Annotated in this window: 46 protein-coding genes and 1 tRNA gene (2 of these 47 cut by a window edge); 28 read left to right on the forward strand and 19 right to left on the reverse strand. The window is 52.6% G+C overall.

The genetic code is table 11. The features are described 5' to 3' along the window. Both A6X21_RS22225 and glyA read right to left on the reverse strand, forming a co-directional pair. Window positions 1-567: the beginning of a serine/threonine-protein kinase gene (locus A6X21_RS22225; protein ID WP_068853013.1), read on the reverse strand. It extends 1,266 nt beyond the left edge of the window; only the first 567 of its 1,833 coding nucleotides appear in the window; it begins with the start codon at window positions 565-567; its stop codon lies off the left edge, out of view. A 281-nt stretch (window positions 568-848) separates the two neighbouring features. Beyond that, window positions 849-2,105, reverse strand: coding sequence for a serine hydroxymethyltransferase (gene glyA / locus A6X21_RS22230; protein WP_205847509.1), 1,257 nt, complete (start codon window positions 2,103-2,105; stop codon window positions 849-851). Between the two features lie 475 nt (window positions 2,106-2,580). On the opposite strand from glyA, the gene A6X21_RS22235 reads away from it, so the two are divergent. From A6X21_RS22235 to A6X21_RS22250, 4 genes are all read left to right on the forward strand, one after another. Beyond that, window positions 2,581-3,909: a tetratricopeptide repeat protein gene (locus A6X21_RS22235; protein WP_240490372.1), complete on the forward strand. Its 1,329-nt coding sequence runs from the start codon at window positions 2,581-2,583 to the stop codon at window positions 3,907-3,909. A gap of 209 nt (window positions 3,910-4,118) precedes the next feature. Continuing rightward, window positions 4,119-4,976 (forward strand): hypothetical protein, encoded by an 858-nt coding sequence (locus tag A6X21_RS22240; RefSeq protein ID WP_068853015.1) that lies wholly within the window; start codon window positions 4,119-4,121, stop codon window positions 4,974-4,976. After that, window positions 4,973-5,728: an SMC-Scp complex subunit ScpB gene (gene scpB, locus A6X21_RS22245; RefSeq protein WP_240490373.1), complete on the forward strand. Its 756-nt coding sequence runs from the start codon at window positions 4,973-4,975 to the stop codon at window positions 5,726-5,728. Before A6X21_RS22240 ends, scpB begins: the two co-directional genes overlap by 4 nt. A gap of 212 nt (window positions 5,729-5,940) precedes the next feature. Next, window positions 5,941-6,132, forward strand: a complete 192-nt coding sequence (locus tag A6X21_RS22250) for a hypothetical protein (protein WP_013110448.1) — start codon at window positions 5,941-5,943, stop codon at window positions 6,130-6,132. Between the two features lie 141 nt (window positions 6,133-6,273). On the opposite strand, the gene A6X21_RS22255 is transcribed toward A6X21_RS22250, so the two are convergent. The 3 genes from A6X21_RS22255 to trpC all read right to left on the reverse strand — a co-directional run bounded on the left by A6X21_RS22255 (window position 6,274) and on the right by trpC (window position 8,551). Next, window positions 6,274-6,927: a hypothetical protein gene (locus A6X21_RS22255; protein WP_013110450.1), complete on the reverse strand. Its 654-nt coding sequence runs from the start codon at window positions 6,925-6,927 to the stop codon at window positions 6,274-6,276. Between the two features lie 132 nt (window positions 6,928-7,059). Next, window positions 7,060-7,653: a phosphoesterase gene (locus tag A6X21_RS22260; protein WP_013110451.1), complete on the reverse strand. Its 594-nt coding sequence runs from the start codon at window positions 7,651-7,653 to the stop codon at window positions 7,060-7,062. Window positions 7,654-7,729: 76 nt separating this feature from the next. After that, on the reverse strand, window positions 7,730-8,551 hold the full coding sequence (trpC, locus tag A6X21_RS22265; protein WP_068853016.1) for an indole-3-glycerol phosphate synthase TrpC: 822 nt from the start codon (window positions 8,549-8,551) through the stop codon (window positions 7,730-7,732). A gap of 83 nt (window positions 8,552-8,634) precedes the next feature. On the opposite strand from trpC, the gene A6X21_RS22270 reads away from it, so the two are divergent. The 4 genes from A6X21_RS22270 to ybiA all read left to right on the forward strand — a co-directional run bounded on the left by A6X21_RS22270 (window position 8,635) and on the right by ybiA (window position 12,760). Further along, window positions 8,635-9,612: a CPBP family intramembrane glutamic endopeptidase gene (locus A6X21_RS22270; RefSeq protein WP_068853018.1), complete on the forward strand. Its 978-nt coding sequence runs from the start codon at window positions 8,635-8,637 to the stop codon at window positions 9,610-9,612. 127 nt (window positions 9,613-9,739) lie between these two features. Further along, complete coding sequence (gene tyrS / locus A6X21_RS22275) at window positions 9,740-10,984, forward strand: tyrosine--tRNA ligase (RefSeq protein WP_068853409.1); 1,245 nt, start codon at window positions 9,740-9,742, stop codon at window positions 10,982-10,984. Window positions 10,985-11,047: 63 nt separating this feature from the next. Then, a complete protein-coding gene (locus tag A6X21_RS22280; protein ID WP_068853020.1) occupies window positions 11,048-12,127 on the forward strand; it encodes a Gfo/Idh/MocA family protein in 1,080 nt (359 codons plus the stop codon). A 78-nt stretch (window positions 12,128-12,205) separates the two neighbouring features. Further along, complete coding sequence (gene ybiA / locus A6X21_RS22285; protein WP_068853028.1) at window positions 12,206-12,760, forward strand: riboflavin biosynthesis intermediates N-glycosidase; 555 nt, start codon at window positions 12,206-12,208, stop codon at window positions 12,758-12,760. Window positions 12,761-12,811: 51 nt separating this feature from the next. Here ybiA and topA read toward each other — a convergent pair whose 3' ends face one another. Beyond that, entirely contained in the window at window positions 12,812-15,496 is a 2,685-nt protein-coding gene (gene topA / locus A6X21_RS22290) for a type I DNA topoisomerase (RefSeq protein WP_068853030.1), read from the reverse strand. Between the two features lie 345 nt (window positions 15,497-15,841). Here topA and A6X21_RS22295 point away from each other — a divergent pair, with 345 nt between their 5' ends. The 10 genes from A6X21_RS22295 to A6X21_RS22340 all read left to right on the forward strand — a co-directional run bounded on the left by A6X21_RS22295 (window position 15,842) and on the right by A6X21_RS22340 (window position 30,574). After that, a complete protein-coding gene (locus A6X21_RS22295) occupies window positions 15,842-18,583 on the forward strand; it encodes a hypothetical protein (RefSeq protein WP_068853032.1) in 2,742 nt (913 codons plus the stop codon). A 228-nt stretch (window positions 18,584-18,811) separates the two neighbouring features. Further along, on the forward strand, window positions 18,812-19,597 hold the full coding sequence (locus A6X21_RS22300) for an ABC transporter ATP-binding protein (protein ID WP_068853033.1): 786 nt from the start codon (window positions 18,812-18,814) through the stop codon (window positions 19,595-19,597). A gap of 137 nt (window positions 19,598-19,734) precedes the next feature. Continuing rightward, window positions 19,735-22,410: a Gldg family protein gene (locus A6X21_RS22305; RefSeq protein WP_068853034.1), complete on the forward strand. Its 2,676-nt coding sequence runs from the start codon at window positions 19,735-19,737 to the stop codon at window positions 22,408-22,410. Window positions 22,411-22,618: 208 nt separating this feature from the next. Then, on the forward strand, window positions 22,619-24,259 hold the full coding sequence (locus A6X21_RS22310; protein ID WP_068853035.1) for a DUF4340 domain-containing protein: 1,641 nt from the start codon (window positions 22,619-22,621) through the stop codon (window positions 24,257-24,259). Between the two features lie 284 nt (window positions 24,260-24,543). Continuing rightward, complete coding sequence (locus A6X21_RS22315; RefSeq protein WP_068853036.1) at window positions 24,544-25,056, forward strand: thioredoxin family protein; 513 nt, start codon at window positions 24,544-24,546, stop codon at window positions 25,054-25,056. Window positions 25,057-25,149: 93 nt separating this feature from the next. Next, window positions 25,150-27,060, forward strand: coding sequence for a hypothetical protein (locus A6X21_RS22320; RefSeq protein ID WP_131818499.1), 1,911 nt, complete (start codon window positions 25,150-25,152; stop codon window positions 27,058-27,060). Between the two features lie 333 nt (window positions 27,061-27,393). Further along, window positions 27,394-28,716 (forward strand): tRNA (N(6)-L-threonylcarbamoyladenosine(37)-C(2))-methylthiotransferase MtaB, encoded by a 1,323-nt coding sequence (gene mtaB, locus A6X21_RS22325; RefSeq protein WP_068853038.1) that lies wholly within the window; start codon window positions 27,394-27,396, stop codon window positions 28,714-28,716. Window positions 28,717-28,790: 74 nt separating this feature from the next. Then, window positions 28,791-29,165, forward strand: a complete 375-nt coding sequence (locus tag A6X21_RS22330) for an STAS domain-containing protein (RefSeq protein ID WP_013110465.1) — start codon at window positions 28,791-28,793, stop codon at window positions 29,163-29,165. A 92-nt stretch (window positions 29,166-29,257) separates the two neighbouring features. Then, window positions 29,258-29,968 (forward strand): dTMP kinase, encoded by a 711-nt coding sequence (gene tmk, locus A6X21_RS22335; protein ID WP_068853039.1) that lies wholly within the window; start codon window positions 29,258-29,260, stop codon window positions 29,966-29,968. A 105-nt stretch (window positions 29,969-30,073) separates the two neighbouring features. Continuing rightward, window positions 30,074-30,574, forward strand: a complete 501-nt coding sequence (locus tag A6X21_RS22340; RefSeq protein ID WP_068853041.1) for a hypothetical protein — start codon at window positions 30,074-30,076, stop codon at window positions 30,572-30,574. A 68-nt stretch (window positions 30,575-30,642) separates the two neighbouring features. On the opposite strand, the gene A6X21_RS22345 is transcribed toward A6X21_RS22340, so the two are convergent. The 4 genes from A6X21_RS22345 to A6X21_RS23910 form a co-directional block, all read right to left on the reverse strand. Continuing rightward, window positions 30,643-31,071, reverse strand: a complete 429-nt coding sequence (locus A6X21_RS22345; RefSeq protein ID WP_068853045.1) for an FHA domain-containing protein — start codon at window positions 31,069-31,071, stop codon at window positions 30,643-30,645. 222 nt (window positions 31,072-31,293) lie between these two features. Continuing rightward, window positions 31,294-32,793, reverse strand: a complete 1,500-nt coding sequence (locus A6X21_RS22350) for an MFS transporter (RefSeq protein WP_240490374.1) — start codon at window positions 32,791-32,793, stop codon at window positions 31,294-31,296. 140 nt (window positions 32,794-32,933) lie between these two features. Further along, on the reverse strand, window positions 32,934-33,284 hold the full coding sequence (locus A6X21_RS22355; RefSeq protein WP_068853048.1) for a hypothetical protein: 351 nt from the start codon (window positions 33,282-33,284) through the stop codon (window positions 32,934-32,936). 402 nt (window positions 33,285-33,686) lie between these two features. Continuing rightward, the gene (locus A6X21_RS23910; protein ID WP_131818500.1) at window positions 33,687-34,295 is read right to left on the reverse strand and encodes a YbaN family protein; all 609 of its coding nucleotides are present in this window, start codon (window positions 34,293-34,295) and stop codon (window positions 33,687-33,689) included. Between the two features lie 764 nt (window positions 34,296-35,059). On the opposite strand from A6X21_RS23910, the gene A6X21_RS24895 reads away from it, so the two are divergent. From A6X21_RS24895 to A6X21_RS22385, 4 genes are all read left to right on the forward strand, one after another. Beyond that, window positions 35,060-35,389 (forward strand): hypothetical protein, encoded by a 330-nt coding sequence (locus tag A6X21_RS24895; protein ID WP_068853054.1) that lies wholly within the window; start codon window positions 35,060-35,062, stop codon window positions 35,387-35,389. A 243-nt stretch (window positions 35,390-35,632) separates the two neighbouring features. Next, the gene (locus tag A6X21_RS22375; RefSeq protein WP_068853056.1) at window positions 35,633-36,460 is read left to right on the forward strand and encodes a purine-nucleoside phosphorylase; all 828 of its coding nucleotides are present in this window, start codon (window positions 35,633-35,635) and stop codon (window positions 36,458-36,460) included. 27 nt (window positions 36,461-36,487) lie between these two features. After that, window positions 36,488-37,249 carry an SDR family oxidoreductase gene (locus A6X21_RS22380; RefSeq protein ID WP_068853059.1) on the forward strand — a complete coding sequence of 254 codons (762 nt, stop codon included), beginning with the start codon at window positions 36,488-36,490 and terminating at the stop codon, window positions 37,247-37,249. A gap of 229 nt (window positions 37,250-37,478) precedes the next feature. Next, window positions 37,479-38,273 (forward strand): dienelactone hydrolase family protein, encoded by a 795-nt coding sequence (locus A6X21_RS22385; RefSeq protein ID WP_083233842.1) that lies wholly within the window; start codon window positions 37,479-37,481, stop codon window positions 38,271-38,273. Between the two features lie 127 nt (window positions 38,274-38,400). Here the strand turns inward: A6X21_RS22385 and A6X21_RS22390 are convergent, their stop codons facing one another. The 3 genes from A6X21_RS22390 to A6X21_RS22400 form a co-directional block, all read right to left on the reverse strand. Next, window positions 38,401-38,802 carry a bifunctional nuclease family protein gene (locus A6X21_RS22390; protein WP_013110476.1) on the reverse strand — a complete coding sequence of 134 codons (402 nt, stop codon included), beginning with the start codon at window positions 38,800-38,802 and terminating at the stop codon, window positions 38,401-38,403. A 159-nt stretch (window positions 38,803-38,961) separates the two neighbouring features. After that, the gene (locus tag A6X21_RS22395) at window positions 38,962-39,405 is read right to left on the reverse strand and encodes a hypothetical protein (RefSeq protein ID WP_068853062.1); all 444 of its coding nucleotides are present in this window, start codon (window positions 39,403-39,405) and stop codon (window positions 38,962-38,964) included. A gap of 703 nt (window positions 39,406-40,108) precedes the next feature. Beyond that, window positions 40,109-41,383: a 3-oxoacyl-ACP synthase III family protein gene (locus A6X21_RS22400; RefSeq protein ID WP_205847510.1), complete on the reverse strand. Its 1,275-nt coding sequence runs from the start codon at window positions 41,381-41,383 to the stop codon at window positions 40,109-40,111. Between the two features lie 225 nt (window positions 41,384-41,608). Between A6X21_RS22400 and A6X21_RS22405 the strand changes: the two genes are divergently transcribed. Beyond that, window positions 41,609-42,058 (forward strand): hypothetical protein, encoded by a 450-nt coding sequence (locus tag A6X21_RS22405; RefSeq protein WP_068853065.1) that lies wholly within the window; start codon window positions 41,609-41,611, stop codon window positions 42,056-42,058. Window positions 42,059-42,169: 111 nt separating this feature from the next. On the opposite strand, the gene A6X21_RS22410 is transcribed toward A6X21_RS22405, so the two are convergent. Together A6X21_RS22410 and metK are read right to left on the reverse strand one after the other, a co-directional pair. Then, window positions 42,170-43,081, reverse strand: coding sequence for a hypothetical protein (locus tag A6X21_RS22410; protein ID WP_068853068.1), 912 nt, complete (start codon window positions 43,079-43,081; stop codon window positions 42,170-42,172). A 77-nt stretch (window positions 43,082-43,158) separates the two neighbouring features. Continuing rightward, window positions 43,159-44,337, reverse strand: a complete 1,179-nt coding sequence (gene metK / locus A6X21_RS22415) for a methionine adenosyltransferase (protein WP_068853071.1) — start codon at window positions 44,335-44,337, stop codon at window positions 43,159-43,161. 602 nt (window positions 44,338-44,939) lie between these two features. Between metK and A6X21_RS22420 the strand changes: the two genes are divergently transcribed. Next, window positions 44,940-45,812, forward strand: a complete 873-nt coding sequence (locus tag A6X21_RS22420) for a hypothetical protein (RefSeq protein WP_131818501.1) — start codon at window positions 44,940-44,942, stop codon at window positions 45,810-45,812. Between the two features lie 49 nt (window positions 45,813-45,861). Here A6X21_RS22420 and A6X21_RS22425 read toward each other — a convergent pair whose 3' ends face one another. Further along, complete coding sequence (locus tag A6X21_RS22425) at window positions 45,862-47,724, reverse strand: ABC transporter ATP-binding protein (RefSeq protein WP_068853077.1); 1,863 nt, start codon at window positions 47,722-47,724, stop codon at window positions 45,862-45,864. A gap of 289 nt (window positions 47,725-48,013) precedes the next feature. Here A6X21_RS22425 and A6X21_RS22435 point away from each other — a divergent pair. Then, window positions 48,014-48,087, forward strand: a tRNA-His gene (locus tag A6X21_RS22435). Between the two features lie 106 nt (window positions 48,088-48,193). After that, the gene (truB, locus tag A6X21_RS22440; protein WP_068853083.1) at window positions 48,194-49,135 is read left to right on the forward strand and encodes a tRNA pseudouridine(55) synthase TruB; all 942 of its coding nucleotides are present in this window, start codon (window positions 48,194-48,196) and stop codon (window positions 49,133-49,135) included. A gap of 106 nt (window positions 49,136-49,241) precedes the next feature. Here truB and A6X21_RS24470 read toward each other — a convergent pair whose 3' ends face one another. Beyond that, window positions 49,242-50,201 (reverse strand): LysM peptidoglycan-binding domain-containing protein, encoded by a 960-nt coding sequence (locus A6X21_RS24470; protein WP_131818502.1) that lies wholly within the window; start codon window positions 50,199-50,201, stop codon window positions 49,242-49,244. A gap of 232 nt (window positions 50,202-50,433) precedes the next feature. Next, complete coding sequence (gene glgB, locus A6X21_RS22450) at window positions 50,434-52,323, reverse strand: 1,4-alpha-glucan branching protein GlgB (RefSeq protein ID WP_068853089.1); 1,890 nt, start codon at window positions 52,321-52,323, stop codon at window positions 50,434-50,436. Between the two features lie 613 nt (window positions 52,324-52,936). Here glgB and A6X21_RS22455 point away from each other — a divergent pair. Then, on the forward strand, window positions 52,937-54,100 hold the full coding sequence (locus A6X21_RS22455; protein WP_068853092.1) for a hypothetical protein: 1,164 nt from the start codon (window positions 52,937-52,939) through the stop codon (window positions 54,098-54,100). Here the strand turns inward: A6X21_RS22455 and A6X21_RS22460 are convergent. After that, entirely contained in the window at window positions 54,097-56,901 is a 2,805-nt protein-coding gene (locus A6X21_RS22460) for an ExeA family protein (protein ID WP_068853095.1), read from the reverse strand. The two genes, A6X21_RS22455 and A6X21_RS22460, sit on opposite strands and share 4 nt — an antisense overlap. A gap of 569 nt (window positions 56,902-57,470) precedes the next feature. Between A6X21_RS22460 and A6X21_RS22465 the strand changes: the two genes are divergently transcribed. Continuing rightward, window positions 57,471-57,671, forward strand: partial view of a PhoH family protein gene (locus A6X21_RS22465; RefSeq protein WP_068853098.1) — the 5' end (the start) only. It continues 870 nt past the right edge of the window; the window shows 201 of its 1,071 coding nt (coding positions 1-201); its start codon is at window positions 57,471-57,473; the stop codon falls past the right edge of the window.

Consider the following 57,671-nt stretch of genomic DNA (forward strand, 5'->3'; position numbering starts at 1 on the left):
AATGGCGGGCGGTATGAAGAGCAACAGTTCGAGAAATCGAAGTCTGTCCAGGGGAAGCATTCGATTTTTCAGCAGAATGCAAAGACAGGTAATGGAATTGAGCAGGACGATCGCACGTAAGTACGGATAAGGCGAACTTTGCACGACCAGCGAGCGAATGAAATACGCCAGTAATCCCACACACACCAGAATGGCGGCGGCAATTAATCGCTGCTGGATCAATGTCCCGGAACGACCACGCGGACGGCCGACATCAGCATTGACCTGGCCTGGCGACAAATCTCGAACACGTTCGACTTTTCTCTTCGGAACTGGAGGAGCCAACAACTTCGTCTGAGTTGTCACACCAGATGCCGAAACTGATGGGCCAGTGGCATGAAGAACTTCAGGACTACTTGCAGGCAATAACCGGGAGGCATCTGCAGACTCTGCACCACCCGACAAAAGTTCATCCAGAGTTTTGAGATCGGTCCCAAAAGCCGCATGCCCCACGAGTGTGGGTTCCAGAGCCGCTTCTTCGTCGACAATGTCACCATCGTCGAAGATCAGCTGATCTGCTTCCCGCATGCCGAACACTCCCTCATGTCCTGAGTGTAGCGCAGCAGCACATGCTGCCCGGCCCTCGCTCACCAGAACATACGAGTGAAATAAAGCTCGTTCAGGAGATGGTGCCGTGACGGAATGTCCGTCAGGAGCACTTTCCGAGACGGAGGGAGTTCAAATTTGCCGGTTGTAGCAAATTGAGCGGTTGGTGCTTTCAGGGAAACAACCTGGTTCCCTGAAAGCCACTTCAAATCCGCAGGGAGATTCAGGCAGACCGCGTCTGTTCAGAACCGCCGACTTGATCATTACAGCGCAATGCCGGGAACTGGATAATTCTTGCAGAACTCGCAGATCTCCTGGCGAATCTTGCCCAGAGTGACGGCATCTTCCGGATGTTTGAAAATCTGCAGGATCCACTGACCGACCTGCTGCATTTCCGCTTCTTTCATTCCACGAGTCGTGAGCGCCGGTGTGCCGAGTCGAATTCCGCTGGGGTCCAGCGGCTTGCGTGTATCGTAAGGAATCATGTTTTTATTGGCGGTCACTCCGGCGACATCGAGCGCATGTTCGGCGATTTTTCCAGTCAAACCGACAGATGTGACGTCACACAGCATCAGGTGATTATCCGTCCCCCCAGAAGCCAGACGCACGCCCCCGGCCACTAAGGTTTCCGCCAATGCCCGTGCGTTTTTGATGACCTGTTCAATGTATTGCTTGAAGGCCGGTTGAGCCGCTTCACGGAAGCAGACGGCTTTACCAGCGACCACATGCTCCAAGGGCCCTCCCTGTAATCCTGGAAAGACGGTTTTGTCGATCGTTTTGCCATGCTCTTCTTTGCAGAGGATAAACCCGGATCGGGGCCCGCGCAAAGTTTTGTGAGAGGTCGAAGTCACAAAGTCCGCATGGGGCACCGGGCTGTTGTGCAGGCCCGCTGCCACCAATCCGGAATAATGGGCCATATCGACCATGAATAAGGCACCCACGGATTTCGCAATCTCGGCGAACTTTCCGTGGTCGATTTCGCGCGGATAGGCACTGGCTCCCGCAATAATCAGCTTCGGCTTGTGCTCCTTTGCCAGACGAGCCACCTGATCAAAATCAATCCGGTGATCTGACTCACGCACACCATAATGAACAGCGTTGTAAAGAATTCCCGAAAAATTCAATCCCATGCCATGCGTGAGATGGCCACCATGGGCCAGATCCATCGCCAGAAAAGTGTCTCCCGGCTTCAAAAAGCCCATAAAGACAGCCATATTGGCCTGCGAACCGGCATGAGGCTGTACGTTCGCATATTGAGCACCGAACAGCGTGCAGGCCCGTGTTCGAGCAATCGACTCGATCGTATCGACATGCTCGCAACCACCATAGTAACGTCGCCCCGGATACCCTTCGGCGTACTTATTCGTGAGGACTGAGCCGACAGCTTCAAGCACAGACTGACTGGTGTAATTCTCTGAGGCAATCAGTTCCAGACCGTCATGCTGCCGGACTTCTTCTTGTCGAATTGCACCAGCAATCTCAGGATCTGCAGCGGTCAGCACAGGCATACGGTCGGCCATCAATTATTCTCCTGGATATCAATCGCTAATTCTGGTCATCGATCTGGCTGGTTGAGCAGTGTTCCCTGAACTGTGTGCACTGCGCGGATCAATGTGTGCACTGAGCTGATCAACCTGAGCTTTGCTCTGAATTATAGGCAAAGCGAGCGAGCTTCGCACCTGTGCTTGGCGATGGGCACCTAATTCCCGAGCACCTGGATTTCTTTGCGCTCTTTGGCCCCATGAATTCATGAAACCCAGGACCTGATTGAAAACAAAATTTCCGAGACGACATTCTGAAATGATGCTATCGAATCAGAAATTCAATTCTGACTCGAAAAGTAAAAGAAAATTGCTGTGAGCCAACCTGTGGTGAATTGGCAATCGAACGTTCGATCCCGCACAATATGTGGAGACTCCACAAGTTTGCTGAACAGCATTCATCTGCCCGCCGGAAGATCAACCTCCGCAATTGTCTTTGCTCAGGAATATGTCCATGAACTCTGCGGAAACGCCGATGATCTCCGCGGAATCCACGAGCCGATTGAGGAGCACTGCTCCACTTCAAGGTGAGCGAGTCACATTTACGGGAACACTGGCTTCGATGACCCACCGGGAAGCCGCCGGATATGTCGAGCAGTACGGGGGAACTTTCACGAATCAGGTTTCCCAGCAGACGACCCTGCTGGTCGTCGGCGATGAAGGTTGGCCACTGGAAGAAGATGGTCAACCCTCGTTAAAGCTGGAGGCTGCTCGTGAACTGCTTGAACGGGGCTTCCCGATTAAAATTCTGAGCGAACCGGAGTGGCTGCAGTTGATTGAACTGGAAAGCCCTTCTCCAGCAGATCGCAGGGTTTTTACGCCAGCGATGCTGAGTCAATTGATGAAACTCCCCGTTTCCCGTATCCGTCATTGGGAACGTCTGGGACTGATTCGACCGGTTCGACGAGTTTGCCGATTGCCTTATTTCGATTTTCAGGAAGTGACGGGGGTTCGCCGACTGGCAGATCTGATTTCGACAGGGATTTCTCCCAAGAAAATTGGTGCCAGCCTGGAGAAGCTGAAGTCGTTGTTGCCCACGATTGAAAGACCTCTCGCTCAACTCGAAATTCTCTCGCAAGACCATCAGCTTTACATTCGGGATGCTGCCAGCCTGCTGGATCCACAGACAGGTCAGCGGATCTTTGATTTCCATGAAATCCCTGTCAGTGACGGCGAAATTTCGGAAAACAAGCCGGATTCAGGCGATGGTTCCGCTTCTGAAAATACGCTGACAATCCCCTTTCCTGGCTATACCAAAGCGATTCATGGTCTGCAGAATTCCTCTAGGAACTGGGGAGCCAATGAATGGGCTCATGCCGGTTCCACATTGCTCGACTCAGGCGAAACAGCGGCCGCCATCCAGGCTTTTCGCAGAGCCTTGCTGCTGGCTCCTCACGAAGCCTCGATTCATTTTCAATTAGCCGATGCCTTGTACCGCTCTGGAAATTATGCGGGAGCCGCAGAACGGTATCATGTGGCCGTGGAATGCGATGCCGAGTACATCGAGGCCTGGACGCAACTGGGATGTGTCCTTGCACAAATGGGTGATACCAAGGCGGCCAGCGAAGCGTTTGAGGCCGCCCTGCTGCTTCACCCGGATTATCCCGATGCTCATCTGCATCTGGCAGAACTTTTTGAGCAGATTGGCCAGCATTTGAAAGCCCGTCCTCATTGGTTGCGTTATCTCGATTTCGACAACCGCGGGCCATGGGCCGATATGGCCAGAGAACGATTGGAACGGTCTCAAGGCGATGCTTCTGAATCTTCACCTGAAAGCCTGTAAGAATTCAGATCGCTCGTCAATCTGGTGAGGATAGAGAACACGGGCCGATTCCAAGGCGAGTTTCGTGAGTGTTGGTCAGTTCAATTCTGATGAGTTGTCATTGTAGAGAATTCTCGACTGGGCTAAATTTTCATTTCAGTTGATGGCAGCGAGATTCTCAGATCGACCTGACGGGATGTCGGGGACGGACAGACAGGGAGGTTTCAAACATGCGTGCGAGCTCCCAGGGTTCATTCACCACACTGTTACTACTCGTGCCAGTTCTGGCAGTGCCACTCTTTGCGATATTTGGCTTGCCGGAAATCTCAACAGATACTCACCAGACGTCGCTCGAAGAAGAGTTCCCGGAACTCTCGGATGTCACTCCGCTGGCCTCCGACGCCAAAGCTTTTGATGCTGGGGCACTGTCTTCTAATACATCGTCTGCCCTGCCAGCGAGCACTGCGCCTCTCACCGAACATCCCGAGGGAGTGGCCGGAAACTCGGAGCCTCCACTTTGGAGCAACAATCAGGGGAGTAACAATCAGGGGAGCAACAATCAAAATCCTCCTGATCAGAAAGAACCTGGGATCACTCCGGCCGATGCTGGGGCGATGGCATGGGCCGATACAACTTCTCCACCAGCCGGAACTGCACCACGAACTCTTCCCAATGCATCCACAGCGCCATTAAATCATTCTGAATTGAACGGCATGATCCATGGGGAGTTTGCAGAACAGGAGATCGATGGCACTTCTGCGAAAGGTGTGATTCCGGCTGGTAACACAGAAATTACTGTCACCCCCCAGCCTCCTGGAAAAATGAGCGGAAAGAAATCATCCCGCGAAAAGCCGGCAGATACTCCCCCCTTAACCTGGCAAGATGCCGTGCAGAGGCTTCATGCATTACAGATTCGAAACTTCCGTCTCGAACCCGGTGCAGAACCCTCCGTTTTTGTATTCATCTGCTCATACACACCGGCAGACAACCCACGGATTTCGTACCGTTTCGAAGCCGAGGCGAACGAGCCACTCAAAGCTGTCGAGAAGGTTCTTCAGCAGATTGAAGAGTGGAGTTCCTCACGATGAGCATGCCCTTGCCCTGGGCTCGCACTTCGGGAAACTTTCAGCCAAACAATTCGTGGCAGGTCAATCACGAACATCGCTGGAAGCAAGGTCACTCGGCATCATCACGTCAGTGGTTGATCCAACCGCAATCACCAGCTGGCCCCCCTGCTCATATCTTTGGGCTGGAACAAAGCCCCGGCTCAACCAACTCTGTACGAACATCCCGGCTGGCCAGGCTGGAAGCGATTCTCTTTGTCGCCGATGGCCCGCTTCCCATTAAGAAGCTGGCCAATTTAGCCAGCCTGACAGATGTTCGCGAAGCCGAACAAATGATTCGCTGGCTCAACCAGAGCTATCATTTCACCCACAGTCCCTATCACATTTACCCTCTGGCGGGCGGATACCAGCTTCTGACAAAGCCTGATTATCAGCCGTGGCTCACTCGCCTGAACACAACGCGCAAAGCTCCGCAACTGACACCATCCACATTAGAAACATTGGCAATCATCGCGTATCGGCAACCAGTCACACGTGCCGATGTCGAGCAGATTCGAGGTGTGCAGTGTGTCGATATTCTCAAACAACTGATGGAAGACGGGTATGTCCGTCTGGCAGGTGAAGACACAAGCCTTGGCCGGCCTTACCTTTATGAAACAACCAGGAAGTTTCTTGAGGATTTGGGTCTGGCCAGTCTGGATGACCTTCCCCATCGCGATGCCTTTCCCTCTCGCCACTCAAATGCAAACAATGGGAAGAGTGAAAAAGCTGCGTAAGATAATCGCGGTTTGCTGACCGTGGCGAGCAGCCAATATCTTTGTCAAGCATCAGGCTTGATATTCGAGATTATTTTTCAATTTTCTCGTGATTTTTCTTGGCGAACCCATCAGCCATTTTTATTTTGTAGTTGTGGTCGAACGTCTCATTTCGTGTGGTTCGTTGCCGCTCTTTTCCAAACTGGCGATGACTCCCTTCTGGAGGCCTCCAAATGTCCTCACTTGCCGCCACAAAAGTCGATTCGGGTGCAAATGTTGATCTTGTCGAAGAGCTTCGTTTGAGAGCCTGGGCTCGCTCTCATTATGAACCTGCCGACCGACGTAGTCGTCGACTGCATCCCATTGTGCTGGATGAAATGCAACGCAAAGATCAGGAGCAGATCACTCCCAGCCATCCCAGGTAATCAGCAATTGAATCTGTTTTTCGATTTCGCTGAATGGGTATCAACGAAAAGTGCCACTGGAGAATTTCGCTTTCGGCGAGCTTCCCCAATGGCACATTTTCATTAGCAGACATGGAACGCATGAAGTTCTATGCTGTTCAATTAACGGCGAATTGTCGCACCATCGCGCACTGCAGTTCCGGGTTGCGATCCGGTTGACGCACCCTGTGGTGCACTCCCCTGAATTGTGCTCGTGGCGGGTGTAGCTGAGGGATCGGGCTGTGTGGGTGATGACCAGTTGGAGACAGCCCAATGGGGGTGTGTCGAAACCACTGTCGCTCCCAGATCATCCAGATCAGCACGGAATGATGCGGAGGTGATGTCCGTATTTGGAATCACTCGCTGCAGCACGAACCGGCGATTGCTGGCGATGTAGGCAAAGAACTTGCCCTTGCCCAGCTTGTCGTTATCGGCCAGCAGCCTCAAGAGTGCCGTACGAGGCACATCAGCAGCCGAGCGTGGAAGTTCATCCAGCCAGGCCATAATCCATACCACAGAGCGATCCATGCTCAACACGGTGCTCATCGAAAGTTCCCATTCGTCGTTATTGACATTTGCCTTGAAAACAAAGTCATAACGCTTGTCGAACAGTTTTGCTTCGAGCCCCATGGCCTTGAGCAGCGTTCCCAGACTTTCGTCGCTCAGTTGGCCCCGGGCAGCACTTTCCTGAGCCTGCAGCACTTTCGTCGCAGCAGGAACAGTGACCGCCACAGCGGCAGCCCCCAACAGGGATCGACGAGTTAAACCATCACTCATTCTCGACACTCCTTTGTCGCTTCCAGACATCCATGCGCTTGGGCCAACCATTCAAATTCCCTTGAGCGGTCGGCAATAACTGCAGCCACCGTCATTTTCAACCGGCCTGAACAGCCAGACTCTCTCGCGGAGTCAGACTTTCGCGAACAAAGACTTGAGACAAATCTGCGACCAGGTCTCAAAATCTTCAATTTCAGCAACCAGTTGTGACGGCGGGGCAAATCCTGACTCTAAGATCGACTCTTCCCGTGGGCGAACTTTTGCCGCTTCTAACTCAAAAACGTGGACAATCCCCAAATGGACGCGTCCCACATCGCTGGAGTCGTCGTTAATCAGTCCCACGCAACGCTCTTTAAATCCTGTCTCCAGAAAGACTTCCTCTTCAATTTCCCGCTCCATTGCCGGTCCATAACGCCGCTCTCCTCCCGCCGGATCTGTCGACGAGATATGCCCGCCAATTCCGATCGATCGCTTCTTATGCAGCCTGCCCTCTCCCCCCTTGCTACCACGGCGATAATAAAAGATCTCGCCACCATGTGTAAAAATACAGTAAGGAATCAGTTGTTTCAGGGAAGGATCGGTTTCGACGGCACTCCTTGGCTCATACCGCGTATGAGCAGGATTCAGCAGCTCTGCCAGATACTTGTCTGTCTCCGCACAGAAACCTTCAAAGTGACCCAGATCGTGGAAAATCTTCGTGGGGACGACCAGCACATGCTCTTCCAAAACATTCTCCAGTTTTGAACTCTGTCGAGGGGGGGATGTCCATCAGTTCGATGGAGTTAAAGCGGGTTCTCTGCTGTTATTCGATGACTGCATGGCGGGATTGAGGCTTCATTAAAGCCTCGACCGCCGCTCCGACATCCGGCTGTTTCATCAAAGATTCGCCGACGAGAATGGCCCGCGCACCAGCCAGCTTCAAGCGATCCACGTCAGTCCGGGTGCGAATACCACTTTCTCCTACCAGCAGCACTTCCGCAGGAATTCTGGCTGCCAGTCGTTCTGTCTGCTGCAGGTCAGTCACCATCGTTTTCAAGTTACGATTATTGATTCCGACCAACTTTGAGCCAATCGAGAGGACTCGATCCAGGTGCTCTTCATCATGCAGTTCAATAAGAGTATCCAGGCCAAGTTCTGTCGCCTTGCCGAAAAGCTCCTCCATCAGCGATTGAGAAAGGCATTCAGCAATCAGCAGAATCGCATCGGCTCCCGCCACTCGCGCTTCAAGAATCTGATAAGGATCAATCACAAATTCTTTTCGCAACAGCGGAACATCGACGGCTCGCCGTATCTGCTTCAGATAGTCCAACGAACCTTGAAAAAAACGTTCGTCAGTCAAGACACTCAGGCAGGTGGCACCATGTTGAACATACGTCTTTGCCAGAGCGACGGGATCAAAGTCTGCACGGATCAATCCCGCCGATGGACTGGCTTTTTTGACTTCGGCAATCAAGGCAATATCTTCAGCCTGCTCAATGGCCCGGGCAAACCCACGGGTGGCTGGCAAATCTGCCACTTGTGCCGAAAGCTCGACCGCTGAAACCCGACTTTTCGCCAGCTTTACTTCATCTCGCTTGTGTTCAACAATTTCATCGAGGACATTTTTACTGGTTGATGTCGTCAATCGATTTCTCCCTGTCTGATTTCAAACAGCAATATAACGGCCTTTTCCCCCTTTGTGGTATCTACTTGAATGGAATCCCGACAATGAATAGCACCATTGCCAGCGGGATTTTCATATCTGTCCTTGTGGGGATTTTTGGAGGTTGCCTCGCCAGCACCATCTGGAGTCTGGCCGCTTTTCTTGACCGCAATATCGCCAGCCCGATTCCCAAACGCCAGATGAGCGATCAGGAGGCTGCATGGCCCGCATTGGCAACATGGTTGGCCTGCAGTTGGATTCTTTTGTCACTGCTCTTACCTGCCATGCTGCATGTGATCAGTCCCGCACCAAAATCTGCTGCCGAATTCACCATGAACCAGGTTCTCTTTCTGGTTGCACAGAACACGATCATCATGCTGTTTCTGCTACTGGCCATTGATCCCAGGCGATTTCGCGCAGTCGGTATCATCAGCCCGGAACCAGTTCAGGATTTGATTTCGGCTCTGTGGGCCACGCCGCTGATGCTCACTGGTGCGGCGATTCTGCGAATTTCTTTAAGCCCGTGGATCAAGCCCGAAGACAGCCATCCGATTCTCAAAATGCTTTCGTTCGATTCTCCGTGGATCAACATCGTACTGCTGCTGTTGACGGCTGCGATTGTGGCACCTTTGTTTGAAGAACTTTTATTCCGAGTCATCCTTCAAGGCTGGCTCACTCGTCTTTTGGGACGGAACTGGTCCATTCCCATCGTGGCGATTGCGTTTGCGGCAGTTCATGGCTGGCCAGATGCAGTGCCACTGCTGCTGGTTGGTTTCATGCTGGGAATCCTTTTTGACCGCAGAAGAAGCTGGCTATCGGTCGTGGCGCTACACTCATTTTTCAATGCCACCATGTTGATCATGCAGGTTCTGGCAGTGAATGCGACTCAACCGGCTGCTCCCGAAAAATCTCCAGTCCCTGAGCAACAGAATCCACCGATCTCTGCACCTGAAGCCATCGGAGTTTCCGTTTTTCAAAAAGCCGGTTTCACACTCGAACACAATTCTTCGGATCAAGTTTCAATGAACGTCAGGACTTCTTGAGTTGCACTCGAAGTGCGAGGTCGTCACCTTGACGAGCTTGCCTGTATTCTCTTAAGAACCATTTTTGATATTGATGGATTATGGCCTTGACCGGCCCGTTCCTGTCGTTCGAATGATCGAGGTTTTCATGTCCGACTCTCAGCCCGCCCTGGCCTTTCCCCCGGTTGAAGATCAATTAAAGGTGATCTTGCGGGGAGTCGAGAAAGTGGTTCCCGAAGAGGAACTGGCTCGCAAGTTGGCAAAAAGCCGAGAAACAGGTCGTCCGCTGCGAATCAAGTACGGCATCGACCCCACGGGGATTGATGTTCATCTGGGGCATACCGTGCCTTTGAGAAAACTGAGACAGTTCCAGGAACTGGGTCATCAGGCTGTGCTGATCATTGGCAACTTCACCGCTATGGTGGGTGACCCCAGTGGACGCGACCAGGCCCGGGCCAAACGTCTCTCAGCCGAAGAAGTCGAAGCCAACGCGACAGATTATCTGAAGCAGGTGGGCAAAGTCATCGATCTCTCGAAAACCGAAATTCACCGCAATGGCGAATGGTTCTCGAAGATGACTTTTGCCGATATCCTCACGCTGTGCAGCAAGGTCACTGTCGCTCAGCTCTTAACCCGCGATGACTTTGCCAAACGCTATGCCAGCCAGTCACCCATTTTCCTGCACGAATGCCTCTACCCGGTGATGCAGGCATGGGATTCGGTCGAGATCAAGTCCGATATCGAACTGGGCGGCACCGAGCAGCTTTACAGCTTTATGCTGGCTCGTGATCTGCAACGTGACCAGCAGCTTGAACAGCAGTTAGGGGTGATGTCCCCCATTCTGGTGGGGCTCGATGGCAAAAGGCGCATGGGCAAGAGCCTGGGGAATTACATCGGCATTGCTGAGTCACCACTGGCCATGATGAAAAAGTTCATGCAGATTCCCGATGAAGTCATGCCCATGTACTTCGAACTGCTGACGAATATCCCACTCGATGAAGTTCAACAGCTTTTGGCAGGCCATCCCAAACTGGCCAAACAACGCCTCGCCAGAGAAGTCATTGCCCAATACCATACCTCGACAGCCGGCGATGAAGCGATTCAGCAATGGGAAGCGGAAGTCAGTGCCGGTGCCCTCCCTGCTGATATTGAGCAGGTCACGCTCGAAGCTTCCCTGATAACTAACGGAACAGTGACGGCTGCAATCCTTTTCAAACAGGCGGGGCTGTGCCCGACAACTTCCGATGCGAGGCGGCTGATCAGCCAGGGAGGAGCCTATTTTGGAGACGATCTCCAGGTGATCAGTTCTCATGACCAGGCGATCCCCATCACGAATGGTCTGCTTCTCAAAGCCGGCAAAAAACGTTACGCCAGGCTTAAACTCCCCAGTTGAAATTGCTTCAACATTCGATCTCAACGATATCTCACTGCTTCCAACTTTTGATTGAAATCCACTATGTCTCAAATCGGTTTTGGCATTATTGGATGTGGCATGATTGCCCATTTCCACGCGAAAGCGATCAAGTCGATTCGCGGAGCAAGCCTCAAGGCCTGCTACAACTCCACTCCGTCCAAGGCGGTTTCGTTTGCAGAAGAGCATGGTGGAGTCGCTTGCAGCACAATTGAGGAACTACTCTCTCGCCCGGATGTCGATATCGTCTGTGTCTGTACTCCCAGTGGTGCTCACTTAGAACCCGCTGTGGCTGCCGCCAATGCCAAAAAGCATGTGGTCGTGGAAAAGCCCCTCGAAATCAGCCTCAAGCGCTGCGATGCCATTATCGAGGCGTGCACTCGAAACAATGTCCAGTTATGTGCCATCTTCCCTTCACGTTTCAGCCCCGCCAATCTCGCCTTGAAACAGGCGATTGATGAAGGCCGCTTTGGACGTCTGACTCTTGGCGATACCTACGTCAAATGGTGGCGCAGCCAGGAGTACTACGACAGCGGTGCCTGGCGCGGGACCTGGGCACTTGATGGCGGCGGAGCGTACATGAATCAGGCGATTCATAATGTCGATCTGCTGTACTGGCTGATGGGAGATGTCGATACCGTCAGTGGGATCACCTCGACACTGGCCCACGACCGCATCGAGGTAGAAGACGTGGGCGTGGCGACTCTCAAATTCAAAAATGGTGCCCTCGGCGTCATTGAAGCGACAACCAGTGCCTGGCCCGGTCTGCTCAAACGCACGGAAATCCACGGCACTACGGGTTCCGCGATCATCGAGCAGGATCAGATCACTCTCTGGAATTTCGCCAAACCCAAAGCGAAGGATGCAGCGCTTCTGGAAAAGTATGGGAAAAACTCAGCGATTTCAGGCGGTGCCAGTGACCCCAAGGCGATCAGTTTTCAAAACCATGCTGAGCAGCTCAAAGATTTCATCGCTGCCATCAAGACCGGGCGTACGCCGAAAGTGACCGGTGCCGAGGGCCGAAAATCTGTCGAAATGATTCTCGCCATTTACCAATCCTCCTGGAGCGGAAAACAGGTGCAGCTACCTCTCGCGAAAGATCCCAGGCGACCTGCAAAGAAGTAATCATCAGGCCACTCTGGGATTGATCACTGTGTCACTAGAGAACCACCACTCCCCTGCCCTCATTCAGAAACAATCTTCATGCGAGATATTCATGAACTGCGGCAGAAACATGCGAGTGGTGCAGCCATCGAGTTTCTCTATTTCTGGGGGCATACTCCTCCTGAAAATGGCGAAGTGAATCACTCCTGCCTCAGCCAGTGGTTCCCCGCTCCCTTCACCATCGATGGTGTCGTCTATCCGACGGCTGAACATTGGATGATGGCCTCCAAAGCCCGACTCTTTGGTGATTTTGCCACTCTGGCAGAGATCCGGGCCGCTGTTAGTCCGAAAGACGCCAAGGCCGCTGGCCGAAAAGTCCGCGACTTTGATGAAGCCCGCTGGGAGGCCCACCGATTTCGCTTCGTCGTCGATGGCAACTGGGCCAAGTTCACCCAGAACCACACGCTGCGCCAGTACCTTCTGGGGACTGGCACGAAAGTTCTGGTTGAAGCAAGCCCCACTGATCACATCTGGGGAATCGGCCTTACCGAACAAGAGGCTCGAAACTCTTCCCCAGAGCATTGGCCAGGCCTGAATCTCCTGGGCTTTGCTCTGATGGATGTTCGCGAACAGATCTCGGAATTCACCTTCTGAATCCGATGAACCTGATTCTGAAGCTCTGTTTTTGAAGGAAGAAGTACGGGCTCAGGAAACAGACTTCTTTGTGGCTTTCTTAGCGGCCTTCTTTCGGGTTGTCGCTTTCTTGGGCGTGGTCATTGCTGCCGAAGTAGCCGCCTTTTTCACAGCCGCTTTCTTGGTGGTCTTCTTTCCGCCACGTCGCCCGGTACTGCCACCTTTAGCCACCCGTTCATCCAGCAGACGGACAGCTTCTTCTAACGTCACCGAATCGAGTTCGCGCTCTTTGGGAATGGTCGCGTTGGTTTTGCCATGCTTGATGTAAGGGCCATACTTCCCTTCAAAGATCTGGACAGGATCTCCATCGACCGGATGGGCACCCAGTTCTTTGAGAGGTGCCACCGGTACTCGAACTCGCGCCTGTGCCAGCAGTTCCAGCGCCCGCTCCATCGTCATCTGCAGAATGTCGTCCGTCTTGTCGAGCGATTTGTATGTCTTGTCGTGATGCACATAAGGGCCATACATGCCGATCCCGGCTTTGACCACCTTGCCAGTTTCGGGATGTGGCCCCAAGGTCTTCGGGAGCTTCATGTATTCGAGAGCATCTTCGAGTTTGACGGTCGAAACATCGCGCGTTTTCGGAATCGAAACACGGCGGGGCTTTTCGCCATCTTTCATTTCCCCCAGTTGCAGGTAAGGCCCGAATGGCCCGATCAGCAAAAAGATGGGCTGCCCACTTTCCGGATCAATCCCCAGTGACTGAGGCCCTTGGCTTTTCTGGGTAATCAGCTTTTCGGCCAGTTCGTTTGTCAGATCGGCTGGAGCGATATCATCGGGAATGGTCGCGGTAACTGGCTGACCTTCGCGCTCCCCTTCAAAGAATGCTCCAAATTTTCCCAGGCGAACTTTGGCATTCACTCCATCAATATCGAGAGTGCAGGCTTCGCGAGGATCAATCCCTGCTTCGTTCTGCTTGACCTGCTCATCAAGGCCAGTTTCACCTGAGTAAAACGACTTCAAATAGGGCAGACGCTCTGCCTGACCATTCGCAATATCGTCGAGATCCTGCTCCATGCGGGCGGTAAACTGCAGGTCGACCAGCCGTGAGAAGTTTTTCTCCAGCAACTTTGTGACGGCCATGGCCGTAAAGGTCGGAACAAGCTGGTTGCCTTGTTTGCGAACATAGCCTCGATCCTGAATCGTCCCGATAATCGAAGCGTAAGTACTGGGACGGCCAATCCCTTCTTCTTCAAGTGTTTTGACCAGCGTCGCTTCTGTGTAACGGGCCGGAGGCTTGGTTTCGTGTGCCAGAGCCTGCACCTCTTGACACGTCAGCTTTTGCCCCTTCTCCATGGGAGGAAGTGCTGCTTCCGAATCTTCGAGTGCTCCTTCGGGATCATCACTTCCCTCAACATAGGCCCGGAAGAAACCAGCAAATTCGACGTGCCGACCGGTCGCTCGGAATTCCACGTCGAGGGTGCCGATCGTCACCGTCTGAAATCGAAGCTGGGCTTCTGCCATCTGTGTCGCGACGGTGCGCTTCCAGATCATGGCATAGAGTGCCCCTTCCCGACCATTGAGGCTCAATTCTTCGGCGGTTTTCATCTCGACACCCGCCGGACGAATGGCCTCGTGAGCCTCCTGAGCCGACTTGGATTTCGTCGTGTATTGACGAACTTCCGGGTGCAGAAACTCCTGGCCGTATCGATTTGTCACGCAGGCACGGGAGGCGGAGATCGCCTCTTGTGAAAGGCTGACGCTATCGGTACGCATGTAGGTGATAAAGCCGTTTTCATAGAGCCGCTGTGCAATCTGCATGGTCTCGCGAGCACTTAGACCCAGTTTGCGGTTGGCCTCCTGCTGCAAAGTACTGGTGGTGAATGGCGGGTAAGGTTTGCGCGTCTGCAGCCTGGTTTCGACATTACTGACAACCCAGTCGTGGCTCTCTTCCAGCTTTTTCTGAAGTGCCTTTGACTGGGCTTCATCCAGCAGCAATACGTCGGCATCGGTTTTCAGTCGCCCGGTTGATTCATCGAAATCCCGTCCCTGAGCCACGCGCCGGCCGCCGACGGTCGCCAGCGCAGCGTCGAAACGGGCGGCACTTGCTGTTGCTAATGCCGCCTTGAGATCCCAGTAGCTCCCTTTACGAAAAGCCAGCCGCTCCATCTCTCGTCTGACAAGCACACGCACTGCCACCGATTGAACACGTCCGGCAGATAATCTCGGAGCCACTTTTTTCCAGAGGAGCGGACTGAGCCGGTACCCATACAAGCGATCGACGACTCGCCGAGTTTCCTGGGCTTCGACAAGATTCTGGTCGAGTTCGCGGGTGTTACGAATCGCCTTTTGAATGGCGTCTTTGGTGATTTCTGAAAAAACCATGCGGCTGACAGGGACTTTCGGCTCCAGGAGCTTCATCAAATGCCAGCCAATGCTCTCTCCCTCGCGGTCTTCGTCGGTTGCCAGAATGAGCTCTGAACAAGTCTTCAGTGCATCTTTCAACTCTTTGACGGTTTTCTTTTTGTCTTTGGGTACAACATAAACAGGCTCGAACTGCTGGTCGATGTTGACACCCAGAGTCGCCCACTGCTCTTTTTTGAGTTCTGCGGGGACTTCGGCTGCTCCGGAAGGCAGATCACGCACATGCCCCATACTGGCCAGAACAATATAGTCCTTCCCCAGATACTCGCCGATTTTGCGAGCTTTTGCGGGAGATTCAACGATCACCAGAGCTTTGTGCTGCTTTGCTGCCACGGAGAGTACCTGATGAAGTCTGGAACCAAGTCCACATTGAACTCCCTAGCTGGGAACCCCTTGCGGAGAATGACTGGTTGTCAAGAAACGCTGCTTAAGCCAGTCGTGGAACTTGTGCGGGTTATGCGGAAAGCTAGAATGCGTCCCTGTCTGCCATGCACTTAAACAGAAACAGACAAGGGAATTCGTTCCAAGGCATAAGGAATTGTTCCCGCAACTGTCAAGCGCTGACCACTGGGGTTGACGTAAAGGAAGACAAATTGCGGAATAGTTCGATTCTGAACAAATTATCACAGACACAAATCACAACTACGTTTGACTAAACATCAGGCAGAGGAAGCAAGAATGGCAGGATCGCCGTTTGATGTGTTTCGTCGCAATCAAAAAACATTCATGGTCGCAGTCACCTGCATGGCCATGTTTTCGTTCATATTCTTCGATCAGTCGACGATGGGAAGTGGCGAACTGCCCATTACATTGGCTGTCGCCCTGATGGCTCTCATTTGCGGCGGTGGCATGTGGTTCGTCGGTGCCCAGCGCGGCAAAGGAACGGAATACGGCTTAGGTGGTGCTGCAGTGGGTGCGATCTGTGCCCTCATCGGGTTGACCACAGTGCGCGGCGATGTCCCCATGGTCACCACCACACTCCGCAGTTACACCGAAAGCGACCTGGTGACCGCTCGCCGCAATCGCATAATTGCCGAACAGTTTGTCCAGACAGTCGTCGATCCAGTCTATCGACAGAAGAATGCAGCCGAGTTTGAAAATGGTTACTTCGGGTCACTCGATCCTGCGGACCTCGTGCTTAAGGATGTTTTTCTGGCCGAGGCCAAGCAGCAGAATATCGTGCTCGATGATGCGGCAGTCGATCGCTTCATTCGGCGCATAACGGATGAAAAACTGAGTGCCGAAGACTTCCGCAAAGTCATTCGACGTCTGAACATCGACGAGAGCCGACTGTTCGAAGTGATCAAAAGCGAGCTGACCGCAAATCTGGCAGCCCGCCTGTTGCGGCCACCAGTCGCTCGCCAGGGTGTTGTCACCACTCTCACGCCCACACCAGATCAGTATTGGACTGAGTTTGAGAAGCTCAATCTCAAGGAAGAGCTGCGCGTTGCGGCACTCCCAGTCGTGGCTTTTGTCGGCGATCTTCCCGAACCGACCAATGCCGAACTCACTGCATTCTTCAATAAATATAAGGACAAGTTCCCGACACCCACCGGGACACCAGGATTTCTGCAGCCTCCCAAAGTCTCACTCGGTTCATTGGCCGCCGATTTTGAAGTCTTCGAGAATGAAGTTGTCCGCCCGACAGAAGACGAATTGCGACTCTTCTACGAGCAGAATAAGCCTCGCTTCAGGGCTCGCAATCTGCCGAATGACATGCCCGCGACTGGGACTTCTCCAGCAGATGGCACCACACCGGCCGCAGACGCAGCCAGTGCACTGAACCCTGCCAACAGCAGTCAGCCTGCCACCGAAGGCGCGCCTGCCGAAAAGCCTGCCGCAACTCCAGAATCCCCAGCTCCTGAGAAAAAATCGGAGCCGGAAACGAAAGCAGAGCCTGCAAAAGAGTCACCTGCTCCTGCCGGGACAACAGAATCGACTCCTCCATCACCCACCACCCCATCACCAACGGAACCTGCTGCCCCCGCACCGGCAAGTCCCACAGTACCAGAAATCAAGCCCAGCCCAGAACCTGATCCTCTGGCCGCTGTCATGCAAGAATCGGTTGCTGCACCTGTGGTTCAAGAGGGGAACTCAGCTCCTTCATCAACTCCTGAGGCGGCTCCTGCAACTACACCGGCAAAGCCTGATGCACCCGCCAAAACCGAGGCCACTCCCGAGCAGCCAGCGACTCCTGAACAACCTCCTGCCACGGGAACGGCTACCCCGCCAGCAGCGAATGGTCCATCCACCTCGCCGCTGATGATTGACCCGGCTCTGCCAGCAGGAACTGTGCTCGATAATCTTCCCGGGACAGTCGCCAAAGATGCGATTCAGCCCTTCGAAGATGTCCGGAATCAAATCGAAGAAATGATTCTCAAAGAACGCGCCTTCGCGGCCATGCGAGCGGCGATCAGCAATGCGTCCAGCGAAATTGAAGCCGCCTTGAGGCTCTACCCGACACCTGTCGAAGGCGACAAAGTCGATGAAGCCAAACGCACCAGTGCCATGGCCGAGATCGCCACAAAAGTTAAAGAAATCGCCGGCAAGCACAAACTCAAATACGAAGAGACATCTCATCTCTCGGAAATGGAACTGCGTGCAAAAACCGCGGGCCACATCGGTGTCGCTCTCGAAACAACTCTGGATCGAAATCCAAACCAGCAGCCAGTTCCCGTCCACACAGCGGCCTTCAGGATCGATCCTTTCCGATCTCGATTTGCCGAGGATCGCCTGGTGAACCGTGACTTCATCTACTGGGTGATCGAACGCAAGCCTTCAAGAGTGCCCGAACTCTCTGATGGCCCGGTCAAGGACATGGTTGTGGAAGCCTGGAAGCGAGAAAAAGCTCGTGAACTCGCCGAGAAACGCGCCTCGGAACTGGTCAAGCTGGCTAAAGAGAGCAACAAGCCACTGGCTGATCTTGTGAAAGATCAAACCATTACCGGCAAGCCAGAGTCACCAGTCATCACTCTGAGAGATACCAATGCGTTCTCCTGGATGACAGTCGATTCGAGCAATCCTCAGATGAGTTTCTTCAAGGCTTTCCTGCGACCGGCTCTTTCGAACGTTACGGGAGTGACCGGAGCCGGGAATGATTTCATGAAGACAGTTTTCCAGGATCTCCAGCCTGGTCAGGTCGGTGCTGCTCTCAATCAGGATCGATCCATCGTTTATCTGGTGGAAGTCACCAAGCGAGCCGGCCTGCCCGATTCGGGACTGACTTCATTGGAAGAACTCCGCACAGAGTATCTGGCGACATCCTTTATTCCGGAAAAGTCACCGTTTAACTTGCCCACGACGTATCAATATCTGACCGAAGGTCAGAGCATGGAACTGCAGCAAAGGTGGTTTGACGAATTGCGAAGTCGCTTCGATGTCAAATTCAGTGATGGCGAAGTGGAATTCATTGAAGAGTAACCATCCCGAAAGAGTTCTCTTAAGAGTTCTCTGGCCATGCGAATCTTCTCTGAAAGTGATTCTGCCTGCTCAGGATCAACTGTCAGTCTGATTGTTGCAACGTGTTTTGCTTCGGTTGTCATTCTGGCAGAACGCATTGAACTGGCCTTTCGGCCTGATCGTCTGCAGTAACAAACGAAGTCAAAATTTGAGTCTAAGGCACGATTGTCATCCAGAAGGATATCACTCATGGTGACATTTGCGGAAAATCAACCCTCGTCGAAAGCGGCCTCGCAGTCCACAACGACTGGTCGACCGATGATTGAGGCCCGTGGCCTCAGCAAGTTTTACGGCCACTTCGCAGCCGTCAGAGACGTTTCGTTTTCGGTTCCCGTGGGGCAGGTTTGCGCATTTCTCGGGCCTAACGGTGCCGGTAAATCGACAACCATGAAGATGCTCACTGGCTATCTGGCCCCCACCGAAGGCTCAGCATTTCTCGCTGGCCATTGTATGGAGACAGATCGTCTGGCAGCGGCTCCGCTTTTAGGTTATCTCCCGGAGAACGGGCCGCTTTATCTGGAGATGACACCTGAGTCGATGCTGCGTTTTGCAGGTCAGACACGCGGTATGTCCGCCTCATTACTGCAGAGTCGTCTGGAGTATGTGGCGAACCGCTGCTCATTGACTTCTGTCTGGCGAAAACCAATTTCCAAGCTTTCCAAAGGTTATCGACAGCGCGTCGGTATGGCTCAGGCCCTGCTCCATGATCCACAAGTTCTCATTCTGGATGAGCCGACCAGTGGACTTGATCCCAATCAGACGCATGATGTTCGCGAACTGATTCTCAGTCTGGCCAAAACCAAAACGATCCTCCTTTCAACGCATATTCTGACGGAAGTGACAGCCGTCTGTTCTCATGTGGTGCTGATCAATGAAGGACGGCTGGTCTTTAACGGCTCACTATCAGAAATGGTCGCAAATGCCGAAATGGAAACTCGTTTTCGCCAATTGACCGTCGGTGGACGCACCCCTTAAGACGCGTCTCAAATGACTCTGTGAGTTGCTGACGATCAATGTGTTTCTTCGATGTCGTAGGGTCTTCAAATCGGGTGGCTTCACGGAATCTTCCAATCAGGTGACTGCCCGAATTCGAGCTGAGGGAACTGGCAACTATGCTTCGGTCTCATGTCATTTTTTCCATTTTCCAGCGCAACTTCTGGAGCTATTTTTCGGGAGCCATTGGCTATCTGTTTATTATGGTCTTTGTCTCGGCGGGTGCCTGGTTCGCCTTCCGGGAGGAGTTTTTTACCTATAATCAGGCCAATCTGGCTCAACTGAATCTCTACTTTCCCCAACTGTTACTGTTCGTGGTTCCTGCCATTACCATGAGTGTCTGGTCGGAAGAACGTAAGCTCGGGACCGATGAACTTCTCTTTACCTTGCCCGTCTCGGATATCGAAGTTCTGCTCGGTAAGTATCTGGCAGTGATTGGGGTCTATTCCGTCACGTTGATTTTTTCACTGACGCACTGCCTCGTGCTGCTGATGATTGGAAATCCGGATATCTGGCAACTGTCTGCCAATTATCTCGGTTTCTGGCTGGCCGGATGTGCTCTGCTCAGTGCTGGTATGCTCGCCTCTTACCTGACGAGCAGTGCGACAGTCGCCTTCATCATCGGTCTGGTGCTGTGCCTGCCTGCCGTTTTCATCATGAATGTCCCGATTCCTGCCCCGTTTTCGTCACTCTTTGGAAACGAACTTTCACTCGAAACATTCGGGATTCGATATCACTTTCAGCCGTTTGGCAACGGAATTGTCCGCTTCTCATCGCTCGTCTACTTTGGCTCATTCACCATTCTCATGCTCTACATCAACCGTGTCTTGATCGGATATCGACACTGGTCCGGAGGCAAGAATGGTTCTGCAATGGGCTGGCAATATCTGATTCGAACGGTCTCATTGGCAGTCGCCTTGATATCGCTCAACCTGATTCTGGCGAATGCCAACTTTGCCTTCGATTTCACCCAGGAAAAACTTTACACCATCAGTCCGACCACGCGTCAGACATTGACCTCGATCAATACTGACCGGCCCGTCACGATCCAGGCATTTATCAGTCGGCAAGTCCCACGCGAATATGCATCTGTCCGTACTTCATTGATTGGGCTTCTGGGCCAGTACGCACAGATTGGTCGAGGAAAACTTTCCGTTCGCATTGTCGATGTTGAACCCTTCAGTGAAGCCGCCGAAGAAGCCAAGGCGTTTGGCATCGAAGCCCGCAAGGTTCAATCCGAACGTGGTGGTCGCATTCAGATGGAAGATGTCTATCTGGGTGCAGTGATCAACAGTGGTGCCAATGAAGTGGTGATCCCGTTCTTTGATGTCGCACTTCCCATTGAGTACGAACTGACGCGTTCCATCCAGACAGTCTCAGAAGAGAAACGAAAGACAGTCGGTATTCTGGAAACAGATGCCAAACTGATGGGTGGTTTCGACATGCAATCGTTCCGGAATTCGCCCGAATGGCGGATCGTCACGGAACTCAAAAAGCAATACAACGTCGAATCGGTTTCACCCGCTGCGGCGATCGACGACAAAAAATACGATGTCCTGATTGCAGTGCTCCCTTCTTCGCTTTCGACACCCGATATGGGGAATCTCGTCGATTATGTTCGCAAAGGGCGACCCACGCTCATTTTTGACGATCCGATTCCCGCGACCAATGTCGAACTGGCACCTCGCCAGCCGAGACCTCGCGCAGGAGGAATGATGGGTGGCATGTCACCTCCAGGCGAACCCAAGGCCGATGGTGGTAAAGCGACCTCTCTGGTCAACCTGCTGGGGATTCAATGGAATTATGACGAGGTCGTGTTTGACAATACGATCAAGGTGCTGCACCCCGAGTTCTCCGACGTGGTTCGCCCGGAAATCGTGGCCATCAGCACGAAGAGTGGCGTCAAGAACGCCTTCTCGATGACCAGTCCGGTCACCAGCGGCCTGCAGGAAGTCCTGCTGTTTTTCTCGGGCACAATTCGTAAGCGTGATAAAGCCAATGTCAAGGTCACCCCTTTGATGCAGACGGGACCCGATTCCGGATTGATTGGCTGGGCTGATCTGGTGCGACCCGGGTTCTTTGGCGGCGGATTGCAGATTGTGGAGGATCCCCCCCGCATTAAGGATGAGTATTCCCATATCGTCGCATGCCGGATTGAGGGTGATACCGCTGCTGGCGGTCCGCCTGTGAATGTGATTTACGTGGCGGATACTGACCTGATTGCTGACTGGTTTTTCCAGGTTCGCGAACGCCGTCTGCTGAATCTTGATCTCGATAACGTGACTTTCGTGCTGAATGCTGTTGATCTGCTCGCTGACGACCAGACCTTTATTGATCTGCGCAAACGCCGTGCGAAAGCTCGCACATTGACAGCCGTCGAGCGGCAGACAGCTCCTTTCGTCAAGCAACGCTCCGACGAGCAGCAAAAAGCGAACGAAGAGGCGAAGCAGGCACTCGATCAGGCAAAAGAACGCCTGAAAGCTGAAGTCGAAAAGATCCGCAAGGATGATTCGCTCGATGATATTGCGAAGCTGCAGGCGCTCTCCATTGCTCAGGAAAGCGAAACGCGGAAAGTCCAGGTGGCTGAAAGTAATATCGAACAGTTGAAACAGCAGAAGCTGGAAAAAAATCAGCGACAAACGGACCGACAGATTCGTGTGGTCGAGCAGAATTTCTTCCTCGCTGCATTTCTGCTCGCTCCAATCCCCCCCGCAATCCTCGGTCTGCTCGTATTACTGATCAGGCTTCGCAACGAACAGAATGACATCACCCCCTCGCGTCGGATCAAGTCGTAAAGCATCTTTCGCATGGGTTGATCAAAACAAAGCATTCCTCGACCTGGTTTGAAAAACTTTCCACATGAAGTTTTGCAGTTCACTCCAGGTCGAGAAACATCTGGAAATCAACAGAGGCAAAAAACCTCTCATTCCGTCAAGAATTTCACATCGACAGCCAACTGCTGAAATCCCCATTGAAGTCAGTTTGTCTGAATAGGTCATCACTATGCGAGAAACACAGCGAACTCTTATTTTTGCCGGTGTGGCTTTAGTCGCACTGGTGGCCGCACTTTTCGCTGGGCCATCAACTCCCAAGCCCCCAAAGGATTTCGACTCGGTCGGTAAAGAATTCTTCCCGGAATTCACGAACGCCTCGGAGGCAAAATCTCTGGAGGTTGTCTCTTATGATAAGGACACCGCTGAGGCCCGAGTCTTTGCTGTCGACTTCAAAGATGGCGTCTGGAGAATTCCTTCGAGGCACAACTATCCGGCTGACGGTAAAGACCGCCTCGCGAAAACCGCTGTGTCCATGTCGGGCATCAAGCGCGAGAAGTTGATCAGTCGGCAGCCCTCTCAATATGGTGACTTCGATGTGATCGACCCGCTCTCCGAAGATACAACTCAACTGACAGGTCGCGGGCAGCGAATCACCCTCAAAGACGCAAATGGGAAAGTTCTGGCCTCCTATGTGATTGGTAAAGCTGTTCCCGGCCACAACGGCCAGTTTTACATTCGTCCACTCGACTCCAATGACAAGAATGTCTATGCAGCCAAGCTGAACATCAATCTCTCAACTCGATTTGCCGATTGGATTGAGCCTGACCTGCTCAAACTTGAAGCGAATAACATCAAAACCATTATCATCGATAAGTACACAGTGGATGAGAATCGTGGTCGTTTGATGGGCCGCGAGACGAATCAACTGACACGAGAGAAGCCGACTGATCCCTGGGTCATGACAGGTCTTGATCCTTCCAAAGAGGAAGTGAATGAGACCGAAATGAAAAAGCTGGTCGATGGTCTCGACAATCTGAAAATTGTCGGTGTTCGCCCCAAGCCGGCGAGACTCAGTCGCGATCTGAAGTTTGACAAAGGCATTGCCATCGACCCAGCCACTCAAATGGATTTACTGTCCAGTGGCTTCTTCCCTGTCAAATCGGAAGACGGCGCCTCCGAGATCTATTCCAAAGAAGGTGATCTCGTCGCGATGACTGACGAGGGTGTGGTTTATGTCCTGCGGTTTGGCAATGTTTTTAATGGAACCGAAGAGGAAGTGGAATTTGGCTTCGCCAATCGAGACGAATCCAAAGAGACCGACGCGAAGAAGGCCGATGAGAATTCGCAGGATCCCAAAACGAGTCAACCAAGCAGTACCGATCCTGCCAAAGCGAAGAATCGTTACCTGTTTGTGATGGCACAATTTAACCCTGAAGCCTTAGGGCCAAAGCCCGCACCGCCCGTTGAACCTAAACCGTTTGTCATGCCGGAGGGTGTAAAACCTGCGGATTCCGCCGCGACAGGCGATGGCCCAGCCAGTGCCACCGCTCCAGCCAATACGACCTTAAGTGCTGATGACATCGCCGCTGCCCAAAAAGCCGCTGCCGAAGCACAGGCCCGTTTTATGGAAGAGACTCGCAAGTACAAGGACGAGCTGCAGGAATGGGAAACGAAGAAAATGTTTGGCGAAAAACAGGTCAAGCAGCTCAATCAGCGTTTTGCGGATTGGTACTATGTGATCAGTTCTGACAGTTTCGACGCGTTGCAGCAGGGGCGTAAAACACTCATTCAACCCAAAAAAGCTGAAGAAACCACCGGTCAACCTGCCGCTCCAACCCCACCGGGAATCACTTTTCCAGGGGCTCCATAAACCTTCCCGTGGTTGAGATTTGTCAGCCTGCTGGCAGAAACAGTCAATACTGGCAGTTTATGAGCACGAAAACTCTCAATGGTTCACCGATGTGTTGTGTACCAGCCACGGATAACCGGCGAGTCGATGTCGATTGAATCCTCGCAAGTGTCAACGCGACAGAAGGTTATGGCGAATCGGTAGAGCTTTGCCAGCAAAAATTGCCAGTCGAGTGATTCGCCAAAATTGAAGATAGTGCGATTGGCAGTTGTGCCGATATTTCCCCAAGTGAGGGCTGGCGACTGATGCTGGTCGGGTGTGCCCTCATTTTTGGGGGCCAAAGCATGTATCGCCGGACATTCCTGCAGGCATTTCTCAGCACTTGTGCAGCACAACCTTTGTTGAGCCAGTTATTGATGGCTTCCGAGACCTCGAAGGTCAACTGGTTTACTGCACTCAAACCAGCCCATCAGCAGGCCCTTTCGAGGCAAAAGCCCCTGCTGATTATCTTTGGTGCGAGCTGGTGTGGATTCTGCCATAAACTTGAGAAGGAAACCCTTGGGGATAAACGGCTTGCGCAGTTTGTGATGCGCGAGTTTGTGCCCGTCAAACTCGATTTTGACAAGGACGATAAAGCGGCCAAGATTCTCGATGTCGAAGCCCTCCCGGCAACCGTCGTGATCAATACGGAGGCTGAACTTCTCGCTCGCTCCACAGGATTTCATGAGCCCGACAAGTACGCGGAAATCCTGCAATCAGCCATTCGTCGGCAATCAGAAATCCTGCAGGCCCGGCATACACAAACCCGCCCTTCATGAAAAATCTTACTCAAGTCCCGTTTACTGCGATATTTCGGTCGTAGTCACCCACATCACATTTGCGGTTCGGAGCCGCTTATGGGATGATCTTGTTTGCCGTGGCAAGCAGTCCGGTTTGAGCGCAGCGTCCTGCGTTCCTGTGATCGCTTCCGGCATATCAATGGACTGCGAGAAGATATGACGAACCCGCCAAAACGCCCTTTGGCCCACGATGATGACTCCTGGGGCAAACTTGCTTCTGATTTGTTCGGTATTGAGTTCGGTGTCGATGATGAACTGGATCTGCCAGATCCTGACGAATTGAACGAATCGATCCCCACAGCCGCAACTCTTCCTCAGGAAGAGCCCCTCATTGAAGCGCCGTCTGTCACCGACCTGCCCGCACCGGCCTCACCGGCTCCCGCTCGGCGAAAGAAAGTGGTCGACGACGCGTTTGGAAGCGATCTGTTCGACTCCGATATCGAGGAAGAGGCCGAAGAGTTTGAAGCTGTGGCTGAGGTTCGGGAAGTGAGTCCAGCCAGACCTGCACCCCGTGCTCCTCAAAAACCGGCTGTCACCAAGGAAACAACCAGTCGCGTCGAGACCACCCCTAGTGAGCTTGACGAGGAAGAACTTGAAGACGCTCCTTCAACCGATGAATTCCCCATGACGATCGCCGAACAGGGCGATGACTACTGGGATGCCCTCGAAAGCTGGAACTGGGACGAACCGCAAGGCAAATCCCGCGATTCCCGCCCAAAAGATCTGCTTAAGACTCTCGAAGCGGAAGTTGCGAGGAATTCTCGCCAGGCACGTGAACTCGCGGATCCCCATGCGGCTGAGAAGAGAGGTCGCCGTTCTGCCTCCAGAGAGACCGCAGGAGAATCTGAGCGGAGTGGTCGCACATCCTCATCGGCAGCTTCTGGAGAAAGACGGTCTGAAAGAAAGTCTGGCACTCGCGAAGGGACTCCACATGAACGGAGACCCCGATCGGCTGAAGCTCATTCCGGGGCTGCTGATTCAAGTTCAGGAGCACCGCGATCCAAGGCCCCTCGCGACGATTCGTATTCTGCATCCAGTCAACCACGCCAGAGGCGAGTTGCGGATGAACGACTTCCAACAACGGAACGTGCCGCTTATCAGTCCGCCAATGATGACGAATTTGGGTCAGGCTTGAGTGAGTCCGCAGGAACTTCTGATCGATCTCCATCGCGCCGCCCTCCTCGACCGGTTTCACAACCACGACGACCAGTTCCCGCTGAAGCTCTGGCAGAAGATGATGAACTGGATGATGTGACTGAAATCGATGATGTCGCCTTCGTCGCAGAATCTTCTGAACATTCAGAGGAAGGTGAAGTTCGCCGTCGCCGTCGCCGCCGCCGCCGTCGTCGTCCAGGGAATCGACCTGGCGAAACAGCTCGCGATCCTCTGGTTGCCGAAGAGTTTGGCACAGACAGTGACGAACTCGAAGAACATCTTGAAGACAGTCGCGCTCTCGATCCTGATGAACCCGAGTTGGAGCTCTCCGACCGCGAACGACCTGCACCACGAGCAGAGAAAAGCTCTGCGGATAAACCGGCAAGGGATCGTTCACGACGCGAGCGTAGTCCCCGCAGAACGGCAGATGAACGGACTGATCGACCAGCCAGGCCACCCCGTGCAGAATCTGCCCGTAGCGAATCGCCTCGAGTCAAAAAAGAAAATGAGTCAGTGATCGGTGATCGGGACAACGAGTTTGTTGATGAGCCCAGGCACAGGTCACGTCGGCCGGTGAGTGACGAGAACTATACAGAACGTTCTCCACGCGACCTCGAAGTTCCTCCATCCAGGCGACCGGTGGCGACCGTTTCACAAACTGTTGATGAAGCGACGCACGATCCAGTCACTCCTGCCAACTACGACGATATTCCCACCTGGGAAGAAGCGATCGGGATGCTCGTCAAAACACCAGCATCCACTGACGGAGATCGCTCCTCGAGGCCGCGCCGGGACGATCATCGGCGAGGTGACAGATATCGCAGTTAAATCCGGTGACCGCCGCCGAACATGGAGTCACCGTTGGACGTAGGTCACACCTAAGTGAGGCTGGCCGCTCATCTGCTGAGCGGCTGTCTCAGTTGGACTGCGACTTCCAGCCGGTAAAGGTTGCTGATCAGTAACGGCATTAGCGAGCAAAATTGGCCCGATGGTGCGGATTAATGCATCGCATCCTGTTTTGTACGAGGTTCGGCTGCCTGCACAATCAAGCTCTGCGTCTTGACAGCGATTGACATTGCCAGAAGGTCTTTCAAGCCAATACCAGGGTTTCGTCTATAATTGGTTGGAAATTTCGTCGCTCATCAGGATTCTCTGCTGCCAATGTCGTCTGTCGAACCGAATTCCGCTGGCACTCCTTCGCGAACTTGCCGCCTCGTGACTCTTGGCTGCAAGGTGAATCAGTACGAGACACAACTTGTCAAGGAAGCACTGGCCAGGCACGGGTATCGCGAAGTCAATGAGGACGAGATTGCCGACCTGTGCTTCGTGAATACCTGCACTGTCACCGCCAATGGTGAATCCCGATCGCGTCAAGTCGTCCGCCAGTTGGCGAAATCGAATCCAGGGACACGAACGATTGTTGTGGGTTGTGGTGCGACGAGATCGCCGGAGTCGTTTCGCCAACTTCCCTCAGTGCATGAGGTCGTCACTGATCGCCGCGAATTGCCCGATGTTCTCCAGCGATTTGGAGTGGTTGAATTTCCGCGAGGGATCGAACGGTTTGAGGGACGCAAGCGGGCTTATGTGAAAGTTCAGGATGGATGTGCTCTGCGCTGCACTTACTGCATTATTCCCCAGGTGCGTCCTCATTTGATCAGTCGCGAACCCGAAGATATCGAGCGGGAAGTTCGCAAACTGATTGCCAATGGATATCAGGAAATCGTCCTGACGGGTGTCCACATCGGCCACTACGGAGTTGATCTCAGGAGGAGAACACCCGGTGCTCCCCGCATCAGGCTCTGGCACCTGATTGACCGCCTCGACAAGATCCCTGGTCACTGGAGAATGCGTCTATCGAGCATTGAAGCCGCTGAAATGACAGAAGAATTCATCAGCTCTGTCAGTAATGCCGAACATCTCTGTCCTCAGTTTCACCCCGCCCTGCAAAGTGGCTCGAATGCTGTGCTGTCACGCATGAGAAGACGCTATACCCGAGAAAAATTCATCGACATTGTCGATCAACTCAAGGAAGCGTTGCCGCAACCGGGTTTTTCGACCGATGTCATTGTGGGCTTTCCCGGTGAAACCGACGAAGAGTTTGCAGAAACTCTCGATGTCTGTCGCAACGTCGGATTCACAAAAATTCATGCCTTTTCCTTCAGTGCCCGAGAAGGAACACCCGCCGCTACATTCCCGAACCGTGTCCATGGGCATGTCATCGATGCTCGGATCAAGGCACTCGAAGATCTCGAACTGCAACTGGTGCAATCCTTTGGAGAAAATCTGAAGGGCTCCAGAATTGAGGTGATGGTCGAGTCCATGCATCCCGACCATCCGGATTTAGTCGTTGGTACCGACGAGCGCTATTGTCCCGTTATCCTCGCGGGAAGTATTTCCGACTTAGGACAATTGAGAGAAACATTGGTGATTGGCGTGCGGCAGGGTATGCTCTTGGGCGAGGGGTCCGAAGTCTGGCATGTGTAACAGACGCCAGTCCTCTGCTGTCCAAATCGAGATTGTCTCTTGTTGTGAATTCAGGCCGGGCGAAGGTGGTTCGAATGAGTCAACCTGAGTTTCAAGCAAGTTTTTTTGACCTGCAGCCTAATGGTGATGTGCTTGTCGCCACCATTAGCCGCAAGTTATTGACTGAGGACGAAAACCTCGAACAGATGTCGCAGGAACTACTGTCCTTAATCGATACATTTAACTGTCGTAAACTTGTGGTCAGCCTGGAACGTGTCACCTTTGTGACCAGTGCAGCTCTTGGAAAATTGATCACGCTTCATCGGCGTCTTCATCGTAAAGATGGCCGTATGGTCCTGGCAGCCGCCAATGGTGGAGTTGCCGATGTGCTGAAACTGAGTCGCCTGCAGGATTACTTCCTGATGGCAATCGATGTTCCTTCGGGAATCAGCCAGTTGCAGGCCACCTGACGAGTTGCAGCAACGAGGACGATCCTCGATATTCTCCCATCGAAAGATTTTCGAATGGTAGAAACAGCTCCATAAAGAAGGCGGTTGTCCTGGTGGTTCTCGAACATCGTCCGCATTCATCTTCCGGGTTACTGATTGTCATTGAAGGAATCGACGGTGCGGGGAAAGGAACCCAGACCAGACTCCTCCACGAACGTCTCATGTCATCGTCACGAGATGTTTTTACGCTGAGCTTTCCGCGTTACGAAAGCACATTTTTCGGACAGCGCGTGGCCGATTTTCTCAATGGGAAATTTGGTACTCTGGAGCAGGTTCACCCGTTTCTGGCGGCAATGCTCTATGCTGGCGATCGCTTCGAAAGTCGAGGACTTCTTCAATCGGCGTTGAACGAGGGCAAGATCGTACTTTGTGATCGATACATCCCTTCGAATCTGGCTCATCAACTCACCAAGGCCCAGCCGGAGTTGCGAGCCGAAATGCAGCAGTGGATTGAGCACGTTGAATATCACCTTTATCAGATGCCCAGGCCCGATCTGGTTGTCCTACTGGATACCACTGCGGAAACTGCGACAACACTGATTGATCGCAAGCAGGCGAGGGATTACACGACATCGAAGGCCGATCTTCATGAGGCCGATCAGCATTATCTGGAACGCGTACTGATTGAGTATCGAAATCTGGCAGCGAATAACCCACTCTGGCATGTCGTCCCCTGCCTCCAGAATTCGATTCTCCGTTCTCAGACAGAAATCGCTGAGGAAATCTACACGTTCGTAGAATCGTTCATCTCCAGGCGGATTTAATCTGGTTAGAGTTCGATCCCGCTGAAGTCAAAACTGGAACCATCGTCGGCATATCATATTGAACCTGTTTGCCTGCTGAGTGAACGAAAGGAAGGTGGCAAATTCATGGACGAGATGGAAGCTTCGATCGCCGCAGCGTCATCCACTTTCGTTCCCCTGTCAGGTTTGGCAACGCATTCGAAAAGAGAAGTTTCTGACGTCACTGATTTTGTCAGTCTGGTAGAATCCCGAAAGCATTGGATTCAGCACGTATTGCGGCCCTGGTGCCGCTTTGCCTCTGTTGCCGAACTTCGGCTCGCCGCTTTGAATTGGGGCGATCTCGCCGGGCAGATCTCGCCAGACGCCACCTTATGGCCCTGGGCCTGGGAGCGTTTTGAAGGCGTGATTCATACGGAACTTGGCTTTGATGAATCTCGCCAGTGGAATGTTTCGCTTCGTAATGGGAGCGAGATTTCGGGTTACATCAATGGTCGATTGAGCCGTGATGAGCAGATCGTTCTGGTCTATCGCGACTGTCACTCGCAGGAATTAACGACCACTTCGCCGATCAGTCTCGATGAGATTTCTTCGATCAGGCCGCTCGGACCTCATCCACGCAGCGAGTAAATCCCATCACTCGAAAGAATAGAAGTCAGCCTGTTGACGCACATGGGGTGTGAATCAGACATCTCTGGCTACTCTTCAATCAGCTTGACATCACTGCGAGATGGCGCGTTCGCTGGAAGTGGTGTTTCTGGAGAGAGCCTTAACCGATCCTCAGGAATGGCGACGGGGATGACCTCGGTATGTGCTTCCTGCTGATGGACCACGGGATCAGCTGGCCCCATGGTGACGCGGAATTTTTCACTGGCCAGTGAAAGTTCATCCCCCGGTAAAAGTGCGCCCCTGACAACCCGCTGACCATTAACCTTCGTGCCATTCGTACTTCCCAGATCGCGGATGAACAGCAATCCGTCAGTCCGGACAATGAGACAGTGCAGTTTGGAAATACTGCTTTTATCAATAAAGACATCGCACAGATCTTCCTGACGGCCGATCAGCGTAATGTCTCGCGTGATAGGAATCACAGGGCCACCTTTGAGTGGCGTCAATTCTGCCTTCATAAGCTCGTCTCGCTGTAAGGATGCACCCCGCTTAATCTTGCCATCCGCCAGGAAGCGATGTCAATCTCCTCCATCGCAACCTCTCGATCAATCAGGAGAACGGTGGCCTGCCGTATGGGATGAATCAAAGGATCTTTCCGGAAACTCTGGAAAAGAGAACTGATGTCTTGTGGAAGACGATTCCACCCTATTGACTCATCATTCCTGCAGTGAAGCAGCTCGCTAAGTATGATCCGAGCCTTCCGACGGACATTTTGCCGGTGCCTCTTCTGGAAAAACGGAGGAGCGATTCTGCAAAGGGATCCCGCTGTCCGCATCGTGTTCCGCGGAAAGCAGGAGCTCGTTCTCAGCCACTTGATTCTCGGCATCGGCCGGAAGTCCTGCCAGAACTGGCTGATCGATCGAACCCATCGAAGGCTGAACAGACAATGGTCGAAACGTGGGTTCTACAACACCAGAACTCATCTTTGGTACTGTCGCCAGAATCAAAAGGCTCGCTCCCCGGGCGGCTGTGGAGACTGCGAAAACCCAAAGGTAGGCCTCAATGGTGACATCCATTGATCGCAGCATGAACGTCCCGATCAAAGAGCCTGCCAGCAAAGCGGCATTATTCGCCACGTTATAAATCGTGAGGGTTCCGGTTCGTTCATGCTCTGGAATAGCCTCCAGGAAGAGCAACGTCACAGCCAGTTCGTAAGCGGCCCAGGCCGTTCCCGCCAGGATCTGAACCAACACCAGCCAGCCATAATTGAAACTGACATCCCAGGCAGCCGCGAGAGGCGTAATACAGATGGCACCAATCCATAAGAGTTGCTGGGCGCCCACTTTTTTGGCCAGCCGCCCCCAGTAAGGCAATGTTAAAAACTTGGCAACAAACGAAGTCCCAATCAATATCACATATTCAATGTACGTCAGCTTCAATCCTTTGAGCATGTAGGGCACAAAGAACGGCCCTGAGATACAGACCCCCACCTGCATGCAGACCACAAACAACAATAGCCGCCCTGCCCTTCCCCGACCGAAACTCATGGCTCTTTGCATGAATGGCAGATCATCGACCAGTCGCACAGGCTGGGGTTCACTCTTGCGAGAGAGGCAGAATGCCGAAATGACCCGGCTGATCCCCGCGATCAGAAACAGCAGGATATAAGCTCTGGTCGGCGCTGCGGAGGATGTCCCCGCCTGAAGGATAAACCCTCCAGCCAGAAATCCTGCCAGCGTCATCGCCTGGCTGAAACGCGCCCGCTTCGCAAAAAAATGAGGACGTACAGACTTGGGAACAACCGCCCCCATCCAGGTGTTCCATGCCGGGCCGGTCGCCAGACTGGTGGCCCAGTAAACCGATGTGATGAAAAGTGCCTGCCACTGAGAAATCGCTCCATACGTCGCCGCAACGATCAATGGAATGAAGCACGCGGCCTGAATCGAAGCATTGAGCATGACCCATAACTTGTTCGATTTCAGAATTCGAATCGCTGCTGGCGAAATCAGTTGCAGCACGCTCCCCAGAAATACAGGAACGCTCGCAATCAAGCCTGCAAAGACATCGCCCAGCCCAGCCGCGAGGACGAAAGCAGGAACGTATGTCTCGCCGATTCCAACCATCACACCGTAGGAAGCGCCATCACCCATACTCGCAGCCAGATCACGACGGACAGGCTGTCTGTCTGAAGAGACGTTCTCCACCGGGGACACAGGACGATTCGAGGTCGCGGCGATCATGTCGGCAGGCTTAGCCAAATCGTCGGGGGGGCATCGGTGAAAAACCGAATCGCAACTTTGGTGGAAACAGACCCCGACGCCACCAGACAGCGTTCTATCACATCCCCCGGAATCGGAAAAGTTACCCACACTGGCCAGATTTATGGCTGATGCATTTCCACAGGCAGAAAGCGACAAAAACCATAGCGACTTAAACACTGGTTGATGCGATCGATCCGTTCAGCCAGAACTTCACCTGCCAGAACTCCGCAAATGAGACTTCCAATGACGAGGACCGCCACCTCGGAAACAGCGTGTGGCAGCCCCAGATCTTTCGCATCGACGTAGATCTCATCGACGCTGCAATACTCGCCAAACTTCTGTCCCGAATAATGAAATTCGGCTCCGCAAAAATCGGGGCTCCATTCGTAGTCAAACGGACCGAAGACACGCCCGCGATGTCGAATCCAGATACGATTGTCATCGATCAATAGTGCGTGCCGCTGGCTCATCGAACCACCCCGCCCTCGCAGACTTTGTCAGTCTCTAATCACTCGTCAGTCGAACTTGATCTGCAGCTCTCGCTCAGTGACTTACCGGTTGAACCATTGTGATGCGTGTTGGACCATTGTGATGCATGGCGACTTCAACAGCGCCCTCGATCAACAAAGGCATCGCCTGCATTCCATCAACGCAAATGCTCCCGGTTGATTCGTACGAAATTGGGCTCAATCGAGGAAGTCCAGTTTGACAGCCACCAGTTCTTTGAAGACAGAGTGGTCGTCCTGGCAGGGGATTCTTATCCGCCAGTGCCGAAGCATTGCGTGCTTTTAGGATTAGGCACCAGCACTTAAATGGCTCTCTCGCACCAGCGGCCGAGATGTGTTGGCTTGATTGTCAGTCTCAAGGAACTGTTAGCCCACTTTTTTGCTGGAGAATTCCTCGATTCGTACCAGAGAAACTGGCTGTCGACGTGGGGATGGCAGGAGCAGGATGACCATAATGCCGATGCTCGCCAATCCCATAATCAGCCATTGCATGGGAGAGTTGATGCGACCTGACAGCAGGGTGAGTGCCACCATCAGCAGGACGATTCCCACAGCACCCATTTTTACCCTGAAACTAACTCCCCGGTCTCGCTCCCATTTTCGCAAAAGCGGCCCTGAAAAGCGGTGCTGATGCAGACGAAGGTACAGTTCGGGAGATGACCGGTAGAACAAGAAACTGGCCAGAATGAGAAAGGGAGTCGTCGGCAACACCGGTAGAAACACGCCTGCAATGGCTAAACCGATACAACTGACTCCACCCACCTGAAGAACAATTCTCCGTATCCCGGAAGCAACCACGATCGGATGCCTGATTTCTGAACAGAGACCAACACCCTCCCCCGCCTCGTTTTCTTCCTGATCCACCAGAAACGGACGAATCTCCAATTCACCGCAGGATGTTCCGTCATCAGCAGGTGATGGTGGGCACAACGCAGTCGACATCCCGCTTTCGGCATTCTTGGGAACTGTCCACATGGGTGCTGCCTTCACACTGAAACTGGAAACTCGCGTCACAATTGATCTTAGAACCACGCTGCCATTTTTCACGATGCCGAGTTGTGTTGATTGGCAGTGAGAAGTCACGGCAGAGCTCGAAATCGTGTAAAAATCATCTTTTTGGGGCCGTGGAACTTTGCGAGCCAGCCGAGGTTGCGACTCAGCCTCCACTCGAAGCCCACTGTTGACTCTCCCATGGCGGACTCGCCCTTGGCGTACAATGCAGAGAATTTAACTGGAAATGCTAATCCACAAAGTTTCTCTCGACCTGTCAGAAATTGAACTCCTGAGAATTATTGGCTGCAATTTGTGTTTTCAGCGATTTTCAGGTATCTCCCTGAGAGACGCCTGAGTTGCAGATTTCCGCCCCTGCCGAAGTATTGCCAGAAACTTTTTCCGAATTCCGACGGGTCACATCAAAAAAATCATAATAATTTCTCGATGGCGGCCACGAGTCAGGCTTGCTCATTGATCCAGCATGATTATAGTGACCGCGCCCGGAAGACCGAACTGTGATTGTGTATGACTGGCGACCGACTTTGATGTTCTCTCGAAAATTCTCAGTTTTCGGCCAACAGATGAGCCTTGACATCGACGGTCTGCTCGAATACCAGTGGCAGGAAATCTTCCGACCTGCGATACGATGATCAATTGTTATTCACATCACAATGTGACTCAAAACTCGTCAGATCGGACTTTGAGTCAATACAGGAACGACACCAATAGGATTGAGGTTCGTATTCATGAGCTTGGCAGTATTGGCAGTCTCGCCAGACACGTTGAATCCTCTGTTCGCAACCTCGTGGACTTCGGAATTCGATCTTCCCTTCATCACCTCGCCCGTCTGTGCCCGCGACGAAGACGAGGATGAGGACGAAGATATGGATGACGAAGAAGACGATGAAGATGATGAATTCGACGATGAAGATGTCGATGACCTCGACGATGACGATCTCGATGACTTCGATGACGAAGAAGACTTCGATGACGAATACGACGACGATGATTTTGATGATGATGACGACGATGACGACGACGATGATGATCTCGACGACGAAGATGATGACTACTAATCATCGGACTCTCAGCGAATGCTGAGACTGAGATCGCTTTGACCGCTGCGAAACGATGGTTTTCGACTGGGAATGTTTCCTTACTCGCAGTAACTGAAATCAAGATTTGATGTTTTCTCAGGGAGAGTCTGCCATTTTGCAGGCTCTCCCTGAGTTTGTTATTCCACCTTCTATGCTCTCCTTAGTTGACGGCTCACGTAGCATTTCATGCGTCTGTTGAGCCGAACTCATCCGGAAATCGAGATGTCCGAACTGAAATCACGCATTGACCAGGCCACTGCCAAAATCTCCCAGCTCTGGCAAGGTGAACCTGCTGTGGGCATGATTCTGGGAACTGGTCTCGGTGGTCTGGCGGAACAAATCGAGCAGGATGTCGCGATTCCTTACAGCGACATTCCTCACTTCCCGACCTCGACCGTGAAATCTCATGCCGGCCGGCTGGTTTGCGGGCGATTACGCGGCATTCCTGTTGTCGCCATGGAAGGTCGATTTCACTACTACGAAGGGTACTCTCTCGAACAAGTCACTTTTCCAGTGCGCGTCATGAAGGCCCTGGGGGTGAAGACACTCCTTGTGACCAACGCCGCCGGTGGAATCAATCCACAGTTGGATCTCTCGGATGTGCTGATTATCGAAGATCACATCAATCTCATGCCCGAAAACCCCTTGCGTGGCCCTAACGATGAATCGCTGGGACCTCGTTTTCCTGACATGAGCCACCCCTATGATCGCCAGCACATGGAAGTCGCCCGTCAGGTGGCCTTGGAACTGGGCATACATTGCCCCAAAGGTGTGTTTGTCGCAGTCAGCGGCCCGAACCTGGAAACCCGTGCTGAATACCGCATGCTGAAGCTCATGGGAGCCGATGTCGTGGGGATGTCGACAGTTCCGGAAGTACTCGTCGCAGTCCATGCGGGCTTACGCGTTCTCGGCTTCTCTGTCGTGACAGATCTTTGCCTGCCCGATGCGCTCGAGCCGGTGGAACTGAATAAAATTCTGGAAGTGGCTGCACGTGGCGGTGCTAAACTGGCCCGCCTCATCCCCGAGATTCTGCCGCGTATCGCCCTCTAGCCACAGCACTTCAGGAGACCTTTCGACATGATCCTCGATCTCTTTCGGCTGGATCACAAGGTCGCTTTGATCACGGGTGGTTCCAGAGGCCTCGGAGCGGCCATCTCTTTAGCGTTGGCAGAAGCGGGTGCAGATATCGTCTGTGTCTCAAGAACCTCACCCACCGAGGCACATATTGAGAAAATTCTCTCTCTGGGCCGACGATTCCACTTCCTCCCCTGCGATCTCAGTCATCAGGTAAATCGTGCTGGTCTTGTAGAAAAGGCCAGGTCCATCGCGGGATCAATCGATATCCTCGTCAACAACGCGGGTTTAACGGCCCGCTTTCCGCCCGAGGAGTATCCTCTTACTCACCTGCAGACCATGCTGGCTGTTCATATTGAAGCCGCCTTCGATCTCGCCCAACAGGTCGCCCCATCGATGATCCAGCGAGGCTCTGGAAAAATTATTAATGTTGGTTCGGTAATGAGCCATCAGGGTGGCTGGCAGATCCCGGCTTATGCCATCGCCAAGCATGGGTTGGCCGGACTGACCAAATCACTCTGTAACTCGTGGGCAGCTCAAGGCATCAACGTCAATTGCATCTGTCCGGGCTATATGCTCACGGAACTCTCGGGCTCATTGGTCAACGATCCTGTTCGAGGCCCGCAGATTCTCAGCCGCATCCCTGCCGGGCGCTGGGCACAACCCGAGGAACTGGGTGGTTTGTGTGTTTTCCTGGGCTCCAGTGCATCCAACTACATGCACGGCAGTATCATCGATATCGATGGCGGCTGGCTGGCACGCTGAGCAGGCGGTTGATCTCGAGACCCCCTCAACTTCCGGTCGATTCCCCGTTGAGCAGCGGATCCAGTCCCTGAATTTTTTTCCAGACATAGACTCCCTTGATTGCGAATTCAAGTCGAGAAGACTCCAGAATTGGAACAGAACACTTCTCTGACTATGCTCAAGAGGGAGAATACTTCTGCCGAAGCGCGACTTTAAACCCGAATTGTTATCTCAGGAGGGATACAAACTTATGTGGTCACCAAGATTTCTGCTCGCAACGACCGTAGGCCTGATGACCTCATTCTCGACCGCCATTTGCCTGGCGGAAATCCGTTCGAAAGAGATCGAGTATCAGGCTGGCACAGTGAAATCCAAAGGGACGATTTTCTGGAATGATGAGATTCAGGGACGCCGCCCGGGAGTCCTTGTCGTTCATGAATGGTGGGGATTAGACGACTACGCCAAAAATCGCGCTCAAAAACTGGCAGAGGCAGGATACGTTGCTTTTGCCTGCGACATGTATGGCGAAGGCAAGACCACTCAGCACCCCAAAGATGCCGGGACCATGGCAACCAGTGTACGTTCCAATCAACAGGAATGGCTGGCCCGCGCAAATGCTGCCCTGGATGTCTTGAAGAAAGACGAGCACGTGAATCCAGAGCATCTGGTGGCGATTGGCTACTGTTTTGGAGGATCGACGGTTCTTCAACTCGCCTTAAAGGGTAGCGACCTGGATGCCGTTGTCTCGTATCACGGGGCACTCCCCAAAGTTACGCCTGAAGAAGCTGGCCAGGTCAAAGCGAAAGTTCTCGTCTTTCATGGAGCTGATGACGCTTTTATTCCCAAAGAAGTCGTCGAGCAGTTCCAGACAGCATTTAAAGGTTCCGGCGATCAACTCACGTTTGTCTCATTCCCGGGGGTTCGTCATAGCTTCACTGTCCCCGATGCCGGCAAACATGGGATCGAAGGCATGAAGTACGATGAACAGGCGGACAAAACCTCCTGGCAGGCCACTCTCGATCTGTTGAGCAAACTGAGCAAGTAACTGACGACACGGATTCAAAATGCTTTCCTGAAAGCGGATAGCAGATTCCTCGATCAGCAGAAGATAAAAGGCCCGGAAGTTTGTAGTAACTTCCGGGCCTGCTTGATTCTGTCACATAGTCATTTGATCAGCCGGTCACATCCTGTAGAACAGATTCTGTCACATAAATGGGAAGAAAAGGTTGATAATGCACGGCCAATGCGATGGCATCGCTGGGCCGGCTATCAATCTCAATCAGTTCCCCCTGTTGGCGGATACGAATAGAAGCGTAGTAAGTGTGATCTTCCAGATGGTTGATCACCACATCCTGCACTTCAGCTCCCAACTGCTCGGCAATATTTTTCAGCAGATCATGAGTGAGTGGCCTGGGCGGTACATCACCTCGTACACGCCGGTCGATACTGGTCGCTTCAAAGAGACCTATCAGAATCGGGAAGGCTCGCGAGCCATCGACTTCCTTCAGATAAATGACCTGCTGATCATTGATCTCGCTGATAATGATCCGCACAAGTTCCATCTGGACAAGCACAGCCTTCTCCCTCACTCAAACATCTTCCATCTGCTTCGACCTTATATTCTCACAGGATCCCTGCCAAAAACAACCTTGCCCGGTCAGCAAATGAAATTGCGAACCGGGCAAGCGATGAATCATGGTTTTACCGACAGTCTCAAAACTGTCAGATTGTCTCTAGTGACCTGCAAGCATGTCGGCCATCTGCTTTGCCAACTCAGGGCCCACCGTCTGCACGATTTCACGGGCTTTGCTCAGTGCCGCATCAGCATCGCTATAGGTTGTCAGGAAGCTCAGTGCAGCAGCCACGGCCACTGCAGATGACGAACCACTCGTGGCAACGCTCACTGCGGGCTTACGGCCGGGCTTGGCTCCGGTCTTCTTCTTGGCAACCTTCTTGGTTCGCTTTGGTACTGGCTTGCCATCGGCAGCCAACATGGACTTACGAACCTGACCAATGGCGGCAGCAGGATTGCTACCCCATTCCCAACCGTCGTACTGCGACTCAATGCTGCTCTTCACCTGAGCGTTAGTGGCCTTTTCCGGCCCACCCAGGGCGATGATGGTTTCACGATAGAGAGCAGACTTGTTGATCGAACTGTCAAACTTTGCCTTAGCCATGAGAATCTCCTGAGAAGCAACTGCCCACGTTTTCTGCGAGTCAGCACTAGAACATAATGACTGGAAAATCCCTCAGAATGCTGCCACAACCTGCGGGAACCTGATCGCAACTCAGCAAGTTCGTGAAGCACTATCAGAACTGCTGGTATTGTCATTTACTATAGTGCAGCCCAACCGTTCATTTTGCAAGCCTATCTGGCTACTGAATGACTAGCCAATGGCTTTTAGAAGATTTTCCGGTTTATCTAACGACTACTTGCTGCTGCCAATCAACAGAAATCCAACTTAACCAGCGGAATCGAGCCCTTTGTTCCCAATAAAGTACTACGACTACAAAAACACTCCAATAAACTATAGACACACGGAATTACTGTTCACAATAACCCTGCTGGCAATAAGCGTAGTAGCGTTTGACTATTCAAGTCGCTTTCAAGCAGTCGACCCAGGTTCCTGGCATTCTGACCCGGCTTCTCTCCCTCTATCAGGGAGGTAGAGGTCTGATATTTACACTAAGCAGATCAGGTGTTGTTTAGCAGGCTTTACCTGTGAGCCCTCGTCATCAACACCTGTGGCATAGCCAGTCACCTTTAGAAAGATTGTGGATTTCAGGTTCTCAACAGCCCGTTTTCCGGAGGAGAACTTCAAAGCAGGAGAGGGTCATGTACAGCTTTGCAGATACTGACACGGCTTGCGAACAAATACATCACCACCGCAGGAGACAGGTTCCCCATGTTAACCCGGCTCCAAAGCCGCAGATCAACAGCAGCTCACCCCGCTGCAGGCGACCACTGGCAATCACCTCAGCCAGGGCGATAGGTATTGAGCCAGCCGAAGTATTTCCGTACTTATCAAGATTGTTATAAATACGATCCTGCTGGATCCCCAGATCTTCAGCAACATGGTTGATGATGCGCAGGTTGGCCTGATGGAGAATAAACATGGAAACCTGCTCGATTGAAACCTGAGCTTGTTCCAGCGTCACAAGGATACTGTTACAGACTGCCTTCACAGCCCATTTGAAAACATTTCTGCCATCCATCTGCAGATAGGTTTTTCCATCACGAAGATCAGACTCCGTGAAGGGGTGAAGTGTCCCGCCAGCAGGACGATCCAGAAGGCTCGCCCCGGAGCCATCCGAACCGAGCTGATACCGCACCAGACCTTGCTTTTCATCGCCTCGGCCCAGTACGACAGCACCGGCGCCATCGCCAAACAAAGGTGCCACCTTAGGATCCTGCGGATTGACAATCCGGCTGTTGCAATCCCCGCCAATCACCAGTGCCCGGCGGCTATTTCCAGTGACAATAAATTGAGCAGCGGTTGCTAATGCATAGGTAAATCCTGAACAGGCCGCTGCCAGATCCATGGCTGGAGCTTCGATACCCAGATGAGCCTGCACAAGATTCGCCGTCGATGGGCAGAGATGATCGGGTGTAAAAGTCCCAATCACAACCAGATCAACTTCCTCGGCTGTGACTCCCGCGTCGGCCATGGCCCGCTGAGCGGCCATAATGCACAAGTGGCTGGTGGCCTGCCCTTCAGCCACATAACGACGAGCGAGAATTCCAGTTCGCTGTTCAATCCAATCAGGATCAATGCCACAACGCTCCTGCAGCTCGGCATTGGTCACGACCTGATCGGGAACATAGGCCCCGACACCCAGGATCTGAAAACCCAGAAGCTGTGATGTCCGTGTTGGCCATTGAGGATCAGCAGTTCTCACTGGCTGCTTCACAACTTCACCGCTGGTTGCTGGCTCACCATGAGATTCTGACTGAACATGACCGTTGTTGATCTGAGAACTCGGACTCGTCTCTAATGAGGATATGATCTCAGATGATGTCGACTCGACAATTTTTTCTATCACTTGAGCCTCTTCGGCAATTCGGTGCGTCTCTGCCATTTGCAGAAGATCCAGCGGCAGACCTTCGGGCATCATCGACTCTCGAATCTTTTGTCCGATCGATGCATCATGCATATCGAGAATCCAGAACACTCGAATCATCGTTTACAAAGTGAACACCCGTCGTCAGACAAATGACTCTGCGTTTTCGATGATCGGTGTCAACCCATATGGAAATCTTAACTCCGTTGCATGCTACCGCTTGCGCTCTTTGAATTCTAGCCAACATGTCTGGACCTGATCGACTTCCCGACGAATTTTCATGGGTCCACGAATTGCCATTTTCGATGTAGGAAACTCATGTCCAGCCATCGCATTGCCCTGAAGGGCCCATGGGACTATCTGTGGACCAGTTTGACGAAAAACCAGCAATTTCAAGGCTCTGCCAAGATGCCTGTCGAATACACCTGCCTGCATGGAAATGAAGCTGGTGAAGTGCAGTATTCCCGAAGCTTCCATTATCCGCGGATCCAAATACAGTCCCCGGCTCAACAAGACTCTACCAAGGCACCAGCCGCCAGATTCGTGTTTGTCGAGTTCTCTGGAATGCGCGGAACGGGGAGTGTTGAATTCAATTCCGAACGTATCGGCACTTTCGACGAAACGAGGGAGCAGTATTCATTCCTGCTCCCTCAGTCACCGAACATCTTCTCGAAGCTGAGAGTGTTGATTTCCGTCAACGAAGAACTGCTGACTCAGAAGCTTCCCGCCGGGCTCTTTAGCCCTGTTTATCTGCGAATCGAAGAATGATCTTCCTCTCCACTGCGGGGTGTCGAGATGTTCGATAGCCATGATCTTTATTGCCCACCTGATCTATCGCAGGCAATCACTCGACTCAGTACCGCCTCATGCAGCAGAGTCTCATGCAGCACGGCGTGGAGCAGCAGCCTGATAGGCAATCTCGAATAGCGAAGGAGCTTCAACTGAGCTTGATCGACGAGCTTTAATTCTCGCTCCAAATCGATAAACCACGAGTGGCTCGAGCTCAAGTTCGCCGGCAGTCGTGTCCTCCATCTCAATGCGGGGCACATGATCAAACGGCGGTGAAAATACCAAATGAAAGAGAGACTCCCTCGCTCCCTGCTCAAACTCAATTCGCAGGTGTCCTTCCTGAACTTCGCGATCATCGTACACAAAGCGAACAAGGTGGCTCACAGAATCGTCTGTAGCCGTCAATTCTTCGTCAATTTCTGACAGATCATCCTCTCCGGAATTGGACCAGAGACTTCCAATCTGGCTTCTCTGGTCGTCATTCAGGTGAATATCTTCTTGCGGATGTACGTCTTCTGGCGAATGAGCCTCAACAGTGGTCTGAGTGAATTGTTTCTCAAACCCCGACAAAAGACTTTGAGTAACGACCTCTGAGGAAACCGGTGCAGACTTCGCAAGCAGGTCTTTAACCAGATGCATGTTTGGATTGTGAACGGAAGAAGCCAGCGACTGGCCGAGAAAAGCAATCAGCAGCAGCCCTGCCAACACACCGGCAAAAAACGGGGAGCCCGAAATGATGGCGAAGCTAAACCAGCAGGCGGCATTGAAACCACCAGCCATCACCAGCAACCAACTTTGATAAGCAACATCTGAGTCAATACGCCGGGTGATGGTCAGCACCAGCCAGATCAGCAGGCATATTCCAGCCAGAAGCGAAGCGATCACCGGGAATCGGTCGGCGGATATCACGAAGATGCTGAGACTGATCAGCGTGGCTAATACTGCAAGAAAGACCTGCAAGACAGGCCTCGATCGATGCATCAATTGAAACAGGCCATCCATGGCAACTATTCCAGCATTCACTTTTAAACAGAAAACCCCGGCTTTGTTTGCACAAGGCCGGGGTGGTGATCCATTCATTAAGCAATATGGCCGACTGGCGGCAAGGTCGAACCCAGCCCAGCCTGCTCTCGGAGTTTCAAGGCTTTATCTGTGGCTTCCCAGGTGAAGCCCGGTTCATTACGACCAAAGTGGCCACCAGCGGCTGTTCGCTGATAGATCGGTTGACGCAGTTGCAACGACTCAATGATTCCCAGCGGAGTCATCTTGAAATTTTCGCGAACCAGCTCGGAAATTTTGTCTTCAGCAATCAGGGCTGTGCCGTTGGTGTTGATTCGCACGCTGACAGGATCAGCCACACCAATCGCGTATGCCAGTTGCAGCTCACATTCTTTAGCCAAACCGGCTGCCACAATATTCTTGGCAATGTAGCGAGCCATGTAAGCGGCGGAGCGATCCACCTTTGTGGGATCCTTGCCACTGAAGGCTCCACCACCATGACGACCCCAACCGCCGTACGTATCGACGATAATCTTGCGACCTGTCAGCCCGGAATCACCATGTGGCCCACCGATCACAAATCGACCTGTCGGATTAATATGGTACTTGGTGGATGGCTTCAGCAGGGATGTCGGGACAGATTTCCCAATCACAGCCGAACGCACAAACTCAGAAATCTCATCTTGCGAAACATGTTCGGCATGTTGCGTCGAAACCACAATTGCCGAGATCCCGACCGCATTGTTCTTGGCATCGTATTCGACAGTGACCTGACTCTTGCTGTCTGGCCTTAACCAGTTGACCTCACCTTTCTGGCGAGCTTCGGTCAAGCGATTGATAATACGATGAGAGAGTGCAATCGGCAGGGGCATGAGTTCGGGTGTCTGATCACAGGCATACCCGAACATTAATCCTTGATCGCCGGCACCATCGCGGTCGACACCCATCGCAATATCTGCACTCTGGCTGTGCAGCTTGACCAGCACTTCGCAGGTTGCGGCGTTAAAGCCAATGTCATCACTGGTGTAGCCAATCTGGCGAATGGCTTCGCGGGCGACCTTCTCGTAATCAACCTGAGCGTTGGCAGTGATTTCACCAGCCAGACATACAAAATCTGTGGTGCATAACGTTTCACAAGCAACACGAGCTCGGGGATCCTGGGCTAACAAGGCATCCAGAACCGCATCCGAAACCTGGTCAGACACCTTATCAGGATGCCCCATACTGACTGATTCGCTCGTAAACAGAAACGTCGACATGCCAAACTCCAAAATCCCATCGCATGGAAAGCCTTGCAGGCCACTTCAAAACGTTCGCGATTCTAGGCATTCGATCGAATCGTCACAACCTAATCTCCGTTTTCAACCAGATCTCAACCAAAAAGTCATTCGAAATGTGACTCATTCCCACAGACTTCCGCACAGTCTGGATTGTTAACCACCCCCTCTGAAACGAGATATGGCGACGATTTTTGATGTTGACACGTTTTGTGTCACTTTTTAGAAGCACAATTCCGCAAAATCTCTTCACTCCTCCGCTCGATCCTTTACCCCGCACGACATCTGCTTTTAAAAGCACTGATTCTGCTCTCCACCAAATCTCATCCGTCGAAAGCCTTTTTCCTCCCCAGTCTGACGTTCACTGCTCAGTAACCGTTTTCTCTGCCATCCTTCGCACTTGCCATCCATTACACCTGCCACACTTCCCTACCCTGCTTCAAACCACTTCGATGTCTCTAGGACATGGCCTCACCGCCGGGCGATATTTCACACCATTTCTGACGATAACTGCCCTCTTCTCGATTTGATCGCTGGCTCCTCTCCTGCACATGGCATCCCTCGATTTCAGGACAAAACTTACCGTGAACTGGCATTGCTCATACCGGCTCTGTGGGGTCTTACTGCTGGGAATGACTTCCCTGCTGATCCCCGTTTTTGCCGGGTGTGTGCTGGTGCCAGGACTCACACAAGAGGCACACCAGCTTCTCAAAAAGCAATCGATATCGAGTACGAATCCACTCCCCCCGATCAATGCGCCGGCGAACTCGATTCAACTGGAAATTCTGTTTGTCGAACGCCCGGCTTCTGACCCGACTGTCAGTGAGCAACTCTGGCGGGAAATTGATGAAGTCGGTGCGGCAGCACCCGGCTTAAGGCAGTTGATGCAACAGAATGGACTGCGGATTGGCACTGTCGGTGCCTCGCCTCCTCCGATGCTGCAAGCACTCCTCGGAATGTCGCGGCAGATCGAAGATGAGTATTCACTCAGTCAATGCGTTCGCAGAAAAGTGGTCGTTCAATCGGGTGCCACGACCGATATTGATGTCAAATCATGGCTGGATCCTATGGAAGTCAGCCTGAATGAAAACGGAAAGACGACCTCAAAAACCTTTGAGCAACTTCAGTGTGTTCTGAAGCTGCGCCCGCATCGACTGCAGGATGGCTGGGTTCGCCTCGATTTCATCCCAGAACTCCACCACGGGCAGGAGCAGATGCGACACACACCGACAGATGCCGGTTGGGAGCTTCGGGGCGGAAAACTGGTCGAAACCTGTTATGCACAGAAGTTTTCTGTCACCCTCAACACGGGTGAAATGGCAGTTGCTTCCTGCACCAATGCTGCGGAAACCACACTGGGAGGCAACTTCTTTGGCCAGCCGAAACAACTGCAACCTAAGCAGAAGGTTCTCGTGGTGCGTTTTGCCGGCATGCACAAGCCAGAGACGCTCCCTTAAAGATGGGTTTGCAGCAAAAGGCGAGCACGAAGTGCTTCAAATTTGCTCATCATAAAGCAGTTTCTTTGTTGCCAGCCGCAATCCTTTGCCTGAGTTTTTCCTCAGAGACCTGAGGGATGGCTGAGATGAGACGCCTGGTGTACTCATCCCGCGGATCAGCGTAGATCAATTCTGACGGGCCGTACTCCACAAGACGCCCTTGATTCATAACGGCAATCATATCCGACATGAACTTCACCACGCTCAAATCGTGACTGATGAAGATGTAAGTCAGCCCGCGTTTTTCCTGCAGATCCTTCAATAAATTGAGTACCTGCGCCTGAACTGAGACATCGAGTGCCGACACTGATTCATCGCAAATAATGAATTCCGGCTCTACAGCCAGTGCCCGGGCAATACAAATGCGTTGCCTTTGCCCCCCCGAAAATTCGTGCGGATATCTGGGCAGATGCTCTTCTTTGAGACCCACCTCGACAAGCAACTGGGCTGCCATGTCGCGGCGGTCATTTTTACTGGCACCAAGCTGATGCACAGCCATCGCTTCCGTCAAATGCGCTTCGACGGTCATGCGAGGATTCAGCGATGCGTAAGGATCCTGAAAGACAATCTGCAGTTTGCGGCGATGAGGCCTTAAATTTCGCTCCGAAAGCTGGCTCCAGGGAATTCCATTAAAGTCAAACTCCCCACCCGTGAACGAAATCAGCCGCATGAGGGCTCTTCCGGTCGTGGTTTTTCCACAACCTGATTCTCCGACAAGCCCCAATGTCTGGCCTCGATACACATTAAAACTGATTCCATCCACAGCTTTAATATGCCCAGTGACCCGACGCAGGAAACCAGTGCGGACAGGGTAATAGACCTGCAGATCACGCACTGACAATAGAGGCTTGGTCCCTTCCGGAATAAACCGGTTTTCAGGAATCGCGGAGACGTCGTAGCCTAACGAAATCACTTCGGACCTTGGAGAAAATAACCGATCCCGTGCATTCTTCTCAGCCAGTACCATTCGTTCGCTGTGGGCATGCTTCGGCACGATTGTGTACTCACCAGTCGCCTGGTTTTCCACGACGTCCATGAAATCAGCAACCGTGTTCAACCGCTTCTTCTGCGACTCAAGCGTCGGGCGGCAGGCCAGCAATCCTCGGGTGTAAGGATGCTGCGGATTCGTGAAGATCTCTTCAATAGGTCCCTGCTCGACCAGTTTCCCCCGATACATGACGGCAACATCATCTGCAATTTCTGCGATCACCCCCAGGTCGTGAGTAATGAATAGCACAGACATTTGCCGTGTCTGCTGCAACTTTCGAATCAACCCCAGTATCTGCGCCTGGATCGTGACATCGAGCGCCGTCGTGGGTTCATCGGCAATCAGCAACTGGGGATTACAAGCCAGCGCCATGGCGATCATCACACGCTGTTTCTGGCCACCAGACATCTCGTGAGGATAACTGTGAATTCGCTCAGCGGGATGAGGAATACCCACTTCATGAAAAAGCTCGATCACTCGCTGCATCACATTCCCGGAAGTGGCCTGCTGGTGTAGCAACAAGACCTCAGCGACCTGACTTCCGACCTTATACACCGGGTTAAGGGATGTCCCCGGCTCCTGAAAAATCATGCTGATGTCATGGCCTCGCAGTTCCTGCATCTGCCGCGAGGGTAATCTCACCAGATCTTTGCCAAGAAACGTCATCGTGCCCTCGGCAATCCTCGCGCTGCTTTCTGGCAAAAGGCGCATAATGGAGAGCGAGGTGACAGACTTGCCTGAACCAGATTCTCCCACGAGTCCGAGAATTCGCCCTTTTCCAATATTCAGTGTCAAACCATTCACTGCCGTGAAGTAGCCGTTTTCCGTACGGAACTGCGTCACAAGGTGATCGATTTTCAACACTGCAGATGTCGTTTCAATCAATTCCGGGTGCTCCTGCCGTTTTCCGTGGGATGACGCTTCTCGCGACAGCTCAATATGAAAGCACGTCCAGTGCCTTCTCCGATTCAGCCTGCAAGGCTGAACAAGTTCGATTGTATTGTGTCAGAGTGGACGGGCTATTCCCAATCCTGTTTCAAAGAACTCGGTTCGGGAAATGGCAGATTCTCCAGTCAAAAGAAAATTGTCCCCCAAGACCACCCTGTGCTTTTGACTTGCTGGCTGCCTCAATCGAAGATAAATTACAGAAAGAATGGTGCAACTGTTCTGTGTGGTGGTTTTAGCTCAGCTGGTTAGAGCGCCAGATTGTGGTTCTGGAGGTCGCCGGTTCGATCCCGGTAAGCCACCCCTCGAAGCCCTTGTCATGTACATCATGACAAGGGCTTTTTTCTGCCATAACCCTTGAATATGCCTTTACCCTGAAACATGTCTCTTCAGAACGATATTCGCCACCATGAAGTGGGGCTTTCTCAATATCCATAAACCACTGCGAATGACCTCCCGCGATGTGGTCAGCAAAATCGAACGTGCTGTTCGCCCCCTGAAGGTCGGGCATGCCGGAACTCTCGATCCACTCGCAGAAGGTGTTCTGGTCGTTGGGATCGGCCCGGCAACTCGTCTGACGGAGCATGTTCAGGCGCTGCCCAAAGGATATTCTGCAACCTTCCATCTCGGGCAAACCACCGCAACAGACGATGCCGAAGGAGAACTCTCCGGCCAGATCGATACGCAGCATCTCACGCGCGAGTTGATCGAACAGGAGCTCACTCACTTTCGTGGCCAGATTCAACAGATTCCCCCTCGCTTCAGTGCGGTCCATGTGGCAGGGAAAAGAGCTTATGACCTGGCCCGATCTGGTCAGGAGTTTGAGCTGACGCCTAAAACGGTTGAAATTCATCAAATCGCGTTAACGAAGTACGCCAACCCGGACATCGAATTGCAGATCGAATGTGGCAGTGGCACTTACATTCGATCCCTGGCAAGAGATCTCGGGGAGAAACTTCAGTGCGGAGCCTATATGTCCGCACTGACACGCACACATATTGGGCCATTTCACCTCGATGGCGCACTGCAGCTCGACAGCCTGCCGAATGGCTTCAGCCTCACGGATCTCCAGCCTCTAATGCTCCACCCTATGCTGGCTTTTACTGAATCTCAGCGTTGGGTGGCCACGCGCCAGGCCGTCGTAGACCTGCAGCATGGCAAAAACATTTCGGGTGATGCACTGCAGGCCCTGCACTCAACGTCAGAGAGTCAACCAGAGATTCCTACCCATGTTTGCATCCTGAATGAAGACCGGGAAATGATTGCGGTTGCCGAGTTTTGCCCGCAGACGAAACTTCTCCGTCCGCGCATCGGCATCCCCCAACATTTTCTGGAGGCACACTCCTGCTGACGGATCGCAACCACAAAGTGATGTCGTTGTTGGGCTCAGTCACACTCTTCGCGTTGCGGCACTGAAGAATGTGAGGGAATCGAATGCCAAAAGCCAACTGACATTCTTAACGCAACACGCTGGCTTCGGGTGGTTGCTGACTCAGGCGGCGGGGTGCCGCTTCGGGTAACTCCGTGGTTGGCCCCCAGGTGGCAGCGTTGGCAGGACGCGGCTTGAAGGGCACAAACAATCGTTTCTCTCCATTGGCGGGCGCTGGGGATGCAGCATCGTCCTTCGTCTGTCGAGGAGTTTCCGCAATGTTTCTCGAGTTCCTCGTGACAGGGATTCTGAGTGTCATTCCGGTTCGCACGCCATGAGCATCCCGCAACTGGTCTCGATTGGCATCAAAGATTTCCAGATAACGACTTTCACGTCCCAGATATTTTTGTGAGAGCGACGATAAAGTTTCACCCTTTTTGACGACATGGGTCACCATCGTGATGGCCTCGGAATCTGGTCGGCCGGCATCTCCCGGGCCATAGCCACTTGATCGCTGATAACGATCGATTCCTGAATGATTTGAAATCGACGAATCGCCAGTAGCCTCAGTCATTCCCCGCTGGTCCTGGCGTTCGCTTCGAAAGCCTTGATTTCTATCAGTTGCTGGTGAACTACCGGCCTGTTTTGGTGTAACGGACTGCACTTCCAGCACATCATCAGGCCAGGGAATTACCGGCAACTCCTGAGTCGTTTCATCAGACGCACGGTTCATCGCCTGCTGAGGATTATCGGTCGGCGCTACTGGTGCCTCGATCTTGCCAGACGCAGATCCTTCCCACGGATCATTTAACGGGGGAATGATGAGGGTATCATTGACGGGACGGGCCACAGTCCGGTCTGAAGAGCGGCTGGCATCCCCCAGGTAAGGCCTGAAGCTTTTCTCAGCGATCACAGCATCCAGTTCAACAACGTCGGAGATCACTGGGACTCCGTCCATTGTTGAGCGTTCGTTACGAAAGAAAAATGCCGCCACTGCTCCGATCAGCAGGACGCCCAGGGCGAGACCGATTTTCTGGTCACGATGCACGATCGTCTCCAATATTCTTGAGGGAATATCAGAAACTTGCCCTCAAAACTGCGGTAAGCAGGTTCCGAGTGCCTTGGATTCGGCAAGAAGTGCAAGTCCGGCGAAACATGAATCGATTGTACGGACGAATCCGAAAGATCTATTCAGCGAAACTCTTCCGTCCTGGTAAAGCTTGAGCAGGGACGTTGCCACACTTCCCTGCCACGGCAAGTGAATCGCATTTGGCAGCGATTTAATCTTTTGCCTCTTTTCCTGCCGTGGCTTCGAGTACAGCGGCGGGCCGTGTGATCGGTTTCAGCACAATCATGCCTAATGGAGGTAAGGTCACCTGAATAAACTGGCCATGCCCATGAAGTTGTCCGATTTCGCTGTAGACGCCCCCCGAGTTCCCGACATTCGAACCCCCGTAGATACTGGAGTCTGTGTTGAGAACTTCCTTATAAAAACCAGCTAACGGGACACCGACTTTGTAGTTGTGTCGGGGAATCGGTGTGAGATTCATCATGATGACCAGCAGGTTCTCGGGATGACTGCCGTATCGCACCCAGGAATAAACGCTGTTCTGATAATCATCAGCGCTGATCCACGAGAAGCCCTCGGCATCACAATCGCCATAATGCAAAGCCGATTCGGATCGATAGAGCTGATTCAAATCCGCAATCAGTTTCTGGATGCCGTGATGAAACTGGAATTTGGTCAGTTCCCAATCCAGTTGAGCATCGTGATTCCATTCGGTCCACTGGGCGATTTCACCACCCATAAAGAGCAGTTTCTTGCCTGGTGTGGTGAACTGATAGCCATACAGAACTCTTAAATTGGCAAACTGCTGCCAATGATCTCCGGGCATCTGGCTGATTAACGAGCGTTTGCCGTGCACCACTTCATCATGGGAAAGTGGCAGCATGAAGTTCTCAGTAAAGGCATACACCATCCGGAATGAGAGTTCGTTCTGGTGGTGCCGGCGATAGATGGGATCTCTGCGGAAATACCGCAAAGTGTCGTTCATCCAGCCCATATCCCATTTGAAGCCAAAACCTAATCCGCCCGTGTAAACCGGACGGGAAACACCACCCCAGGAGGTCGACTCTTCGGCCACCATCAGCACGCCAGGAAAATCCTGGTGGATCACAACGTTCAAATCTTTCAAAAACTGAATGGCTTCCAGATTTTCGCGCCCGCCGAACATGTTCGGCATCCATTCCCCGGCTTTACGCGAGTAATCGAGATACAGCATGGAGGCCACGGCGTCGACCCGCAGGCCATCCACGTGATAGACATCCATCCAGAATCTGGCACTGGAGAGCAGAAAATCAGCCACTTCCGTGCGACCATAATTGAAAATCAGGGTGCCCCAGTCGGGATGAAATCCTTTGCGAGGGTCAGCGTGTTCATAAAGTGCTGTCCCATCGAAATTTCCGAGCGAGTGTGCATCGGTCGGAAAATGAGCGGGGACCCAGTCCATGAGTACACCAATGCCGTGTTCATGACAGTAGTCGACGAAGAACATGAAGTCGTGAGGTGATCCAAATCGACTGGTCGGAGCAAAATAACCTGTGGTCTGATAGCCCCATGATCCATCAAAAGGATGCTCCGTCACGGGCAGCAACTGCACATGGGTAAAACCCAGTGGCTTAACGTATTCGACGAGTTGCACGGCCAGTTCACGATAATTGAAGTATCGTCTACCATCCGTTGGCCTCCGCCACGATCCCAGATGGACCTCGTAAACCGAGATGGGCTGCTCGTAGATATTCTTCATTTCCCGCTGACGAATCCACTTCTCGTCATTCCAACGAAAGCCCGAAAGATCGGAAACGACAGAAGCAGTCCGTGGTGGTAACTCGGCTGCAAAGGCATAAGGGTCAGACTTTTCGAGTCTCAAGCCGGAGGCCGTCTTCAGGCTGTATTTGTAGATATCTCCGGGCTTGATCCCGGGAATAAAGCCCCGCCAGACGCCATCGTCACTGGATTGCAACCAGTTCTGCCCATGACTCCAGAAATTCAGATCAGCGATCACGCTAACTTCGCGGGCATTCGGTGCCCACACAGCAAAATGAGTCCCTGAAACCCCATCACGAATTTCCGGATGAGCGCCCAAATGCTTGTAATTCTGTGCGTACATGAGGTTCCGTCAGTTATAAGTCGGCCACGTTAGAGGCGGCTTGTTCACTCTCCATCAGGCAGCAGCGTATTCAACGATCAGCTCGTTGTGCCACCATGAATCAAGTTCACAGGCCATGAAATCATCTCATCAAAAAACCGCATACTTCGATGACGCAAGGTCTTATGTCAAGAATGCTGGAACTTTGAGGCACCTGTCTAGTTTGCATGAGCACCTAGCCTAGGGGAATCAGCAGTTTGGGAAAAGGAAGTTTTAGGGGGGAATCGGTCAGTTTCACCTCAACTTTTTTTGCCCAGTCTACCTGACCATTCCATGACCTGAACGATTCTTTCGATTCTTTCAGTCAGGAGAGTCTTCCTGTGGTGGAAAAGTTACCCGGTGCTTTCCTCAGGATTTCTGTCATTTTTCCTAAAGCGAGGAGAAACAGGCCGCCTGTTGCAAATGCCCAGTCATATTTGATCTGACATTGCGCCGGGAAATCGACGATTCGGAAACACTCCACCTGAATATTGATGAATCCTCTCTTCGGACACTTACTCCCAGCGAATGACTATTGCCCTCGACGTGAGGATCAGCTCTTCAATTTTGCCTGCTCATTTGAGATCTGGTGTTTATGGCGACTGCCCCAGCACATCAACGAACGCGACACGTGGTGCTGATTTTCGGCCCATTCGCGATCATTGGGTGCTGCTTCTGGCTGACCAGACCTCACGCTCTCTCTCCTGAGACATCGGCATGGCAAAACCATCCGTCGACTGTGGCAGCATCGCCAGTTTCATCCGGGTGGTGGCAACCCGTATCCAGTTTGTTCAACAGGGATCACAAGGCCGAAAAACTCGATAACGACGCCCCGCCCCAGGAAGAAATCACCAAAAACGTACAGGAAGCTGCTAATCAACTCCGCATGGAATTAGGAACCGACTTTCAGATCCTCGCTCGAGCCCCCTTTGTCCTGGCGAGCGATAGTTCCATGGAAGATTTGCAGTGGATCTATGCGAATGTCCTGCTCCCGAGCCAACACGCCCTGTCCATCAGCTATTTTGACTCACCAGTTAACAAACCCATCAAAATCATTCTTGTGAAATCGGCGGCACGGTGGAATTCACTCCGTCCTCGCTGGCCAGGATTCAGACCTGTTGAATACGCAGGTTTTTATTCGCGAGATGATCACTGCATTGCCATCAATCTGGAAACCGGGATTGGTTCATTAGCTCATGAACTGACACATGCACTGATTCACAGTGATTTTGAAAACTGTCCTGAGTGGTTTGATGAAGGCCTTGCTTCATTGCACGAGGAATGCGAATTCAACGAGACAGGCACAGCACTCAAAGGTCTGCCCAACTGGAGATATCAACATTTCCGCGAAGCACTCGATCGATCACAGGCTCCTGCGCTGAAAGTATTGATCAGCCAGCCGTTTGCCACGTCGAATGCTCCAGCCATCGAGTATGCCCATTCGAGGCTGTTCTGCATTTACCTGCAGCAACAGGGAGTACTGGAATCGTTCTATCGGAGATTACGCCAGTCGAATGCCGCGAAAGATTCGGCCCTCATTCTCTGTCAATTGACGAAAACTGTTGATCTCGACCAGTTGAATTCTCAGTTTATCGATTGGGCCAGGACTCAAACGCAAGCATCTCAAACTGCTCTTCAAGAGCATCACGAAACTCTTTCAAAAACAGATGATGCTGTCTCTGATTCCACAAATAGCCCTCGGGTGCAGACAAAGCCATTTGCGGAACCAGCATCGAGTTTGAATCTGGAACTCGACTAGCGACGTTGCCCGGTGGCTCGGCGTCTCAAAATACTGAAGAGGTTTCTGTATCTCGTTGCCAATGTCGGCTGAAGCTCGGGGGTATCGATCGACTCCCCTGCTTCCTGCTCAGGATGGCCGTCGATTTTCGAGAAGATTCTCTCGGCATCCTGCAGAGGATGAAATGCCTGATGCTGAATTTCATTCATCCCGTTCATGATCTCGTCACCAGCATCACGTACAGGATCATACTCATCGCGTGACAACGGATCTTCGCTCAGCAAAGATTCATCAGGTGCATTTTGCCAGTCTTCGGATTCGGTTTCTGCCCCACGCAAATCGGCTTCCCAAGGCTCCAGAGCCTCTTGCGGAATCTGATCCTGCTGGGGGACCTGGCTGTTGCCCGAGTTTGATCCTTGTGAGAGAACGTTCAGAGCTGCCCGTGTTCCTTCGGCCAGATCCATCGCCTCGGCAGCCAGCGCCCGCTCGCGAATCTCATCAAGATCACCAGCCACATACTTTGCCAGTCGTGCAGCCTGTCGGTCGGCAGGCGACATTTCCGAACGATGCTCTGTCGTCGAGCTGATCTCGGCATACTTCCGATCCAACTCCTGAGCCTGTTCCGCAACGAGTTCGGAGTGGCGGCCTTCCGCGACATCGATCCAGGGCAGAATCTGATCAATGGCAGTGGCAATTCCAGACGGTTCAGAATCAATCATGCGATCAGCAGATGTTACTTCGACTGGCCCTGCCGGCTCAGAGGCAGCGGTGTCGACGTCCTGCTCTGCTTCGGGAAGCGGAATCACTGGAATCACATCGTTGGTCATGGCAACTTCAAGCGGTCGCTCCTGATTCTCGATGGCCTCAATCAGCTTTGTAGGATCTGCAAAGGGGACAAAGTCTTGTGGAATTTGTGACACACCCCAGGAAGGGTGAACAAACAGACTGGATGGAACTTCGGTCTCGATGAATTCTGCCTCGAGAAGATCGGCCCCCTTCAGATCTGCTGTCGCATTCGATGATGAAGTCGATTTCAAATGATCTTCCGCGACGTACAAGGCGGGATCTTCATCATGCGAAAAATCAATGGCATCAATGTCTTCGTGATTCGAACTGAGGCTGGTCGAATCAGAACCGGTCAAATTCTGTGGTGACTCGGGGGTATCAGTATCAACCTGATCCAACAGCTTCCACTGACTGGAAAATGGCGTGTGCGGCCCTTTGATCTGATCCTGATCCGTGGCCAGACGCCACTTGGCCAACATCCTTTCAAGACGCAGTTCGAGTGCTTCCTGTTCCGAAACTGGAGCCGCCGAGTCATGAGACGCAGCGTGACTCTCTTCGTGATGGCTGGCAAATGCTGGTACATCATCACTCACAGCGGGCACTTCGGATCTCGCCTGAGGATTCTCGAAACGACTTTCAATTGCATGGCTGGAGATATCTTCCAAGCCAAAGTCATCCATGGCGATGTCGTCAAACGTGGCTTGCCCAACGGAAGTCTCTTGTCGCTCCACACCCTGGGCGGCAAAGTGCTGCCCCTTGAGTTCAGGTTCAGAACTCATGGCTGACCAGTCATCAAACTTCCCTGGTAAGCCGGTTGTGGATGACTGTGCCAGTCGCGAAGTTTCCTCTGCGAACTCTTCTTCAATAGCCGAAAAATCATCCTGATCAGGCACTGCTGCCGGATGATTTTCTGTTTCCACTCCAGCACCAATCTCAATCGAAGAGAGTTCGAGTTGATCCCAGTCGTCAACAGCCTGAATCTCGGAAATTGTCCCTGTTTCATCGGTTCGCACAGGATTGATTGCAGAGCTGTCAATGGCCCGATGGTTGACAGACTCAGCGTCTTCTTCGACGACAGTCGGGGAAGTCGCTGCACCGGTTGCAGCCATACCAATTGCAGCCTTGTCGATGATCGAGTCGGTGGCTTCCTGCAGACTGGCCGGCTCATCAGCCAGACCCGACTGAGAAAGCTCAGTACTGCGCACCATTTTCAATTGCCATGGCAACGCCAGATGCTTGAGGTCGTTCAGCGCGTTTTCGACGATTGAGACTGAAACTGGCTTTTCTCCCAGAGCAAAGGCCAAAAGCAGGGCATGATCAGCCAACAGGCACAGACAACGTGGCGATCCACCACTCACTTCGGCGATCAAGGAGAGGGCCTCTGGCGTGAAACATTCTTCGAGCCGACCACCTGCCCATGTCAGGCGATAATCCAGAAACTCATGCGATTCAGCACGATTCAACGTTTCCAATGCGGAATGTGTCGTGACTCTCTGTGCCAATGATTGAAGTTCAGGCGTCGCTAACCGCTCTTCGAGTTCCAACTGACCGGCCAGCAGTAACCTCACGACCGATTGCCCATGAAAATGGAGATCACTGAAGGCACGCAATTCCTCAATGATCTTGTCTTCCAGCAGATGAGCTTCATCACAGATGAGAAAGAACTGATGCCCCTGCTCGACCATTTGATTCAGGAAACGTTCAAACTCCTGACGCAACTCCTGCTCGCTCAATCGACTGAAAGGGAGTTCCAACTCACCCAGAATGGTTTGCAGCAGCGAGCGGCGCGTCGCAAAACGAGGATGCCTTAAAAAAACGACCGGGTGATCATTTCCCAACTCACGGGCAAATCGCTCGCATAGCAACGTTTTTCCAACACCTGCCGCACCACTGAGTATGGCCACCCCGGCTCTTTCGCGCAGCCCCAGCAGGATCGCATCATGAGCATGCTGCACCAGCTCAGTCGGAAACCAGCAATTCGGATCTGGAGTCCCGACAAAAGGTCGGCGAGCCAGATGGAAAAACGCTTCATACATGTTCAAACATCCCTGTCGTTTCGTAGACCGGCCATCCTGGCCTGGTTTCCGCCCACGACCGCACGCGGCGGCACCAACCCGCGTATCAGTAAAATCGAGTTATTCGGGTAATGCACTTGATAGCAATTGCATCAAGAAAAGCGTCAGGATCATGGCTGATTGATAAGTTTTCGGCAGTCATGTCTCTGTTCGGAACGTTCTTCAATCGAAATATGGGTTCAAAGAAAAATTTTTGAACCCGGCGTGCCTCCATGTGTCCATTGGCAGCAGAAGTTGCCGACGGACATCAATCCCTGGACACACAAGCGACTGGCGATGAATGAACTGCCAATCAGGCAAAACGTGGAATGATCGAGCACACTGGGGGGGATTTCTCATCAGGCTGGCCAATTGGTTTCAAAATGGCCATTCTCAATACGTTGGCAATAATTGATGAGACTTATCCCAGGAAATTGGAATTGCGACCGTAGTCGCTCCTGCGGGTTGTGTACCATTGGAAATGGCTACTCGACTTTTAAAGCAGACTGAAAGCAGTTCGACGAGAAGGACGTTATTGAAGCGGAATCAGGATGACAGATCGCAAAATCGCATTTCAGAATCACGAGCATCTCAAGCTCCTCTTTGGCCCGAATGATCGCAATCTGCGTAAACTTCGTGAGAAACTGCGTATTGAAGTGGTCTTTCGCGGAGACGAAATCCGCTTGTCCGGGCCCTCCGAGCAGGTGGACTTAGGCAGCGACATTATTGGCGAACTCCGGGGTACCATCGAA

This window comes from Planctopirus hydrillae (assembly GCF_001707835.1).
Classification (GTDB): domain Bacteria; phylum Planctomycetota; class Planctomycetia; order Planctomycetales; family Planctomycetaceae; genus Planctopirus; species Planctopirus hydrillae.

Coding starts and splice junctions, on each gene's coding strand:
- A6X21_RS22460 (WP_068853095.1), bottom strand. CDS start 56,901: ATGTATGAAGCGTTTTTCCATCTGGCTCGCCGACCTTTTGTCGGGACT.
- truB (WP_068853083.1), top strand. CDS start 48,194: ATGAAGTGGGGCTTTCTCAATATCCATAAACCACTGCGAATGACCTCC.
- A6X21_RS22355 (WP_068853048.1), bottom strand. CDS start 33,284: ATGAGCCAGCGGCACGCACTATTGATCGATGACAATCGTATCTGGATT.
- A6X21_RS22340 (WP_068853041.1), top strand. CDS start 30,074: ATGGACGAGATGGAAGCTTCGATCGCCGCAGCGTCATCCACTTTCGTT.
- A6X21_RS22395 (WP_068853062.1), bottom strand. CDS start 39,405: ATGGCTAAGGCAAAGTTTGACAGTTCGATCAACAAGTCTGCTCTCTAT.
- A6X21_RS22250 (WP_013110448.1), top strand. CDS start 5,941: ATGTCCTCACTTGCCGCCACAAAAGTCGATTCGGGTGCAAATGTTGAT.
- glgB (WP_068853089.1), bottom strand. CDS start 52,323: ATGTACGCACAGAATTACAAGCATTTGGGCGCTCATCCGGAAATTCGT.
- tyrS (WP_068853409.1), top strand. CDS start 9,740: ATGTCCGACTCTCAGCCCGCCCTGGCCTTTCCCCCGGTTGAAGATCAA.
- A6X21_RS22455 (WP_068853092.1), top strand. CDS start 52,937: ATGGCGACTGCCCCAGCACATCAACGAACGCGACACGTGGTGCTGATT.
- A6X21_RS22330 (WP_013110465.1), top strand. CDS start 28,791: ATGAGTCAACCTGAGTTTCAAGCAAGTTTTTTTGACCTGCAGCCTAAT.
- mtaB (WP_068853038.1), top strand. CDS start 27,394: ATGTCGTCTGTCGAACCGAATTCCGCTGGCACTCCTTCGCGAACTTGC.
- A6X21_RS22400 (WP_205847510.1), bottom strand. CDS start 41,383: ATGCATGATGCATCGATCGGACAAAAGATTCGAGAGTCGATGATGCCC.
- A6X21_RS22300 (WP_068853033.1), top strand. CDS start 18,812: ATGGTGACATTTGCGGAAAATCAACCCTCGTCGAAAGCGGCCTCGCAG.
- A6X21_RS22405 (WP_068853065.1), top strand. CDS start 41,609: ATGTCCAGCCATCGCATTGCCCTGAAGGGCCCATGGGACTATCTGTGG.
- A6X21_RS22385 (WP_083233842.1), top strand. CDS start 37,479: ATGTGGTCACCAAGATTTCTGCTCGCAACGACCGTAGGCCTGATGACC.
- A6X21_RS22305 (WP_068853034.1), top strand. CDS start 19,735: ATGCTTCGGTCTCATGTCATTTTTTCCATTTTCCAGCGCAACTTCTGG.
- A6X21_RS22345 (WP_068853045.1), bottom strand. CDS start 31,071: ATGAAGGCAGAATTGACGCCACTCAAAGGTGGCCCTGTGATTCCTATC.
- A6X21_RS22295 (WP_068853032.1), top strand. CDS start 15,842: ATGGCAGGATCGCCGTTTGATGTGTTTCGTCGCAATCAAAAAACATTC.
- A6X21_RS24895 (WP_068853054.1), top strand. CDS start 35,060: ATGAGCTTGGCAGTATTGGCAGTCTCGCCAGACACGTTGAATCCTCTG.
- A6X21_RS22240 (WP_068853015.1), top strand. CDS start 4,119: ATGCGTGCGAGCTCCCAGGGTTCATTCACCACACTGTTACTACTCGTG.
- glyA (WP_205847509.1), bottom strand. CDS start 2,105: ATGGCCGACCGTATGCCTGTGCTGACCGCTGCAGATCCTGAGATTGCT.
- A6X21_RS22255 (WP_013110450.1), bottom strand. CDS start 6,927: ATGAGTGATGGTTTAACTCGTCGATCCCTGTTGGGGGCTGCCGCTGTG.
- A6X21_RS22375 (WP_068853056.1), top strand. CDS start 35,633: ATGTCCGAACTGAAATCACGCATTGACCAGGCCACTGCCAAAATCTCC.
- A6X21_RS22380 (WP_068853059.1), top strand. CDS start 36,488: ATGATCCTCGATCTCTTTCGGCTGGATCACAAGGTCGCTTTGATCACG.
- A6X21_RS22310 (WP_068853035.1), top strand. CDS start 22,619: ATGCGAGAAACACAGCGAACTCTTATTTTTGCCGGTGTGGCTTTAGTC.
- A6X21_RS22315 (WP_068853036.1), top strand. CDS start 24,544: ATGCTGGTCGGGTGTGCCCTCATTTTTGGGGGCCAAAGCATGTATCGC.
- A6X21_RS22280 (WP_068853020.1), top strand. CDS start 11,048: ATGTCTCAAATCGGTTTTGGCATTATTGGATGTGGCATGATTGCCCAT.
- scpB (WP_240490373.1), top strand. CDS start 4,973: ATGAGCATGCCCTTGCCCTGGGCTCGCACTTCGGGAAACTTTCAGCCA.
- A6X21_RS22350 (WP_240490374.1), bottom strand. CDS start 32,793: ATGATCGCCGCGACCTCGAATCGTCCTGTGTCCCCGGTGGAGAACGTC.
- metK (WP_068853071.1), bottom strand. CDS start 44,337: ATGTCGACGTTTCTGTTTACGAGCGAATCAGTCAGTATGGGGCATCCT.
- A6X21_RS22235 (WP_240490372.1), top strand. CDS start 2,581: ATGAACTCTGCGGAAACGCCGATGATCTCCGCGGAATCCACGAGCCGA.
- A6X21_RS23910 (WP_131818500.1), bottom strand. CDS start 34,295: ATGTGGACAGTTCCCAAGAATGCCGAAAGCGGGATGTCGACTGCGTTG.
- A6X21_RS22410 (WP_068853068.1), bottom strand. CDS start 43,081: ATGGATGGCCTGTTTCAATTGATGCATCGATCGAGGCCTGTCTTGCAG.
- ybiA (WP_068853028.1), top strand. CDS start 12,206: ATGCGAGATATTCATGAACTGCGGCAGAAACATGCGAGTGGTGCAGCC.
- A6X21_RS22270 (WP_068853018.1), top strand. CDS start 8,635: ATGAATAGCACCATTGCCAGCGGGATTTTCATATCTGTCCTTGTGGGG.